This window comes from Streptomyces uncialis, assembly GCF_036250755.1.
GTDB classification, from domain to species: Bacteria; Actinomycetota; Actinomycetes; order Streptomycetales; family Streptomycetaceae; genus Streptomyces; species Streptomyces uncialis.
The window spans coordinates 2,070,106-2,125,054 of record NZ_CP109583.1; the positions used below are offsets into that span (position 1 = coordinate 2,070,106).

At 72.1% G+C, this 54,949-nt stretch carries 57 protein-coding genes and 4 pseudogenes (2 of these 61 running past the window's edge); 17 read left to right on the forward strand and 44 right to left on the reverse strand.

Going from position 1 to position 54,949, the window contains the following annotated elements; genetic code table 11:
* From OG711_RS08315 to allB, 3 genes are all read right to left on the reverse strand, one after another.
* Positions 1–117: the 5' end (the start) of a dihydrofolate reductase family protein gene (locus OG711_RS08315; RefSeq protein ID WP_329558928.1), read on the reverse strand. 495 nt of this gene lie to the left of the window's left edge; 117 of the gene's 612 nt are visible here — the first part of the coding sequence; it begins with the start codon at positions 115–117; its stop codon lies off the left edge, out of view.
* Positions 118–238: 121 nt separating this feature from the next.
* Entirely contained in the window at positions 239–1,414 is a 1,176-nt protein-coding gene (alc, locus tag OG711_RS08320) for an allantoicase (RefSeq protein WP_329558929.1), read from the reverse strand.
* A gap of 296 nt (positions 1,415–1,710) precedes the next feature.
* Positions 1,711–3,075, reverse strand: coding sequence for an allantoinase AllB (gene allB, locus OG711_RS08325; RefSeq protein WP_329558930.1), 1,365 nt, complete (start codon positions 3,073–3,075; stop codon positions 1,711–1,713).
* Between the two features lie 341 nt (positions 3,076–3,416).
* On the opposite strand from allB, the gene OG711_RS08330 reads away from it, so the two are divergent.
* Positions 3,417–4,208, forward strand: a complete 792-nt coding sequence (locus OG711_RS08330; protein ID WP_073790111.1) for an IclR family transcriptional regulator — start codon at positions 3,417–3,419, stop codon at positions 4,206–4,208.
* Between the two features lie 351 nt (positions 4,209–4,559).
* Here OG711_RS08330 and OG711_RS08335 read toward each other — a convergent pair whose 3' ends face one another.
* Complete coding sequence (locus tag OG711_RS08335; RefSeq protein WP_073790108.1) at positions 4,560–4,775, reverse strand: DUF6243 family protein; 216 nt, start codon at positions 4,773–4,775, stop codon at positions 4,560–4,562.
* 478 nt (positions 4,776–5,253) lie between these two features.
* Positions 5,254–5,565, reverse strand: a complete 312-nt coding sequence (locus OG711_RS08340; RefSeq protein ID WP_073790524.1) for a DUF5955 family protein — start codon at positions 5,563–5,565, stop codon at positions 5,254–5,256.
* Positions 5,566–5,839: 274 nt separating this feature from the next.
* Here OG711_RS08340 and OG711_RS08345 point away from each other — a divergent pair, with 274 nt between their 5' ends.
* Positions 5,840–6,448 (forward strand): nucleotidyltransferase family protein, encoded by a 609-nt coding sequence (locus tag OG711_RS08345; RefSeq protein WP_329558931.1) that lies wholly within the window; start codon positions 5,840–5,842, stop codon positions 6,446–6,448.
* 123 nt (positions 6,449–6,571) lie between these two features.
* Entirely contained in the window at positions 6,572–8,194 is a 1,623-nt protein-coding gene (gene aceB, locus OG711_RS08350; protein WP_329558932.1) for a malate synthase A, read from the forward strand.
* 60 nt (positions 8,195–8,254) lie between these two features.
* Here aceB and OG711_RS08355 read toward each other — a convergent pair whose 3' ends face one another.
* The 3 genes from OG711_RS08355 to OG711_RS08365 all read right to left on the reverse strand — a co-directional run bounded on the left by OG711_RS08355 (position 8,255) and on the right by OG711_RS08365 (position 10,598).
* A complete protein-coding gene (locus OG711_RS08355) occupies positions 8,255–8,548 on the reverse strand; it encodes a SelT/SelW/SelH family protein (RefSeq protein ID WP_073790102.1) in 294 nt (97 codons plus the stop codon).
* Between the two features lie 3 nt (positions 8,549–8,551).
* Positions 8,552–9,499 (reverse strand): HipA family kinase, encoded by a 948-nt coding sequence (locus OG711_RS08360; RefSeq protein WP_329558933.1) that lies wholly within the window; start codon positions 9,497–9,499, stop codon positions 8,552–8,554.
* A 118-nt stretch (positions 9,500–9,617) separates the two neighbouring features.
* Positions 9,618–10,598 (reverse strand): tyrosine-type recombinase/integrase, encoded by a 981-nt coding sequence (locus OG711_RS08365; RefSeq protein ID WP_329558934.1) that lies wholly within the window; start codon positions 10,596–10,598, stop codon positions 9,618–9,620.
* Between the two features lie 366 nt (positions 10,599–10,964).
* On the opposite strand from OG711_RS08365, the pseudogene OG711_RS39085 reads away from it, so the two are divergent.
* Positions 10,965–11,416, forward strand: a pseudogene (locus tag OG711_RS39085) (hypothetical protein); the annotation flags it as partial.
* Here the strand turns inward: OG711_RS39085 and OG711_RS08375 are convergent.
* From OG711_RS08375 to OG711_RS08390, 4 genes are read right to left on the reverse strand one after another with little or no spacing between them, the layout of a single operon-like run.
* Positions 11,405–12,508, reverse strand: coding sequence for a site-specific integrase (locus tag OG711_RS08375; RefSeq protein ID WP_329558936.1), 1,104 nt, complete (start codon positions 12,506–12,508; stop codon positions 11,405–11,407). The pseudogene OG711_RS39085 and the gene OG711_RS08375 overlap by 12 nt on opposite strands.
* Positions 12,505–12,840, reverse strand: a complete 336-nt coding sequence (locus tag OG711_RS08380; protein WP_329558937.1) for a hypothetical protein — start codon at positions 12,838–12,840, stop codon at positions 12,505–12,507. Before OG711_RS08380 ends, OG711_RS08375 begins: the two co-directional genes overlap by 4 nt.
* Entirely contained in the window at positions 12,837–13,451 is a 615-nt protein-coding gene (locus OG711_RS08385) for a hypothetical protein (RefSeq protein WP_329558938.1), read from the reverse strand. Before OG711_RS08385 ends, OG711_RS08380 begins: the two co-directional genes overlap by 4 nt.
* On the reverse strand, positions 13,448–14,134 hold the full coding sequence (locus OG711_RS08390) for a hypothetical protein (RefSeq protein ID WP_329558939.1): 687 nt from the start codon (positions 14,132–14,134) through the stop codon (positions 13,448–13,450). Before OG711_RS08390 ends, OG711_RS08385 begins: the two co-directional genes overlap by 4 nt.
* Before the next feature lie 303 nt (positions 14,135–14,437).
* Between OG711_RS08390 and OG711_RS08395 the strand changes: the two genes are divergently transcribed.
* Positions 14,438–14,878 carry a hypothetical protein gene (locus OG711_RS08395; RefSeq protein WP_329558940.1) on the forward strand — a complete coding sequence of 147 codons (441 nt, stop codon included), beginning with the start codon at positions 14,438–14,440 and terminating at the stop codon, positions 14,876–14,878.
* Positions 14,879–15,103: 225 nt separating this feature from the next.
* Here the strand turns inward: OG711_RS08395 and OG711_RS08400 are convergent, their stop codons facing one another.
* Positions 15,104–15,526: a hypothetical protein gene (locus OG711_RS08400; protein WP_329558941.1), complete on the reverse strand. Its 423-nt coding sequence runs from the start codon at positions 15,524–15,526 to the stop codon at positions 15,104–15,106.
* 405 nt (positions 15,527–15,931) lie between these two features.
* On the opposite strand from OG711_RS08400, the gene OG711_RS08405 reads away from it, so the two are divergent.
* Entirely contained in the window at positions 15,932–16,456 is a 525-nt protein-coding gene (locus OG711_RS08405; RefSeq protein WP_073790062.1) for a hypothetical protein, read from the forward strand.
* A 1,239-nt stretch (positions 16,457–17,695) separates the two neighbouring features.
* Here OG711_RS08405 and OG711_RS08410 read toward each other — a convergent pair.
* The gene (locus tag OG711_RS08410; RefSeq protein WP_073790054.1) at positions 17,696–18,067 is read right to left on the reverse strand and encodes a MerR family transcriptional regulator; all 372 of its coding nucleotides are present in this window, start codon (positions 18,065–18,067) and stop codon (positions 17,696–17,698) included.
* A gap of 78 nt (positions 18,068–18,145) precedes the next feature.
* Between OG711_RS08410 and OG711_RS08415 the strand changes: the two genes are divergently transcribed.
* Both OG711_RS08415 and OG711_RS08420 read left to right on the forward strand, forming a co-directional pair.
* Positions 18,146–19,372 carry an MFS transporter gene (locus OG711_RS08415; RefSeq protein ID WP_329558942.1) on the forward strand — a complete coding sequence of 409 codons (1,227 nt, stop codon included), beginning with the start codon at positions 18,146–18,148 and terminating at the stop codon, positions 19,370–19,372.
* A gap of 407 nt (positions 19,373–19,779) precedes the next feature.
* Complete coding sequence (locus OG711_RS08420; RefSeq protein ID WP_329558943.1) at positions 19,780–20,037, forward strand: DUF5133 domain-containing protein; 258 nt, start codon at positions 19,780–19,782, stop codon at positions 20,035–20,037.
* A 785-nt stretch (positions 20,038–20,822) separates the two neighbouring features.
* Here the strand turns inward: OG711_RS08420 and OG711_RS08425 are convergent.
* The 15 genes and pseudogenes from OG711_RS08425 to gvpO form a co-directional block, all read right to left on the reverse strand.
* Positions 20,823–21,185: a DUF6281 family protein gene (locus OG711_RS08425; protein WP_329558944.1), complete on the reverse strand. Its 363-nt coding sequence runs from the start codon at positions 21,183–21,185 to the stop codon at positions 20,823–20,825.
* A gap of 32 nt (positions 21,186–21,217) precedes the next feature.
* Positions 21,218–22,285 carry a matrixin family metalloprotease gene (locus tag OG711_RS08430; protein WP_329558945.1) on the reverse strand — a complete coding sequence of 356 codons (1,068 nt, stop codon included), beginning with the start codon at positions 22,283–22,285 and terminating at the stop codon, positions 21,218–21,220.
* A gap of 477 nt (positions 22,286–22,762) precedes the next feature.
* Positions 22,763–23,128: a hypothetical protein gene (locus OG711_RS08435; RefSeq protein WP_266506989.1), complete on the reverse strand. Its 366-nt coding sequence runs from the start codon at positions 23,126–23,128 to the stop codon at positions 22,763–22,765.
* Between the two features lie 249 nt (positions 23,129–23,377).
* Complete coding sequence (locus OG711_RS08440) at positions 23,378–24,016, reverse strand: zinc-binding dehydrogenase (protein WP_329558946.1); 639 nt, start codon at positions 24,014–24,016, stop codon at positions 23,378–23,380.
* A 34-nt stretch (positions 24,017–24,050) separates the two neighbouring features.
* Positions 24,051–24,191: pseudogene (locus OG711_RS08445) on the reverse strand (IS5/IS1182 family transposase); the annotation flags it as partial.
* 267 nt (positions 24,192–24,458) lie between these two features.
* Positions 24,459–24,763 (reverse strand): annotated as a pseudogene (locus OG711_RS08450) (transposase); the annotation flags it as partial.
* A gap of 639 nt (positions 24,764–25,402) precedes the next feature.
* On the reverse strand, positions 25,403–25,750 hold the full coding sequence (locus OG711_RS08455; protein ID WP_073790039.1) for a hypothetical protein: 348 nt from the start codon (positions 25,748–25,750) through the stop codon (positions 25,403–25,405).
* Positions 25,751–25,788: 38 nt separating this feature from the next.
* Positions 25,789–26,058, reverse strand: a complete 270-nt coding sequence (locus OG711_RS08460; protein ID WP_073790037.1) for a gas vesicle protein K — start codon at positions 26,056–26,058, stop codon at positions 25,789–25,791.
* The gene (locus OG711_RS08465; RefSeq protein WP_073790035.1) at positions 26,055–26,240 is read right to left on the reverse strand and encodes a gas vesicle protein; all 186 of its coding nucleotides are present in this window, start codon (positions 26,238–26,240) and stop codon (positions 26,055–26,057) included. The genes OG711_RS08460 and OG711_RS08465 overlap by 4 nt, the downstream gene beginning before the upstream one ends.
* Complete coding sequence (locus OG711_RS08470) at positions 26,237–27,130, reverse strand: GvpL/GvpF family gas vesicle protein (RefSeq protein ID WP_329558947.1); 894 nt, start codon at positions 27,128–27,130, stop codon at positions 26,237–26,239. The genes OG711_RS08465 and OG711_RS08470 overlap by 4 nt, the downstream gene beginning before the upstream one ends.
* Complete coding sequence (locus OG711_RS08475) at positions 27,127–27,441, reverse strand: gas vesicle protein (protein ID WP_073790030.1); 315 nt, start codon at positions 27,439–27,441, stop codon at positions 27,127–27,129. Before OG711_RS08475 ends, OG711_RS08470 begins: the two co-directional genes overlap by 4 nt.
* 142 nt (positions 27,442–27,583) lie before the next feature.
* Positions 27,584–27,817, reverse strand: coding sequence for a gas vesicle protein GvpG (locus OG711_RS08480; protein WP_073790028.1), 234 nt, complete (start codon positions 27,815–27,817; stop codon positions 27,584–27,586).
* A gap of 4 nt (positions 27,818–27,821) precedes the next feature.
* Positions 27,822–28,541: a GvpL/GvpF family gas vesicle protein gene (locus OG711_RS08485; RefSeq protein ID WP_329558948.1), complete on the reverse strand. Its 720-nt coding sequence runs from the start codon at positions 28,539–28,541 to the stop codon at positions 27,822–27,824.
* The gene (locus OG711_RS08490; protein WP_329558949.1) at positions 28,538–28,969 is read right to left on the reverse strand and encodes a gas vesicle structural protein GvpA; all 432 of its coding nucleotides are present in this window, start codon (positions 28,967–28,969) and stop codon (positions 28,538–28,540) included. The genes OG711_RS08485 and OG711_RS08490 overlap by 4 nt, the downstream gene beginning before the upstream one ends.
* A 49-nt stretch (positions 28,970–29,018) precedes the next feature.
* A complete protein-coding gene (gene gvpO, locus OG711_RS08495) occupies positions 29,019–29,327 on the reverse strand; it encodes a gas vesicle protein GvpO (RefSeq protein WP_079184769.1) in 309 nt (102 codons plus the stop codon).
* A gap of 330 nt (positions 29,328–29,657) precedes the next feature.
* On the opposite strand from gvpO, the gene OG711_RS08500 reads away from it, so the two are divergent.
* Complete coding sequence (locus OG711_RS08500) at positions 29,658–29,900, forward strand: hypothetical protein (RefSeq protein ID WP_329558950.1); 243 nt, start codon at positions 29,658–29,660, stop codon at positions 29,898–29,900.
* 200 nt (positions 29,901–30,100) lie between these two features.
* Here the strand turns inward: OG711_RS08500 and OG711_RS08505 are convergent, their stop codons facing one another.
* The 3 genes from OG711_RS08505 to OG711_RS08515 all read right to left on the reverse strand — a co-directional run bounded on the left by OG711_RS08505 (position 30,101) and on the right by OG711_RS08515 (position 32,710).
* Positions 30,101–30,487, reverse strand: a complete 387-nt coding sequence (locus tag OG711_RS08505) for a hypothetical protein (RefSeq protein WP_143201257.1) — start codon at positions 30,485–30,487, stop codon at positions 30,101–30,103.
* Positions 30,488–30,595: 108 nt separating this feature from the next.
* Positions 30,596–31,786 (reverse strand): alpha/beta hydrolase family protein, encoded by a 1,191-nt coding sequence (locus OG711_RS08510; RefSeq protein ID WP_266507002.1) that lies wholly within the window; start codon positions 31,784–31,786, stop codon positions 30,596–30,598.
* Between the two features lie 246 nt (positions 31,787–32,032).
* On the reverse strand, positions 32,033–32,710 hold the full coding sequence (locus tag OG711_RS08515; RefSeq protein WP_073790011.1) for a winged helix-turn-helix transcriptional regulator: 678 nt from the start codon (positions 32,708–32,710) through the stop codon (positions 32,033–32,035).
* A 129-nt stretch (positions 32,711–32,839) separates the two neighbouring features.
* On the opposite strand from OG711_RS08515, the gene OG711_RS08520 reads away from it, so the two are divergent.
* The 4 genes from OG711_RS08520 to OG711_RS08535 all read left to right on the forward strand — a co-directional run bounded on the left by OG711_RS08520 (position 32,840) and on the right by OG711_RS08535 (position 38,065).
* Positions 32,840–34,048, forward strand: coding sequence for a pyridoxal phosphate-dependent aminotransferase (locus tag OG711_RS08520; RefSeq protein ID WP_073790009.1), 1,209 nt, complete (start codon positions 32,840–32,842; stop codon positions 34,046–34,048).
* A 90-nt stretch (positions 34,049–34,138) separates the two neighbouring features.
* The gene (locus OG711_RS08525; protein WP_073790006.1) at positions 34,139–34,738 is read left to right on the forward strand and encodes a histidine phosphatase family protein; all 600 of its coding nucleotides are present in this window, start codon (positions 34,139–34,141) and stop codon (positions 34,736–34,738) included.
* A gap of 126 nt (positions 34,739–34,864) precedes the next feature.
* Positions 34,865–35,515: a hypothetical protein gene (locus tag OG711_RS08530; protein WP_266507007.1), complete on the forward strand. Its 651-nt coding sequence runs from the start codon at positions 34,865–34,867 to the stop codon at positions 35,513–35,515.
* A 336-nt stretch (positions 35,516–35,851) separates the two neighbouring features.
* Positions 35,852–38,065, forward strand: a complete 2,214-nt coding sequence (locus OG711_RS08535; protein ID WP_329558951.1) for an alpha-N-acetylglucosaminidase — start codon at positions 35,852–35,854, stop codon at positions 38,063–38,065.
* Positions 38,066–38,094: 29 nt separating this feature from the next.
* Here the strand turns inward: OG711_RS08535 and OG711_RS08540 are convergent, their stop codons facing one another.
* The 6 genes and pseudogenes from OG711_RS08540 to OG711_RS08565 form a co-directional block, all read right to left on the reverse strand.
* The gene (locus OG711_RS08540) at positions 38,095–39,483 is read right to left on the reverse strand and encodes an 8-oxoguanine deaminase (protein ID WP_329558952.1); all 1,389 of its coding nucleotides are present in this window, start codon (positions 39,481–39,483) and stop codon (positions 38,095–38,097) included.
* A 47-nt stretch (positions 39,484–39,530) separates the two neighbouring features.
* Positions 39,531–40,490, reverse strand: coding sequence for a factor-independent urate hydroxylase (gene pucL, locus OG711_RS08545; protein ID WP_329558953.1), 960 nt, complete (start codon positions 40,488–40,490; stop codon positions 39,531–39,533).
* 6 nt (positions 40,491–40,496) lie between these two features.
* Entirely contained in the window at positions 40,497–40,868 is a 372-nt protein-coding gene (gene uraH, locus OG711_RS08550; RefSeq protein WP_073789994.1) for a hydroxyisourate hydrolase, read from the reverse strand.
* Entirely contained in the window at positions 40,865–41,371 is a 507-nt protein-coding gene (gene uraD / locus OG711_RS08555) for a 2-oxo-4-hydroxy-4-carboxy-5-ureidoimidazoline decarboxylase (protein WP_329558954.1), read from the reverse strand. Before uraD ends, uraH begins: the two co-directional genes overlap by 4 nt.
* Positions 41,372–41,648: 277 nt before the next feature.
* Positions 41,649–41,948: pseudogene (locus tag OG711_RS08560) on the reverse strand (helix-turn-helix domain-containing protein); the annotation flags it as partial.
* A 53-nt stretch (positions 41,949–42,001) separates the two neighbouring features.
* Positions 42,002–42,286: a hypothetical protein gene (locus OG711_RS08565; protein ID WP_073789989.1), complete on the reverse strand. Its 285-nt coding sequence runs from the start codon at positions 42,284–42,286 to the stop codon at positions 42,002–42,004.
* Positions 42,287–42,646: 360 nt separating this feature from the next.
* Between OG711_RS08565 and OG711_RS08570 the strand changes: the two genes are divergently transcribed.
* Entirely contained in the window at positions 42,647–43,528 is an 882-nt protein-coding gene (locus tag OG711_RS08570) for a TIM barrel protein (protein WP_405673003.1), read from the forward strand.
* Between the two features lie 179 nt (positions 43,529–43,707).
* The gene (locus OG711_RS08575) at positions 43,708–44,601 is read left to right on the forward strand and encodes a 2-hydroxy-3-oxopropionate reductase (RefSeq protein ID WP_266507017.1); all 894 of its coding nucleotides are present in this window, start codon (positions 43,708–43,710) and stop codon (positions 44,599–44,601) included.
* Between the two features lie 349 nt (positions 44,602–44,950).
* Here the strand turns inward: OG711_RS08575 and OG711_RS08580 are convergent, their stop codons facing one another.
* Together OG711_RS08580 and gcl are read right to left on the reverse strand one after the other, a co-directional pair.
* Positions 44,951–45,508: a DNA-binding protein gene (locus OG711_RS08580; RefSeq protein ID WP_329558955.1), complete on the reverse strand. Its 558-nt coding sequence runs from the start codon at positions 45,506–45,508 to the stop codon at positions 44,951–44,953.
* Positions 45,509–45,763: 255 nt separating this feature from the next.
* A complete protein-coding gene (gene gcl, locus OG711_RS08585; protein ID WP_329558956.1) occupies positions 45,764–47,551 on the reverse strand; it encodes a glyoxylate carboligase in 1,788 nt (595 codons plus the stop codon).
* A gap of 398 nt (positions 47,552–47,949) precedes the next feature.
* Between gcl and OG711_RS08590 the strand changes: the two genes are divergently transcribed.
* Positions 47,950–48,669, forward strand: coding sequence for a hypothetical protein (locus tag OG711_RS08590; protein WP_329558957.1), 720 nt, complete (start codon positions 47,950–47,952; stop codon positions 48,667–48,669).
* 81 nt (positions 48,670–48,750) lie between these two features.
* On the opposite strand, the gene OG711_RS08595 is transcribed toward OG711_RS08590, so the two are convergent.
* Together OG711_RS08595 and OG711_RS08600 are read right to left on the reverse strand one after the other, a co-directional pair.
* The gene (locus OG711_RS08595) at positions 48,751–50,388 is read right to left on the reverse strand and encodes an AMP-binding protein (protein ID WP_329558958.1); all 1,638 of its coding nucleotides are present in this window, start codon (positions 50,386–50,388) and stop codon (positions 48,751–48,753) included.
* Entirely contained in the window at positions 50,385–52,061 is a 1,677-nt protein-coding gene (locus tag OG711_RS08600; protein ID WP_329558959.1) for an AMP-binding protein, read from the reverse strand. The genes OG711_RS08595 and OG711_RS08600 overlap by 4 nt, the downstream gene beginning before the upstream one ends.
* Before the next feature lie 117 nt (positions 52,062–52,178).
* On the opposite strand from OG711_RS08600, the gene OG711_RS08605 reads away from it, so the two are divergent.
* Positions 52,179–53,066 carry a LuxR C-terminal-related transcriptional regulator gene (locus OG711_RS08605; protein ID WP_329558960.1) on the forward strand — a complete coding sequence of 296 codons (888 nt, stop codon included), beginning with the start codon at positions 52,179–52,181 and terminating at the stop codon, positions 53,064–53,066.
* Positions 53,067–53,215: 149 nt separating this feature from the next.
* Here OG711_RS08605 and OG711_RS08610 read toward each other — a convergent pair whose 3' ends face one another.
* A complete protein-coding gene (locus OG711_RS08610; protein WP_329558961.1) occupies positions 53,216–54,529 on the reverse strand; it encodes a winged helix DNA-binding domain-containing protein in 1,314 nt (437 codons plus the stop codon).
* Between the two features lie 168 nt (positions 54,530–54,697).
* Positions 54,698–54,949: the end of a hypothetical protein gene (locus OG711_RS08615; RefSeq protein ID WP_329558962.1), read on the reverse strand. 825 nt of this gene lie beyond the right edge of the window; the window shows 252 of its 1,077 coding nt (coding positions 826–1,077); its start codon lies beyond the right edge, outside the window; its stop codon occupies positions 54,698–54,700.

A 54,949-nucleotide genomic window follows, 5' to 3' on the forward strand; every position in this document is an offset into this window, starting at 1 on the left:
GTACGGGACGGACCAGCCGCCGTGGTCGAAGCCGTCGCTGGTGTCCTCCTCCGGCCCTCCCGGTGCCTGCATGACACCGTCGAGGGTGACGAATGTGGTGATCGAGAGTTCAGCCATGGCCGGTGCCTGCTTCCAGGAGTGCGATTTCCTCTTCCACCAGCTATGACCGCACTCCGGCGCGGAACTCATCGCCCACCCGGGTGGAGATCCGGGTGGGCCTCCCGTGGGCGAGGTCCGCTCAGCCCGCCGGGGGCCGGTGGCGGGCCCGCAGCCGTGCCGCGCCGTCGTCGGTCAGCGAGCCGTGCAGCCGCAGCCGGGAGATCCCGCCGTCCGGGAGGATGTCCACGCGCGCGTGGGTGCCGACGGCGGGCACGTCCAGGACGAAGCGGTGGTCGGTGTCCGGCTGGAGCGGGGTACGGGGCAGGATCTCGGTCCAGGGCCCGTCCCCGTCCCGCAGTGACACCGACGCCCAGCCCGCCGCGTTGCCCTTGAGACAGGCGGTGTCCAGTTGGACGGCACGCACCCGCGACCGTTCGGCCAGCCGGTAGGTGATCCAGTCGTGGCCGTGGTCGCGGCGGCGGCGGGTCTCCCAGCCTTCGTCCATCCGCCGGGAGCGGCCGGGGTGGATGGTGTGGACGGGCGGCGAGTAGAACCGGTCGGAGGCGTCCAGGACCTGGCCTCCGTACTCCAGGGCTACCACGTCGAAGGTGCCGAGCGCGGTGAGCCAGCCGGGGTCCGGGACGGGTTCGCCGTGTGCGCGCAGCCGCGCGACGCCGCCGTCGGGGTACTGGCGCAGCCGCAGATGCGTGAAGCTCCCGGCCGCGTCCACGGTGAAGCCGTTGGCCGCGTGTCCGCCGACGACCGTGCGAGGGACCAGGACGGTCCAGCCGAGCCCGGGGGCGAGGAGGTCCCCGGGCGCGGGAGAACCGGGGACATGGACGGCTTCGACGGACACCGCGTGCGGGTGGTTGCCGCGGAAGTGCGCGGTGTCGACCACGATCCCGTGGAGCACACCGGGGACCCCGAGCCTGATGAGCGCCCAGTCGTGGTCGTCCTCGGCGGGCCAGGGGAATCCAGCGGAGACACCGCGGCGGCGCCGGGTCTCCCAGCCGTCCATGATCTTCCCCTTGTGCCCGAAGGACACCGGGTCGAACTCGGCGCGGCCGGGCAGCAGCAGGTTCTCCCTCGGTGCGAAGAACTCGTCCCCGGCCGCGACGACCCCCGCGCCGAGCCGCCGGTCCGCGAGGTCGGCGTGCCGGGTGAACGCATGCTCGGCGGAGCGGTGGTCGGCGTACGGGTCGCCGCCGCGATAGGGCGCGGCGGCGCCGGTGAAGTCGGCCTCGGGAAGCCCCGGCGGCGGCGCGGCAGGCCGGGGGGACGCATGGGGTTCGGGGTGCTGGGGGTGTGCCGTCACGGTGACCGGTGCTTCCTCTCGTCCGGGGTGCGGGGTGCGGGGGCGTGGGGTGAGGTGTGCGGCGGCGTGGGGTCCGCGTGTGGTGGCAGGGGGTGCGGTGGCTGTCGATGGGGCCGTATGCGGTGGTGGCTGCGGCGGGTGGGTGCGGTGGCTCCTCGTGTCGGGCCCGCCACGGGCCGCTACGGGCCCCTGGGGGCGCTGGGGGTGCGGCCCGGCCGCCCGGGGCCCCTGCCGCACCGGGAGGCCGTCAGTCGCGCCCCGGTGGCCGCGGCCTGTCCGGTGGGGACCCGCCGGGGCTAGGAGCGGGACAGCAGTCGGCCGCGTGGCTCGGTGAACTCTCCGTCGGCGTATATCCGTTGCCCGCGCAGCCAGGTGGAGCGGACGACGCCGTGGAGGGTGCGACCGGCGTAGGCGGTGACGGGGTGGCGGTGCTGGAGGGCCGACGCGTCGACGGTGAGGGTCGCGTCGGGGTCGAGCACCGCGAAGTCCGCGTCCCGGCCGGCCGCGATGACGCCCTTGCGGCCGAGTCCGGCGAGCCGGGCGGGCGCCCCGGCCATCCAGCGGGCGAGGTCGTCCAGGGTGTGCCCGCGGGCGCGGGCGGCCGTCCAGATCGCGGGCAGGCCGAGCTGGAGCGAGGAGATACCGCCCCACGCGGTCGCGAAGTCGGCGGTCTTGAGTTCGGCCGGGGACGGCGAGTGGTCGGAGACGACGCAGTCGACGGTCCCGTCGGCGAGCGCGCGCCACAGGGCGTCCTGGTTCGCTGCCTCGCGTATGGGCGGGCAGCACTTGAACTCCGTCGCACCGTCCGGGACCTCCTCGGCGGTGAGCGTCAGGTAGTGCGGACAGGTCTCCGCGGTGATCCGCACCCCCGCCCGGCGGGCGGCGGCGAGCGGGCCGAGCGCGTCCGACGACGACAGATGCAGCACATGCACGCGCGCGTGCAGACGCCGCGCCTCGGCGATCAGCAGGGCGACGGCGCCGTTCTCCGCGGCGCGGGGCCGTGAGGCGAGGAAGTCGGCGTACGCGGCGCCGCCCCGCGCGGGGGCGTCCGCCAGCTCCCGGGGGTCCTCCGCGTGCACGATCAGCAGTCCGCCGAAACCCGCGACCACGGCGAGCGAACGGGCGAGCTGCTCCTCGTCGAGGGCGGGGAACTCGTCGACGCCCGAGGGCGACAGGAAGCACTTGAAGCCGAACACCCCGGCGTCGTGCAGGGCCCGCAGTTCGTCGCGGTTGCCTGGCAGGGCGCCGCCCCAGAAGCCGACGTCCACATGGATTCTCGTCCGGGCCGCCTCCCGCTTGACCCGCAGGGCCGCCGTACCGGTCGTCGGCGGCAGGGAGTTCAGCGGCATGTCGACCAGCGCGGTGACGCCTCCGGCCGCCGCCGCGCGGGTGGCGGTCCAGAAGCCTTCCCAGTGCGCCCGCCCCGGATCGTTGATGTGCACGTGGGTGTCGACCAGTCCGGGCAGCAGCACGTCGTCGCCGAGGTCCTCGCACCTGACACCGGCGGGGACGGGGGCGTCGTACGGGAGCACCCGCGCGATCCGTCCGTCCCGGACGGCGACGGACGCGGGGCGGGTGCGCTCGGGGGTGACGACCCGGGTGGAGCGCAGCAGCAGGTCGGCGGGGCGGGCGGTGGACCTGGGCGGCGCTCGGTCGGTCACCTGGCCCCCTCCCCCGGTCACGACGACATGCCTCGGGCCTTCAACGTTCTGTTGAACGAGTGTTCAGGGCCGTCACCGAGCGGTCAAGACCCCCGCCATCACCCCGGACACCCCCTTGGCTAATTCCGCGAAGTGGAATTACTCTTTCGTCCAGCAGTTCACGTATCAGAACGCCACTCCGTCCCGCCGGGCGCCGGAACACCCTCCGGCGCACCCCGTCCGCGCCGGCCGAGCACCCCTGACCGGCGGGGACGCGGAGCCCGGCACGGAACAGCACCGGAGAACGGCTGCCGCCCCGGGTAGGCTGCACCCTTGCCCACCCGTCCCGAAAGGAACGCGCCGTGCCGACGTCCAGCGCCAGCTCCACCGACGCCGTCAAGTCCACCTCCCCGAGCGGCGGCGTGCAGTCCCTGGAGCGGGCCTTCGACCTGCTGGAGCGGATGGCGGACGCGGGGGGCGAGGTCGGGCTGAGCGAGCTGTCCACGAGCAGCGGGCTGCCCCTGCCCACGATCCACCGCCTGATGCGCACGCTCGTCGCCTGCGGCTACGTCCGTCAGCAGCCCAACCGGCGGTACGCCCTCGGGCCCCGGCTGATCCGGCTGGGCGAGTCGGCGTCCCGGCTGCTCGGGACATGGGCCCGGCCGCATCTCGCGCGGCTGGTGGAGGAGACCGGCGAGACCGCGAACATGGCCCTGCTGGACGGGGACGAGATCGTCTACGTCGCCCAGGTGCCGTCCAAGCACTCCATGCGGATGTTCACGGAGGTGGGGCGGCGGGTGCTGCCGCACTCCACGGGGGTCGGCAAGGCGCTGCTGGCGTACACGCCCGCCGACGAGGTACGGGCGCTGCTGGCGCGGACCGGGATGCCCGCGGCGACGGACAAGACCATCACCACGCCGGACGGGTTCCTCGCGGCGCTGGAGGAGGTACGGCGGGCGGGGTACGCCGTCGACGACAACGAGCAGGAGATCGGGGTGCGGTGCCTCGCGGTGCCGATCCCCGAGTCGCCCACGGCCGCGGCGATCTCGATCTCCGGACCGGCCGGGCGGGTCACCGACGCGGCGACCGAACGGATCGTGCCGGTGCTTCAGCAGATCGCGGCGGAGCTTTCGGTGACGCTCAGCACCAGCTGACCGCCTTCGCTTGCGCCTCTGGGTCTGTCCGGCTGGACGAACTTCGTTCCTGTGCCGTCGCTCGTGGGGTGCGCAGTTCCCCGCGCCCCTGGGTTTCCTGTGCTGGGCGTGCTTGTTCCTGTGCCGTCGCTCGGTGGTTTCGCGCAGTTCCCCGCGCCCCTTTGGGGCGCGTCCGGCCGGTTCTTCGGGTCGGGGCCGGTCGGGATTCTCCGTCCTCGCTCCAACGCGCTCGGTCGGACGTTCAGTGGTCCTGCTGAAGAGCATCGGAGTCTGCGGGCAGAGATTCCCGCCCACCCCCTCCCGCAGCAGCGCGACTGCGCGAGGAAGGGGGTGCGTGAGAGGGGCGGTGCGTCAGCTCTGTGCGGTGTCGTCGTCCGCCTGCGCGGTGCCCTCGGCCGCGCCTGCCTTCTCGCGCATCTTGCGCACCAGCTCCGCCTTCCGGTCGGCCGCGTCCTGGCGGTCGAGGTTGCGGTGCGGACCGTTGTTCTGCCGTTCGGCGCGGGACAGCTTCTTGCGCTGGCCGCCGCCCATGCCCACGGGGTTGTTGATGTTCTTGCTCACGGTCACGGGTTCTCCGGGTAATGATTTGACGTGCTCTACGGATTAATCGGTGGGGGACAAAGACGTTACCCGGTCCCGCCACCCCCGCACACCACCCCCGCACCCGAACGGCGACCGCAAGGCCGCGCCCCACAGACCCCACGAGCGACCCGCACGGAAACAAGCACGCCCAGGTGTGGAACCCCAGGGGCGCGGGGAACCGCGCAACCACCGAGCGACCCCACAGGAACAAGCACGCCCAGCACCGAGTACCCAGGGGCGCGGGGAACCGCGCACCCCACGAACGACGGCACAGGAACGAAGTACGCCCAGCACCGAGCACCCAGGGGCGCGAGGAACCGCGCACCCACCGAACGACCCCACAGGAACAAGCACGCCCAGGTATGGAACCCCAGGGGCGCGAGGAACCGCGCACCCCACGAACGACGGCACAGGAACGAAGTACGTCCAGCCGGACTGACCTGAGAAGCGCAAGCGAAGGCGACTAGTGGGGAGGCTCGCCAAAGAGGTCGACCGCGTTGCGGACCCTCGCGAGGCCCACCGCGAGCGCGCTCACCGATCCGATGCTCCCCGCGACGAGAAGGAGGGACCGGCGCAGCCGGGGAGTCTCCGGCGCACCCCCCGCCACCATCGCGTCCAGCGCCGCCAGCTCGTCCTCCGCGATCACCCGGTCGGCGAAGTCCGCCGGATGCGTCGCGAGGTCCCTGCGGAGCCTGGAGACCGCGGCACGCAGCTCCACGACCCGGGGGTCCTCGTCGCAGCCGGTAACAACCCTTTGCCCCACGCTCCGCAACACAGCTCTCCCCCCGCGCACGCGCATCGTGCGCTTTCCGTACCGGGCTCGCCGCCCCCGTGGGACCGGTCGGTTCCCTGGGGTTCGCGGCCAGTTAACGCCACTCGCGGGCCCCGCCGCCACTCCATGGACGGAAATTCAACTCCCCTTTGCCCAGCGTAGATCGGGAGGGCGAATCCGACGGCGCCCTGATGCGCGGGGCGGCGCGCGACCCCGTCCCGCACTCCGGGGAAACCGCTTGCCGCGCGGCCGGGCGGTGCTGGGGTATCCAGAGGGCATGACGAACGACGACATCGCGGGACTGCTGCTCGCCGCCGGCGGCGGGCGCCGTCTGGGCGGACGGCCCAAGGCCCTGCTGACGCACCGGGGCCGCCCCTTGGTGGAGCACGCGGTACGGGCGCTGCGCGAAGGCGGCTGCGGGACGGTGCACGTGGTCCTCGGCGCGGGCCGGGACGGTGTGCGTGCCACGGCGGATCTGCGCGGCTGCGCGGTCGTCGGGAACCCTGACTGGGAGACGGGGATGGGGTCGTCGCTGCGGGCGGGCCTCGCGTCGCTCGCGGGTTCGGGCGCCCGCGCCGCCCTGGTGACGCTGGTGGACCAACCGGGCGTCGGGGCCGCAGCGGTGGCACGGGTGCTCGGCGTCGCCGGGTGCGACCCGGACGGCATGACGTCCGCGCTGGCCGCGGCGGCCTACGGCGGCCGGCGGGGCCACCCCGTACTGCTCGGCGCCGACCGCTGGACGGACGTGGCCGGGCTGGCCGTCGGGGACCGGGGCGCGCGGGCGTATCTCGCCGCGCACGACGCGGAGCTGACCCTGGTGGAGTGCGGGGACGTGGCGCGGGCGTACGACATCGACACCCCGGCGGATCTGCGGCGACTGGACTGAGCGGGGGCGGGGACGGCCGGGGGCACCCGACAACCTTGAAGTTCCACCATGAGGAAACTAGTATCCATTTTCCAGCGCATTCGATCGCCGCGCCCTCCCCCTTGCCGAAGGAAGTGACCGCTCATGTCCGCAGCAGCGCCGTCCTCGCCGACCCTCGTCGGCACGGAGTCCCTGCCCCGGCAGGACGAGGTCCTGACCGGCGCGGCGCTCGCCTTCGTGGCGGAGCTGCACCGGCGGTTCACGCCCACGAGGGACGAACTCCTCGCGCTGCGGGCCGGGCGCCGCGCCGAGATCGCCCGTACCTCCACGCTGGACTTCCTCCCCGGGACGGCGGACGTGCGCGCGGACGACTCCTGGCGGGTGGCCCCCGCGCCGCCCGCGCTGAACGACCGCCGGGTCGAGATCACCGGCCCCACCGACCGCCGGATGACCGTGAACGCGCTGAACTCGGGGGCGCGGGTCTGGCTCGCGGACTTCGAGGACGCTTCCTCCCCCACCTGGGAGAACGTGGTCCTGGGCCAGCTCAACATGCGTGACGCCTTCACCCGGCGGATCGACTTCACCGACGAGCGCACCGGGAAGTCGTACGCCCTCAAGGACGACTCCGAGCTGGCGACGGTGGTGATGCGCCCGCGCGGCTGGCATCTGGACGAGCGGCATCTCCAGGTCGACGGCCGGCCCGTGCCGGGCGCGCTGGTCGACTTCGGGCTGTACTTCTTCCACAACGCGCGGCGCCTCACCGACCAGGCACGGGGTCCGTACTTCTATCTGCCGAAGATCGAGTCGCACCGTGAGGCCCGCCTCTGGAACGACGTGTTCGTGTTCGCGCAGGAGAAGCTGGGCATCCCCCAGGGCACGGTCCGCGCGACGGTCCTCATCGAGACGATCACCGCCGCGTACGAGATGGAGGAGATCCTGTACGAGCTGCGGGACCACGCCTCCGGGCTGAACGCGGGGCGCTGGGACTATCTCTTCTCGATCATCAAGAACTTCCGGGACGGCGGCGCGAAGTTCGTGCTGCCCGACCGCAACGCCGTCACCATGACGGCGCCGTTCATGCGTGCCTACACCGAACTCCTGGTCCGCACCTGTCACAAGCGGGGCGCGCACGCGATCGGGGGGATGGCCGCGTTCATCCCCTCCCGGCGGGACCCGGAGGCGAACTCGGCCGCGCTGGAGAAGGTCAGGAACGACAAGGACCGGGAGGCGCGGGACGGGTTCGACGGTTCCTGGGTCGCCCACCCGGATCTGGTGCCCGTGGCGATGGCCTCGTTCGACGCCGTGCTCGGGGACGCGCCGCACCAGAAGGACCGGCTGCGCGAGGACGTGACGGTCGCCGCGGGTGACCTCATCGCGCTCGACACCCTCGACGCGCGGCCGACGTACGCGGGGCTGGTGAACGCGGTCCAGGTCGGTATCCGGTACATCGAGGCGTGGTTGCGCGGTACCGGCGCGGTGGCGATCTTCGGGCTGATGGAGGACGCGGCGACCGCCGAGATCTCCCGTTCGCAGATCTGGCAGTGGGTCGACGCGGGGGTCGTGTTCGAGGACGGCAGGACCGCCACCGCGGAGCTGGTGCGGGAGATCGCCGCCGCGGAACTCACCGCCGTCCGCGAGGAGACCGGTGCGGACGCCTTCGCCGGGGGCGACTGGCAGCGCGCCCACGATCTGCTGCTGAAGGTGTCCCTGGACGCGGACTACGCCGACTTCCTGACGCTGCCCGCCTACGAGCGGCTGCGCGGCTGAGTACGCCCGGCGGCGGTCCCCGGTCCGGCATCCGCCGGGCCGGGGGCCTCGGCTTTCCGGTCAGGGACGGTCGGAGTGCCCGAGGGCGCGGCCCGGTGCCACCCGGTCGCGGACCAGTCGCTTGACGGCGGTCGGCTCGGGGAAGCCCTGCTGCTTGCGGTCCCAGACCACGTCGCCGTCGACCCGGACCACGAACACGCCGCCCGTGCCGGGGGCGAGGGACAGTTCCGTCAGCTCCGTCTCGAAGGTCGTGAGCAGTTCCTGGGCGAGCCACGCGGCGCGCGGCAGCCAGCGGCACTGCGTGCAGTACTCGATCTGGACGCGGTGCCCGGACGGGGCGTCGGACGTACTCAAGGGTCAGCCTTTCGGTTTCCGGTCCAGATGGACGGACCAGTCCTGTTCCGCCGGGGGCCTCCCGTGCAGATCGGGCACGCGCTTGAGCCAGGCCGGGCGGCCCGCCTCGGTGGCCGCCGCGCGGTGCGCGTCCTCGGCCGCGAGCTGTTCCCGGGCCGGGAAGTCGGTGGGCAGCCAGTGCCGGGAGGCCCGCGCGCGGGCGACGAGATGGCCGGCGTATGCGTCGCGTACCGCGTCGGGTCCGGTGAAGCCGGGTTCGTCCGCGAGCCACTCGTCGGGGACCAGGGCGGTGATGTCGCGCAGCAGGTCCCGGGTCACCCTGGGCGCCAGTTCGGCGCCGGCGGCGACCGTGTCGGGGCCGTAGCCGCCGAGGGCGTGGCGGCGGAAGTCGTAGCGCTTGGTGACGGCGTCGGTGGCGCTCTCCCAGCGGTGGTGGAAGACCAGCGCGGCCCCGTGGTCGATGAGCCACAGCAGAGGTGCGTTGACCTTCGGGACGCCGAAGGTGGGCCACACCATCAGGTTCGAGCTGTGCAGGGTGCGGTCGACGTTGGCGGTCAGCGCGTCCAGCCAGACGATCCGGCCGGCCTCCAGCGGGCCGACGCGCAGCGCGCGCGGCGCGGTGTCCGGGGCGAAGTCGGCGGCGCCGGGCAGATAGTCCATGCCGAGGTTGAGGCCCGCGCTGGCCGCCAGCAGGTCGCGCACCTCCTGGTGCGGCTCGTGCGCGGCGACCGCCGGGTCGAAGTGGGCGCGCACCAGCTCGGGCACCCGCAGCCCGAGGGCGCGGGCCAGTTCCCCGACGATCACTTCGGCGACCAGCGCCTTCGGTCCCTGGGCGGAGCCGGTGAACTTGACGACGTACATACCGAGGTCGTCGGCCTCGACGACACCGGGCAGCGACCCGCCCTCGCTCAGGGGCGTGACATAGCGCGTCGCCGTGACCTCTCTCAGCATTTCCCCAGGCTATACGGCGTCCCTCCCTGTGAATCAGCAGGCCGAGTCGGAGCGGGCGACCAGGCGCGTCCCACCCCCACCAGCCCCGGGGAGAATCTGGGGAGTTTCCACGGGCACGTCACTCTCTCCCGCTCCCCAGGACTCCGTCGATGACGGTGCGCCCCCTGGCTCCCGCTTCCGGCATGAAGTGAGCGCAGTAGCTCAGCGTGACGGTCGGCGAGGAATGCCCGAGCCATCGCGCCAGGGTCACCACGGACTCCCCCGCCTCCAGCATGACCGAGGCACAGGTGTGCCGCAGTACATGGAAGCCATCCCTTGGCGCCGCCTCCCACTGCCACGCCTTCGCCCCTTCATGACGCGGCTCGATGACACCCGCCTTGGCCAGCGCCGACTTCCACGTACAGGTGTTCCACGTATTCACGGCGATGGCATTGCCGAACCGCGTGGTGAGCAGGGGCGCGAACTTCCGGCGCGGCCTGTCGGCTCCGGGGCTTCCCCACGGCAGCTCCACTTCCACAGGCGGAAACGTCCCGATGTGCCGCTTCACCTCCTCCGCCACTGAGGGCGGCATGTCGACGGTGCGCGTCTTCGCGCCCTTGGGAAGGGCGAAATACAGCTTCCCGTTGAGCGACTGCACTTGGCGGCGGACGTGCAGCACGCCCTTCTCGTAGTCGATGTCCGCGTGGCTGAGCCCGAAGACCTCACCCTGCCGAAGCCCGCACCCCAGCCCCAGCACGACGGCGATCCGGTTCCGAGGACTGATGACGTCGGGCGCTTCGGGCCATCGCACAGAACTGGCATGCATGGGGTTCGGGGCGAGCCGTTTGTCGTCGACAGCCGCTTCAAGAATGCTGGACAACTCGGACTGGATTCCGCGCTGATAGTCGACCGAAGAGACAGTCGCCTCCAGCGTCACCGTGTACGCGCGCAACACCGCCGACGTGATGTTCTTGAGCGGCTGGCCCCCCAGATGCGGAATGATATGGAGCCTGGCCCGGCGCTCCTGATTCTCCTGGGTCTTCGGCGCCCCACCTCGACCCGGCGCCCAGTGCATCCGGATGTAGTCGGCCAGAGTGATGGACCCGTCACGCGGGTCCACGAACTCTCCGCGCTCCTCGTCGGTGGCGGACCGGCGAAGCCATGCCTTCGCGTCTTCCAGCGTGTCGAAGGACCGATCCCGGACCCCTGTGACACCAGCGACTCTGTATCGCTTGCCGGTTCCCGTAGAGCGTGGTCTTCTCACGCCTACCCGTTGCAGGATCCTTCTTCTTCTTGATCCAGCGGTCCTCTGTGCAGCCGGGCAAATATCTCCTTCGAAAGGAAACGGGGGACGACGACCGGTCAGGCGACCGCTGTGCCGCCGGATCGGTACTGACGGGGGCCTGCAAGGGACTCAATGCCGTGGTGGAGCGCGAGTCGGCCTGTTCCTGTTCACGGACCCAGGCGTCCAGGGATTCCCGCCGAGACCGCCGAGCGGGTCGACACCTCCACCGGGGAGATCACCGCACCGAGGGTGGGGACGCTGGCGGCTATGTGGGAGGCGATCGAGGCGGCGGTGGCCGCGATGGTCGAGCTTGCGCCGCCGCTGGACTCCGACGCCGACGAGGCGTGGCGTGGCGTCGGATGCTGGTGTCCCGGTTCTCCACGGTGCTGCCGTTCCTGAAGCTGCTGCTGGACGTCGTCGACTTCGGCGCGACCGCCGAGGGCGAGCCGGTGCTGCGGGCGCTGAAGTCGCTGCTGGGCCTGCTGGGCCTGCTGGGCCTGCTGGGCCTGCTGGGCCTGCTGGGCCTGCTGGGCCTGCTGGGCCGCAAGAACGTCGGCGAGGCGGAGATCGACACCGCTCTGCTGGCCGGGTCGTGGAAGCGCCTGGTGCTGGTCGCGCCGCATCTGGAGCCGGGTGAGTGTTCAGGCGAGGCCGGCGGAGGCGTTGTCGTCCCAGCCGTCGTCGCGCTGCATGTAGCCGAGCATCGAGCGGGAGTGGCGGGCCCAGCCGCCCTGGTCGGCGATGGCGATGGCGTCGCGGCCCTTGCGGCGGGCGACGGAGGCCAGGCCGATGCGCAGGGAGTGCCCGGTCCAGGCGATCGGCACCCCGGCCCGCTTCGAGATCCGCTTGATGGCGCGGGTGACGGAGTCGGGCACCATGCCGCCGGTGACGTGGCCCCACCGGTCGATGCCGACGAACGCGGGCGTCGACGGGTCGGCCCACCGCGGGCCGTGCTCGTCGGCCAGCCGGGTGCGGTAGGCGGTCCAGGCCCTCACCGGGCAGATCGCCGGGTCGTCGGCGTAGCGGATCTTGGCGTTGCGCACCGAGCGCTTGGTCCTGCCGGTGAGCACGGCGACGACCAGGCCGCGCGGGTGCAGGGTGACGTCGCCGGTCAGCAGTCCGGCTGGGTCCTGGCTGCGGCTGGCGTAGTGGAAGCCGGTGAGGGTGAGCGCCTTGTCCCGGTCGCCGGTGAGGGTGTCGGGGCAGGCGCGGGCGACGGCGCGCAGTCCGTCGATGTCGGCACCGGACGCCTGCCCGCGGCCGCGCCGCTCCCCGGCCTGCGGGAGCTTGACCGCCAGTCCTTGCAGCGCGGCGCGGGCGGCGGCCTGGTCGTCGCCGGACACCGTCATACCGCGCTCGCGCAGCCCGACGACGGCGGCCGCGAGATGGGTGGACGCCGAACTGGGTGCGTAGCCCTTGCCGTTCTGCTGGCCCTCGCGCAGCATCCACGTCACGAACGCCACCAGGGAGCCCCGGGTGGCCTCCGGTCCGGGCAGACGGGCGGCGGCGCAGAACCGTTCCCACACCCGCCAGCTCTTGTTGTAGGTGTCGACGGTGTTGTCCGGGGTGATCGCCTTCTCGACGGCGTCGGCCAGGTCCTCGGCGTCGGCCAGGCGCCGGGCGGCGTCGACGCCGTGGCGTTCGGCCCACCGCTCGATGAGCGCCTGGCGCTCGGCGGCCGGCGAGTCCGGCACCTCCGGCGCGGCGACGTCGCCGGAGGCCGCCGTCTCGGCCGTGACCGTCACTTCGTCACTCCCTCCGTCTGGTGGCCGTGGGCGGCCAGCCACCGGCCGACCACCTCCATCCGCTGCTTGGCCTGCTCCCACGCCTCCCGGGGGCCGCGCCCGAACATCGCGTCCTGCCCGGCCTTGATGGCGTCCTGCTGGGCCGAGCCGTAGACGAACTGCGGGGTGTTGCCCTCCAGCCGTCCGTGCTCCTCCCGCGCGGTGTGCTCGGCGGCCGCCGCCTCGACCAGGGCGGGGTGCCCGTCCTCGGCGGCGTTCGCGGCGACGCCGTGCAGGTGGTGGGCGATGGACGCCCGGGCGGTCGCGTCGTCGCCGTCGTCCACCCCCGTCACCGGCCCTCCTCCGGGACACGGACGACGGCGAACTTGAGCGGCTGGCCCCCGGTGGGATCCTGCTCGGCGGCGAGCAGCGCCGTGGCCATGTCGTACTCGCTGATGGTCGGCCTGCCGGTGTGCGCGCGATCCCGGGTGCCGGCCGCGAGCAGCTGCTGGATGAGCGGCTCGTCGTCGGGCGCGCTCGCCCGCTCCGGGTACGCGGTCCCCCGGCACAGTTCCTCGACGTGGCGCAGCAGGGCGTAGTACTCGTGTGTGTGCGTCGGGCCCTGGACGCCCGGGCGGGGCATCCCCACACCCAGCGACCGGCGGTGGGCCGCGCCTTCGGCGATCGCGGGGCCCAGGGTGCCCTCCCGGCAGGAGGCGATGGCCCGCGCGGCCCAGGCCCGTTGCGAGGTCGAACGGTGGCAGTCGATCTTGCGGTTGCGCATGTCGACGTAGCGGTACCCGGCGAGGGCGGTGTCGAGGTGGGCGCGCATCTCTTCCTGCCGGGGGCCGTCCGCCCACATCGCGATCCACCGGGCGCCGGTGTCGTGGTGCAGCCCCACCTCGGCGCCGGTGACCTCGGACAGGTGCCGGGCCAGGAGCGCGGCCTGCCTGCTGCGGCTCATCGGGGTGAGTCCTTCTCCAGCGACTCCTCGGCCGCGCCGGAGTCGGCGTGCTGGTGCGCCGCGGCCAGGGCAGTCGCCCGGCTGTACAGGTAGGGACTGGTTCCGGTGAAGCGGGCGTGCTGCCAGGAGCTGCCGTCCCGGTGACGGGCCTGCGCGGTTGCCTCGAAGTCGGCCCAGCGGTCAGCGTTTCCGGGGTCGCGGGCGACGACGTACTCGCCGATGGGCTGCCCGCTCTGCCGCGGCCCGGGGATGCGGTACTCGAAGACGAAGTCCGTCGCCTGGGAGGTCGACGCCTTCCCCTTCTCTTCCCACCGGCGGAAGCCTTCTTCGTCGTCAGCGTCGTCGAAGCGGACCGTGTGCCAGCGTTCCGTGGCGAATCCGTCGACGTCCTTCCACCGGGAGGCGACTTCGGCAAGCCGGTTCCAAGCGCTGCGGATGTCCTGGATACGGTCCAGTTGCTTGTGTGCGTCCTGTTGCGCCGTGGCCACGACCTCGTCGCGGAACTGGTAGGTGAGGGCGCCGGTGAAGCCGGGCACCAGGGTGCGCAGGGCGGCGTCGGTCCGGTACTCCTCGGTGCCGGGTTGCAGGGGCGGACCGTTGAGCACGCCCATGAGGAAGTCGGTGAGCGCGTCCACGTCCTCCTGGGTGACGTCAACGGCGTAGCGCAGGGGCTCGGTGGCCATGCGGTGGGTTCCCTCCCTGGTTCCGCCGCGCCGGGCGATCGGTCGTCATGTCCCGTTCTGTCGAGTCGGATAAAAAAAGATTATCCGACTCGACCAGTCCGGATGGAGAGTTCCGGGATACGGGCAGCGGCTGTCCGCGCTCCCGGCGAGGACGCTCCCGGCGAGGATGGCCCCGGACCGGCCTCGGACGAGGAACCGGCGGAGCAGAGGCAACGCACGAGCGGCGAGCACCTGATCACGGACGAGGAGACGGAGTATCGCGGAGGGTTTCCTCTCGGAGGCCCCCTGGCTGGGGGACGTGCGGTGGGGGACGTGCGGTGGCGGCGCACCGTGATCGGCGCGGAGGCGGCCCATCTCCAAGACTTCGACGGGGTCATCCCCGAGGACTCCATCCTGGCTCCGGGCCAGAGGTGGTCGTGGACGGTCTCCTTCTCGGATCCCGCCGGGGCCGAGAAGGCCCTCACCCACGAGCAGGTGCTCGACGGGCTCGCCCGCGTCGTCCACGGCGAGCACGAGGGCCCCGAGGGCCCCGAGGGCTGGTTCTTGCTGGGCGTGAGGAACTGGTTCACGCAGCCGTCCGACACCCGCCGAACCCAATCGCTCACCGCCTCCCAGCGCTCGCGGGTCTGCCAGTTCGCCCGCTACGGCCGGACCGACTTCCCGGCGGAGGAGGAGAAGTCCCTGTTCGGCCGGGAGCAGGACGCCGACGGCACTCCGGCGGACGCTGACGCTCCTGCGGAGTGACACCGCCGGGTGGCTCGGCAGCTTTTGACGCGCCCGCCACCCGTCGCCCCGGGCCTCGCCCGGTCTCCGCGTGCCGCCGGCGCTCTGCCCGCTCGTCCACCAGCGGGAGGAGGACCCCATGGAGGACCTGGCGGAGGAAGAGGCGCGGGGCAGCGGGCCGGTTGCCCCCGTTGGGTCCAACGGGGGCAACCGGCGCTGATCAGCTCAGCATCCTGACCGGGTCAGTCATCGGCGGGTACCTGCTGGGCCGTTCCGGGCAGGCCGTGGGGCCGCGCGCATGTGCGGGCACAGGAGCGGCTTGCGGCCGTCCCCGAACTGCACGCCGGTGTTCCGGCTCGTCCTCCGGAAGAACACCTCGCCCATGGCCTTCTGGACCGTTGTGGTCCACGCGTAGTCCTCACGGCCGCGCAGGGCGTAGCGCAGCATCCGTCCCGCGTAGCCGCGGCCCTGGTACTCGTCGGTGACGCGGACCGCGATGACGAAGTCGGTGCGGCACGCCTCGCAGACCTGCCGGTCGAGCCAGGCGAAGTCGTACCCGTCGACGCGGGTCACTCGCATCTGTTCGCGGCCGGCGGGCTGCGCGGGCGGGAGGTAGTGCCAGTCCTCGCCGGGCACTTCTCGCCCCGGCCACCGCCGCAGCCACCTCATCCCGGCTGTCCGGCACGGGGGAGGGCGTCCTGCGCGGCGTGCCACGGGTAGGCGTCCCAAGGTTCTCCTCGCCACAGATAACAGTGCTCGTCAGGACGGGGAACGGGCGCGCTCTCCCTGGTCGGTATTCACCTTGTTGCAGATAGCAGGGCAGTTATCTGGGGGAAGACATCGGACAGGTCCGGCCGCCGACGCTCCGTCAGCCGCCGACCAGCGGCGATCGAGGCTCAGCGCCAGTTTTCGTCCGATGTTCCTCCCCTCCCCCCCCGAATCGCAGACCGGAGCCGTGCTGGTGGCGGGGAGCCAGCCCTCGCCACCTCCTTCGGGGAGCGAAAGTCATTTGCGGGGCCGCCGCCCGGCCGGACAGGGTGGACGCAAATATGTAAGGCATACTCAAGGGGAACCATGCGCAAGACCATGCTCACCGCCGCCCTTGCAGCGGCCACGCTGATGGTGCCGGCGCTCGCGGGCACGGCCCAGGCCGCCCCGGCGTCCGGCTGGCACTGCAAGACATCGAGCAAGACCGTTGACCATCCTGGATCGACCGCCGTGTGGGACGACTTCGACTTCAAGGTCAAGACCTGCGCGAAGCGTTCCGGCGGCACCATCTACGCCAAGGCGACCGTGGACATCGACGGCCCGCCCGGTTTCTACGGCTACAGCGTGGTCAATTCGGCTCGCGCGCTGGTGCAGGTCAAGCGCAGCGTCAGCGGTCCCGACCCTGTGTCGAAGCACAAGTACGGGCCCGGCCTGGGCAGCAAGATGAACAACCTCAACACCAGTGGGAATGCCTTGTATACGAGCCCCACGGTCTCCCACAAGGCCGGCGCCGGCTCCAGCTACTACGGTGACTCAGTGCTCCAGATCGACTGGAAGGACGACGGCAAGGGGCTGAGGAGCTACGCCTTCTCAGCCTCCCCGCGGGTCTGACGCACGAGTGGTGGCGCCACCACTCCGTTCCGAGTAACCCAAGGTCGCGCGCGCTCGGAGACGAGAGGCCCGGCAGTGTCACCTTTGCGGTGACACTGCCGGGCCTTCTTGCTTCGGGCGGCCGACGCCGTGTCCACGAACTTCAGATACCGCGACCCCTGAGGCGCGTCCGTGGGATTCGGCGGGCAGTGCCCACGGCACGCCGCGCAGCGGTGAGCTCCCGAGCGGCCGTAGGGCCTTGCTGCCGCCAAATCCCGGTCCGATCCTCCCCAAGGGCCGACTTGTTGAACGGAGCTCAGGACGGCTGAGCCGAGTCCGGCGTTCTCCTCGGTGGTGCCCGTGAGCGCGGCGACGGTCAGGGCGGGCAGACTCAGCTTGACGTCTGTCTGATGAGGTCTGTACGGGCTCGAACTCGCCAGACAGACGAAAAGCTGAAGCCGCGTCAGGCGCAGGGAATCGGGCCCCGTGATCGTCGACTGCGCATCTGGCGGACTTCGTCACGGGAGGGGAACGTCGGTCGCGCAGTGCGGTGACGTTCGCGCATCATCGGTCTGTGTTTCCGGTCGGGGGCGCCGTCAGCGGCGCAGATGGCTTTTCGTGGGCGCGGCGAGTGCCGTGCTGGTGCTGGTGCTGGTGCTGGTGCTGGTGCTGGTGCTGGTGCTGGTGCTGGTGCTGGCCAGCGTGGTCTACGCGGTCTGGCAGATCGCTTACGGAGGGCTGGCGGGTGGCGATGCAGCCGGCGTGCTCGGTGTTCCTACGGGAGCGGCCCGTCTGACCGTAGCGCTCATGGCGCTGCGAAGGCCGGTGGAGGGTGTCGACGCGGAGCTCGCGAGCAGCCGGGCCAAAACGCTGGAGCGGCAGGTCGCCGACGGCGAGGGCAGAGTACGTCGGGAGCTGCTGGGCGACGACTCCCAGCACATCGACCTGCGCTACGTCCTGCAGCCCGCTCCGGCTCGCGACGCGACGGCCCTGCCCGCCGGGCAGATCCATGCCGGGGAGCACCCGTCGCCGGGAGAGGGGTCGCTGCCGGACATGCTGGCCTGCTACCGCGCCACCCGCCCCGCCAGGCTCGTCCTCACCGGCCCGGCCGGAGCGGGCAAGGCAACTCGACTGCGAGCACCGCAAAGCACTCCAGTTCGCGTAACGGCAGATCAGGACCGATCCAGGCCGTCACTCCGCACCGTCCTGCTCCGACGCTGCCAGGCGCCGCCGGTCAGCAGACGTACCGGGGGCGCCTCATCAGGAAGCTCGGATTTCGTGGCTCACGGCGTGGAGATAGTCGTCGATGGCTCGGTGATTCTTCGTGAGGCATTCGATCTTCTCTGCCATCCGGTCGCGTTCGCGTTCGAGTGTCGCAATCATGTCCGGGGTGACGTACGGCAGGTGTATCGCCTGCGGACTGTCCAAGCAAGGAAGGATCTGCTTGATGATCCGCGTCGGCAGGCCGACATCGAGCAAGCCCCGGACCTGCCGCACCCGATCGACAACGTAGTCCTCGTAGTGCCGGTACCCGTTAGGGAGCCGTTCGGACTCGATCAACTCTTGTTCCTCGTAGTAACGGAGCATCCGCACCGGTGTGTCCGTGCGCTGAGAAAGCTCCCCGATCTGCATCCCCCCACCCCTCGCGTCTGGGCTGCGATGCAACCGCACTTGACCCTCACATCAATGTCACACATTGATGATGACGATATGACACGAACGGATACATCACCACGCCCTCCGGCCGCTGAGACGCGGTTCCCCATCGCGGGTCTGCTGGCGCTGGCTGCCACAGGGTTCATCACGCTCCTGACCGAGACGATGCCCGCCGGGATGCTGTCGCAGATGAGCCGCGACCTGGAAGTGAGTGAGGCGGCTGCGGGGCAGAGCGTCACGGTCTTCGCGATCGGGGCGATTCTCGCGGCGGTCCCTCTGACGAGAGCTACGATCGGCTGGCGACGCAAGCACCTGCTGCTGTTCGCGATCTCGGGGTTCGCGATCGCCAACACTGTCACCGCCTTCTCCGACAGTTTCGCGCTCACCCTGGCCGCGCGGTTCCTCGGCGGCATCGTCGGCGGCATGCTCTGGGCGCTCCTTGCCGGATACGCTCGGCGGATGGTTCCCGCGCACCAGCGCGGCAAGGCCATGGCCATCGCCATGGCGGGCGGGACCGTCGCACTGTCCGTCGGGGTCCCCGCAGCAGCGTTCCTCGCCAAGGCCGTCGAATGGCGATTCGCATTCGGGATCATCACGCTGGTGACTCTCGCACTGCTCGTATGGGTGATCGCCAGCGTTCCGAACTTCCCCGGCCAATCCAAGGGCGCACGACTGCCGCTGCTCCACACGTTCCGCCTGCCCGGGGTCGCCCCGATCCTCGTCGTGACGTTGACGTTCGTGTTCGCGCACAACATCCTCTTCACCTACATCGCCCCATTCCTGGCCCCGCTCGGCATGGCAGGTCAGGTCGATTCGGTGCTACTCACCTTCGGTCTGGTCTCACTCGTGAGCATCTGGCTCACCGGCGTACTCATCGACCGGCACCTGCGCACGCTCATGATTCTCGCCTGCACGCTCCTGGCAACAGCCGCTCTCATCCTGAGTGTTTTCTCCAGCACCTCCGCCCTCGTGTACGCCAGCGCAGCCCTGTGGGGACTCGCGTACGGCGGTGCCTCAACCCTGCTGCAAACCGCGATCGCTGACGCCGCGGGGGCGGCAGGCGACGTCGCACAAGCACTCCTCACCACATGCTGGAACATCGGGATCGCCGCAGGCGGGATCATCGGCGGTATCACCCTCAACGTGCTGGGACCTCCCTCCCTGGGCTGGATCACACTCGCGCTCCTGCTCCCCACACTCGCCATCGTCATCGGCACACGTCGACACGGATTCACCAGCCGCACATTCGAACACGAGACCACCTCCGCACCGGATGCGTGACCATCAGACACCCGAGAACGGCGCGCAGGCGTAATCAGTGGCGTCTCCTCTTGCATCCGTTGCCAGGGTCGACCCCGCTACGCGGGGATGATCCGCCCTGTTTCGTCATCTCCTACCCGGACCCGGTGTCGGCCCCGCTACGCGGGGATAGTCCCGTGATCCGGCCGGTGCGCTCGTACTGCGTGCAGTCGGCTCCGGGAGCACCACACCCGCCTCCAGCCGTCGGCCCCGCTGTGCGCAGCACTCCTGGCAGTCCCTGGCCGCTCGGCTCGGCGCCGCCGCTGGGTCTCCGCCGCCGGGCGGTGCGGCGGACACAGGCCTCGGCTCCCGCCCTTGCGCTTGGCCTGCGGGGGCGGTGCGGCGTGGCTGGAAGTGCTGTCGGGGGTGTCTGCGGCAGCATGGCCGGGATGCTGTCGTCGCGTACGGAGGAGGACGTCATGCTGATGGCTCACCGCGAGACGCTCACCGGACTGGTCCGCGAGTACGAGGAACTGTCCCGCACCGCCGCGGCATGCCGCACTCCGGACATGCTGCGGCGGCTGGACGACGTCGCCTACACCCTGTGCGTGTCCACCGGCACCCGCGATGCCGACGACGCACTCCTGGCCGCCCGTCACCAACTCCGCGACGCCCACCCCGGGGGCGGTTCCACGCGCGTCGGCTGAGGGGAAATTGCACAGGCCGGGACCGTCGAACCGGTCACGGCCCAGGTGGGCGCATGCGGCGACGGCGGGCCGGCGAGGGGGGCGGACGGTTCCGGCCGGTGTCGGTCGCCGCGGATCTGGAACGGGTCGCCGTTCAGGACGCGCCGGCTGCGGGAGAATTGCATGCTCAGGCCGCCCTCACCGTCACCGCGGTCCGGCTCGTTACCCCGCCCTGACCGCAGGCTCGCCGGGACATGGCCCAGGAGCGGTCCGGGGCTGGAGAAGGAAGCACTCCAGGTCGGCAGGAGTTCGAGGGCAGCGGTCCCGGAGTGCTCCGCCGACTGGCTCTGGCGCAAGCGGGCGTCTTTACACCGACCGTGCCGCAGTCCAGGGTGACGACGCCGCTGTGGTCCCCCGGCGCGTAGCCGGGCGATCTCCGTGTCGGTCTCCGCGACGGCGCCGGGCGCGGTCTCCAGCGGACCACGCCGGCCGCAACCTTCTCGGCGGTCAGCGCGAGGTCGAGCCGCTTGTCCATGTCGAGCCGATAAGTACTGGAGCTAGACTCCAGACCGGTCCCGGGGCCTATGTCCCGTCCGCCGCTCACCAGGGCCGACGGGGGCTTAGCACCAGTTTTCGTTCCGATGTATCAACCCCCAAACGCGATTACAGGAACCGCGTCAGCACCCTCCCCGGCGCTCCAGCCAGACCATGGTCGTTCTCACCGGCACCTTCTGTCCTGGTAGTGCGCATGCCCGGCACAGGTCGCGTCCACGCCGCTCGGGCAGCGGCGTGGACGCGCTGCCGCGTCAGGGCCCGTCGATCAGTTTCTGTATCTCCGGGGGGAGCTTGTCGCCTGAGTAGGCGGCCACGAGGGCGGCGTCGCCGGGGCTGTCACCGACGGCGACGGCCACGTCGGGAGAGATGCCGTCCACCGCGTAGGCGGTCGTCGTCTCCCCCGGTTCCTCGGCCTTGTCCCGGTCACCTGTGTCCTCACACACCGGGACGGTGGCGGAACCGAGCCTTCTTCCCGCCGTGAACTCCACGTTCGCGACGTCCCTGTAGGTGCGGTCCTGGTAGAGGACACGGTAGGCGCAGGATTCCGCCCGCCCGTCTCCGTCACCGCTGCTCTCCGATGTGCAGGCCGCAGCCAGCATCATCATCGCTGCCATGAGAGGCAGTGGCGTGGCTCGCCCCGACCGGCTCATTGTTCCTCCTCGTAGATGCTGCGGAGGGCCAGGACGTCTCCCTTGCCGAGGGTCCTGGCGATCGTCTTGCACGTGAACGAGTTCGTGTACATGGTGAGGTTCGAATGTCCCGAGCCCACGTGTCCCAGCCCGAAGACGTGCCCGGCCTCATGAGTACCGACGGAGCGGATGTCATATTTGTTCGAGCAGCTGCTGGTCGGCTTGTTCGTGAAGTCGTAGTCGTGGGTATTGAAACGGACGTCGGCCTCACGCAGATCATTCTTCACCCCGGGCATGGCCCAGGTGTATGAGCAGGTCGTCGCGACGACGCCGTTCTTGAGGTCGCCTGCGTCCCACACGCTCAGTTCGTCCTGGCCGGTGCACCGGCCGCTGTTGTTGATGCCCGCCTCACGGCTGGTATCGGCCAGGTAGTTCTGCTTGGCGCCTACCGTGTCGCTGTACCCGCAGTTGTTGTAGCTGTCGGTGATGTTGTTGATCGCGTCCATGAACGCCCATTTGGCGTTGTCACGGGACAGCCCGCCGGGCATTCCGCCGTCACCGACGTACCAGGTGTAGGTGCCGTACTCCTTGCGGTCAGCCGTCGAGTACGCGCCGTCGCTGCACGCCGAAGGTGCAGCGGCAGCGTCGACATCTGCCACTTCGGCGCCCTCCGCGGTGTCGGTGGGCTCGACGATGGTGTCCGGTTCTGCGGGCACTCCGGTCGCCGGGTCAGGGCTGGCGGAGCCGGGGCGGTCATTTCCGTCCGTCGAGGCGTCGATCACAGCGTCACCGAGGTCGTAGGAGACCGTGCCGCCGGTGCCGACCTCCACCGTGAACCCGTGCGACGCGCCGTCCGTGGTCAGCATGTCAATGGTGACGGCCATACCGGGTTCGGGCACCGTCACCCCCGTGCCGTCGTGAGTCACCACACGTCCGACCGCACCGCACAGGATCACGGACGAGCCGGCGGGCAGGTCGTAGATGGTGAGCTCGCCCTCGACGAGCTCGCAGACAGCCGGCCCCGGTACGGTCGCGTTCGCCGAGCTGCCCACCGCCGAAAGCGATGTCGCGAGAGCGAAGGCCATGATCGTCTTTCCTATGACTCCTGGGTTACGCCGAGCCACTTTCCACCCTCTGATTGCGTCCCGCATCGAGCGGGACATGATCAAAACGCGAAGGAAAGTAACAATCAGCTCATCGCAACCTCTCCTCATATCCAGCCAATGGAAGCCAGCGCCCGGATCCACCCACTCCGTGCGTTCAGGAACGGTTTCGGCTGTTCAAAGCAATGAGCTTGCGGCTTGGCGATGCGCCTTCCCTTGCACCCAGGACGGCGCACGCTTCGGACCCACTCAGCGGTGGCGGGTTCCGATTTTGCGGCACCATCGCTTCCAGCCCCCCGATATAGCTGGGAGCACCGAGGTTCCGGATCCGGGATAATTGAAGTATTTCAACAGGAGCAGTCGCGAATGGCCTGTTTTATCGTCAGCGACGGCAGCAACTGCGTTTTGACACGTTGAGGACCATTGCAGCACAGGCACAGCGCACGGCTTCGTCGCCGATCAGCCGGAAGAGGATGGGGCTGCACTCTTCAGTGCAGCCAACACCTCCAGTACACGCTCCAGTACACGCAGGTGTCCCGCACCGAGCCAGCAGCAAGCGCGGAAACCGGCTTCCCGGTGGGCAGGCCGTGCGGGCGCAACGCTCACGGCGGCGGGTACGCCGAGCCGCGGATCGAAGGCGGGGCGCCACTGGGTGGTCGGCAGCAGCCGGACTTCCTCCAGCCGTACCTCGACCTCGTCGATGCCGGTCCGTTCGCTGCCGGGCGCGTCGAGCACCGCGTCGGGGTTCTCCTCAAGCCACTCCAGCGCGCGGCGTGCGAGGCGGAGTGCGGCGAGCAGATCGCCCGGCCAGTAGGCCCTGGCCATGCGGAGGGTGTCCCTGCGGTGCTTCAGCCTGACCTCTGCCGGGCCTGTGAGTTTGTCCGGCTGTCCGGCCTGGCCGGCCTGTAGCTGCTGCTTGGCGCGTTCGGTGGGCGTGCAGGTGTGCCGGGACTCCTGGTGGAGCCGTTCCCCGACGGCGGCCAGGGCGGAGCGGTGGGCGGTGGCGAGGAGCCGGGACAGGGTCTGGTCCGGGTCCAGGAGGTCCGGTCTCGCTTCGCCAGGCCGGCGGGGTGCTCACAGGACGAGCATGAGCTTGCCGCCGGGTCGGCGGGACCGGCTGAGCTCGGCCGCTTCCTGGATCTGGTCGAGCGTGTAGGTACGTGCGACCGGTACGACCAGGATGCCTTCGCCGGCGAGCCGGGCGAACTCGTCCATCTGGTCGTAGCGGATCTCGGTGGTGGTCCGGACGCCCAGCTCGGCCGCGGCGGCGAAGTCCGAGACGGTGAGGACACGGTCGGGGTCCCCGGTCAGCTCGATCAGCGTCGGCAGTGAACCGCCGGCCGGGCTGGGCTGGTCGGCGCGGTCGATCCGGCCGCCGGTCGGCGCCGCGTCGAGGGCACGATCGATGCGGTCTCCGGACAGTGCTCTGACGCGTTCGGCCATGCCCTCGCCGTAGGCGGTCACCTGGGCGCCGATCTCTTCCAGAGCTGCTGCCCGGGTCTGCCCGGCGGTGGCTGTCACCCGGATACCCCGGTGCAGCGCGAAGCGCACCGCCGCCTCACCCACGGTGGTGCCCGCGCCGTGGACGAGCAGCAGCTCACCCGGCTGGACGCCGAGGTCTTCGAGCGCGCGCCACGCCGTCTCGGCCGCCATCGGCAGCGCGGCGGCCTGCTCGACGGTTACGCCGTCGGGGATACGTGCCCAGGCCGGCATCAGCGCGTTCTCGGCAGCACCGGCCGTCGGGCCGCGGCAGGCACCACGGCCTCCCGCCACCGCGCCCGTTCCCGCCCCGTTCACGGACAACTTTCAGCAGCCGGTCGAACTGCCGCATCCGCAGACCCGTGAACGTCTCCACCCACAACGGCTCAGCCCTCAGCACCCCACGCATACAGAAGAAAGGCCCGGAACAAAGGCTTCTGCAACACGCTCTATGACCAGGTGGATCGGTCGATGATGAAGAGCAGCCTTTCTCGGGCAGTTCGGGAGGCGTGGACGCCAAGCAGCAGGCGTGAACGTCGATGAGTTCGGACGGCACTCCGTGGCGCCGGCCGGAACGTCCGCCGTCGGCATCACGGCAGGTTAAGACAAAAACGCTGGCTACGCAGTTGGGTGGCACAGTGGTCCGGCTCCGCTGCCGACAGCAGGACCTCGGCTGGCGGGCGCGGTCGACGGGCGAGGGGCCGACGTGATCCCCCCTTTGAGGGCCCGGACGTGCGACCTGTCCACGGAGCAGTCGTCCAGGTCCAGCAGACCGGCACGGCGAAGCTCGGCCAGCAGGGCGGTATGCAGGCGCGGCCACACGCCGGCCTCGGTCCAGTCCCGCAGCCGGCGCCAGGCCGTCACCCCGGTGCAGCCCACGGTCTCGGCGGGGACGTCACGCCACGCGACACCCGTCCGCAGCACGTACATGATGCCGGCGAGTGCCGCTCGGTCAGGAACACGCAGCCGCCCAGGGTAGCGACGAACGCTCGCCAGCCTTCCTTCGTGGTCAGTGACATCCGCGGGTTGGCGATGTCTTCTGGCGGAGCCTCGCTCACAGGCGGCTCCCGTCGGTGAAGGCGTCGAATACGCCGAAAGGAATGACGTTCGACGTCTGCTCCGGGACGGTGGCCTCCTCCTCGGCGTCTTCCAAAGCTGGTGCCTGCGGCAGCGCAGGACGGACCGGGCGGGCTCCAGGGCGGCGCGGGTGCGCGCCGCGATACGGCGGCCCGGCCCGGTTTCCGCCCCCGTCGGCAACTGGTCGACTGCGGCGGCCACGGCGGCTTGGTTTGTGTCGTCCTGGCCCCGCATCGCGAGCAGGTCCCGGGCCCGGCGCCAGGTGAAGTCCGCGAACGGCGCGGAGACCAGGTGCCGGTGTGTCCACGGAACCGTGATCCACGCTCCGGCCCGCGACTGTCGAGCAGCCGCACTCGCGGCCGCCGGGAGCGTGCACCACGGGCGGCTCGATCCCGCGCAGCCGTGCGAACGGCACAGCCGGGGCGAGCGCGAAGGCGATCACCCCCACGAACAGGAGGGCGGATTCGGCACCCGAACGCCGGGCGGCGGCACTGTGTGTCCGCTGCCCGGCCCGGGGGATGCCGTCGGCAGGAGGAAGGCGGGTCAGAGCCGTCCGGCGATGAGGCGGGAGAGCGGGCCGAGGCGGCGGCGCTCCGACCGGCGGCCCAGGAGGTAGGCCCCGGTGAGCGCCGCGGCGGAGGCCACCGAGGCACCGCTGGTGACCGCCTTGCGGGCGCCGAGGACGGTCCACAGCCTGCCACCGGGGCCGACCGTGCCGCCCACGGCCCGGGTCGCGGCGTACGCCTTCTCCGCGATCGGGGCCGGCAGCGCCGTGAGGGCTCCGGTGGCCTTCTCCGTGGTGTCCGACGCGGCGCTCGCGGCACTCTTGGTGGCGGTACGCGTCGATCCGTTGCGGGTGTTGTTCTCGCTGGACTTCTGTGAAGCAGTCATGTCATTCGCCTGACCTCAAATCCGTCGGCCAAACCCGCTCACAGCAGCTTGCCCAGCGGTCCGAGGTCGATGTTGAGGTCCTCCGGCTCCAGTCCGAATCGGTCCCGGAGCACTCCCATCCGGTCCTCCAGGAGCATGAGGGTCGTCCCCAGCCGCTCCTCCTGCTCCTCCGTGAGATCACCGGACTCGACCCTGCGCAGCGCCTGGCGTTCCATCAGCTCGCGCAGCAGCTCGATGACGGTCAGGACCAGCCGCGCCAGGTCCCGTTCCACGGTGTCCGGTTCGAGTTCCACCCGGGTCCGGGTCATCGTGTCACCTGCTCCCACGGGGACGGCACGGTGTCGTCGATCGAGCTGATCAGCGCCTTGAGGTCGACGCGGACGAGGTCGATGTCGGCGATCCCCAGGGTGATGTCCCCGGCGAGGACGACCCCGCCCGCCAGCAGCCGGTCCAGCAGGTCGACCAGGGCCGTCTCCGGGCGCCCGTTCACCGGGACGCACCGGGGCCGGGGGCGACCTCGGGGTCGCCCTGGGTGACCTCGGGGCCGGTCCGGGTGGCCCCGGGGTCACCCTGGGCCGGTTCGGGGCCGCCCTGGGTGAACGAGTACGGCACCCAGGGCCCCGTCACCACCACGCGCAGCCCCTCGAAGGGCGTGTCGCGGTCCGGCACGGCGTCCAGGAACGTACGGCGCCGGCCGACGGGCACGAGGTAGGCGGCGTTGAGCACATTGCGGCCGGGGGCGTGCGAGAGCCGTGCCTGTTGGGGCGGGTGGAGCACCGCGCCGGTGGCGTGGGCGGACAGCAGGGTGTGCAGGCCGTCGGCGCTGCCGGAGGCCCGGACCGCGTCGCCCTCCCGGGCCTTGCGGCTCTCCAGTCTGCGGCGCAGGAAGTCACGTCCGGTGGAGGCGGTCCGGTCCGGTGCGGGCGGGGGCGAGGCGGACGGACCCGGTGCGGGCGGCGGCGACGCGGGGTCGGCGTACAGCTTGACGCCCCATTCCTCGTGTCCGGCGACCCGTTCGAGTGCTTCGTGGAGCCGATGGCGTCCGTTGTCCAGCAGTCGCCGTACCCCGGCCTCACCGCGGCAGACGGTGGCCAGCCGCAGCGGAACCGTCGTGGTGCGGTGTCCGACCGCCTCCACGACCGTGTGGTGCTCGCCCGCCACCGCGGCGACCCAGTCCAGGTCCTCCAGGTGTGCGCGCAGCGGCGCCTCGTCGAACTCACGGCTGTCGACCGGCCGGACGACAGCCGTGAGCCCCTGGTGCCCGACGAGCCGGAGCCCGTCCACGACCCCGTCGGTGAGCGGCGGGGAGCCCAGGGGCTCCAGGGCCGCGGCGTCCGACGGGACGACGGCGTACACGTACAGCAGGTTCTCGTGGCTCATGGCCGGGCCTCGGCTTCCAGTTCGGCCACGCGTCGGCGCAGGTCCTCGTTCTCGCGGTCCAGTTCGCCCTGCCGGGCGCGGGACGAGAGCGCGGGATCCTGCTCCCACCAGTCGATGCCCATCTCCTTGGCCCGTTCGACGGAGGCGACCACCAGGCGCAGCTTGATCGTGAGGAGTTCGATGTCGAGGAGGTTGATACGGATGTCCCCGGCGATGACGACGCCTTTGTCGAGGACGCGTTCGAGGATGTCCGCGAGGTTGGCACCCGAGTGGTCGTCGAAGGGGCGGGGCAGGTTCGAGGGCGTCGTCATGGCCGTGGGGTGTCTCCGTCCGGGTGCGGGGGACCGTCCTGGGCGGTGCCCAGGGCGGCCGGGGTGTCCGGCGCGCCCGGTCTGTCCGGCGTCCCCTGGCCGGTGCCGGTCCGGGGCGGGGGCGCGCCCTCCGGTCCGCCGGTCACGGTCCGCTCCCGGCGGCCAGCCGGTCCAGCAGCTCGTCCTCGCGCGCCTCGAACTCGTCCTCGGTCATCTCGCCCGCCTCGTACGCGGCGACGAGGTGCGCCAGTTCACGCTGGACCGTGGCCGGGTCGTAGTACTGCCGTTCCGCCTCCGTCACGACCTGCCGCAGCACCCACGCCGTGCCGCGGACCGGCGCGGCGGGCAGCAGAAGCACCTCGCTGAGCAGCCCCATCGGCTCATCCCTCCTCGGTGAAGCTGTACGCGGGCAGGGGTCCCGCCACCTGCACCAGCAGGTGCGCGTGCTCCTCGCTGAGGCGGTGCACCGCGGCCAGGAACTCCTCCCTGCGCTCCCGCTCCACCAGGAACGAGAGATTGGCGAGCCGGCCGCTGCCCGGCGGCCCCTGACGTGTTCCGGCGGCCCAGGGGGACAGTGTCTGTTCCACGAAGGCCGCGTCCTGACCCTCGCGCTGCGCGACCGCCCGCGCCACCAGTTCGCCGAAGGCCAGCTTCTCCGCCTGGTCGCCGCCTCCGGAGGCGCGGTTGGCGAGGTGCCGGGCCCGCAGCTCCGGGTCGCTTTCGAGGACCACGCGCAGGACGGTCTCCTCGTCATGGTCGACCTTGACGTTGAACTCGTCCTTGCCCTCCAGGAGTTCCAGACGGCGCAGATAGTGGGCCTGGTGCTCGTCGAGGACGGCGGCGACGGTGTCGTCGTCCGGGGACACCCCGCCGAACCGGAAGGGCAGCACCGGTCCGTCGGCCGCTGCTCCGGTGACCACCCGCTGATGGGCCAGCAGATCGCGCCGCCTGGGCTTCAGTTCCTGCGGCGCGTCGCTGACCAGGGCGCACAGCGCGCCACTGAGTACGGTCCTGACGGGCAGCGCGGGCTTGCCGATGCCCTCCAGTCCGGAGGGAAGGGGTTGCGCGGCGCGGGTGACGCCGTAGACATAGGTACTCATTCCTTCTCCTCGCTCCGGGAGGCGGTCCGCCTGCGCGGCTTGCTCTCGCTCTTCTCCTCGGAGCCGTCACCGCGGGCGTCGTGGAACGCGTCGGAGATCGACTGCGCGGCGCCGCTCAGGGCTCCTTTCGTCTTCTGCTTGGCACCTGACTCGGTCGCCTCGCCGACCAGTTCGGGCAGGCCGGGGTTCTTGCGCGGTCCGGCTTCCAGGTCGAGCCGGTTGCACGCCTCGGCGAACCTCAGATAGGTGTCCACACTGGCCACGACGACACGTATGTCGATCTTGAGGATCTCGATGCCGACCAGCGAGACCCGTACGAACGCGTCGATGACCAGACCTCGGTCCAGTACCAGTTCGAGGACGTCGTACAGGCCGCTGGAACCGCCGCCGGAGGCAGCGGGTGCGGTCTGGGCAGGAACTACAGTCATGAAGTCCGGTTCCCTCTCGTCTTGGGGACGGGTACGGGGAAGCCATGGATCAGCGGCGGTCCGCCCGGCCTCGCTCGTAGCGCCGGGTCCGCCGGTAGGCGATCAGATCCCCACGGCCGTCCAGCTCCACCTCGTACGAGGACAGCAGGCTCATCGTGTCGGGGATGCGCGGCAGTTCGAGGACCTCGACGGTCACCCGCCAGGTCCCTTCGGCGTCCCGCTCGCACGCGGTGACCGCCTCGGTGGGCTGCGCCAGCAGCTCCGCCAGTTGTTCCATCGCCGCGCGGATCACTCCGGCGGCCCTGATCGGCGGCCCTTCCCCGGCCGCGTCCTTGCTGTTCTCGGATTCCTTTGTCATGTCTTCCTCCCTGTAGCGCATGACCGGAGTGCTCGGCTTCAAACCAGGTACTCACAAGGCGAGTTGGGGCCGGGTCCGGGCCTCCCACGCTCACCGGCACCGGTCCGGCGCCCGCACCGGTCGACGTGTCCCGCGGTCCGTCCCTCGGTCCTCCCGTGGACGTCCCGCAGTCCTCCCCGCAGTCGTCCCGTGGTCATCCCGCGGCCATGGGAGGCCCCCTTCCGGGTACCCGAACGCTGACGCTCGGGCACCGGCACGCCCGATACCGGCACCCCGGACGCCGACGCACAGAACCCGACCCGCACCGCTCAGGTGAAGGAGTGATCGGATGTGATCGTCACCGTGGCAGTGGCACTGCTCCCGCTGCTGGGAGCACTGCTGGCGATGATGGCGTGGTGGGAGGACCGGCTCTTCCGGACCTCCGACACGACCGCTCGCTCCCCGGTCCACGGTCGTCCAGGGGTGGTCGGCGGCGGGGACGGGGTTCGACCGGGCCGATCTCGCCGGTCGCACCGGTCGCACACCCGCGCGCGGCGGCGTCACGCGGCGGGCAGGCGGATGACCTTCGTGTGAGCGGGGGTTGGCACCGAGCCGGATGCGGTGGTCGCGGCGGCGTGAGTGCGGGTGCGGGTGCGGTGCGGGATTCGGTGTCGTCGGCCGGGTCCGCGCGTCGTGATCGTTCACGTCGCGGTGCGCATCGGCCGGGCGGGCGGGAGCGGCTTCGTGAGCCTTGGTGCGGCCGGGCGGGAGCCGTCGCGGGGAGCGTGGCCGGATCAGACCCGTGCGCGGGCGCGTGCGCTGCGGGCGCGCCGGAAGTCGAGGTACGCCACCGTGATCACCACCGCGGGGACCACGGTGCACATCATCACCAACTGGGTACGCCCCTCGGTCAGCCCGAGCACAAGGCCGATGACCAAGGCGCCGCCGACGAACGCGAAGTACTGCCGGTAGGAGCGGAAGCCGCCGAAGGCCGTCGCGGTCGCGACGCCGCCCTCGTCGGGCTCCTCCTCGTCGAACGCGGCGCGCAGGGGGCTCGGGGCACCTTCGCGGCGTGCCTGGTTCCAGGCGAGGAACCAGCGGGCGACCACGTACAGGGCGAGGACGGCGAGGAGCGCCCACCACCCGTTGGCGTTGTCGGGCATCGTTCGGGCGAGTGTCATGGACCGCGTGTACCCCGCGCCGGACGGAGCACACGGTGGCGCGACGGAGCTCACGGTGGCGCGTTCGCGCCGGGCCCGGACGGCGTCCCGGGCCCGGCGCGCATCCGGTCAGCGCTGGTGGAAGACGACCTCGGGATTGCCCGGGGTGGGTCCGTCGAGCACCGGCCGTGCGATGCCCCGCAGATGCTGGTCGAAGAACGCCGTCACATACCCCCGGGTGATCTCGGCGGAACGCTTGCCCGAGAGCGCGGGGTTCTGCGGCGCGCCCGGTATTCCGTCGGCGAGCGCGGGTCCGTCGACAAAGCTCAGATGGTGGCTTCCGCCGACGGTGAGCCAGCGCTTCCAGCCGTCCAGCCGGGGCCAGTTGGAGTGCCAGCTCCAGAACTCGTCCTTGGCCTGGTCGTGCCCTTCACCGAGGAGCATGAAGGGGCGGTTCCCGATCCCCGTCGCCGGTACCTCCTGGATGAAGCTGCCGTCCATGTTCACCCCGGCCCGGACCCGCGGGTCGGTCGCCATGGTCTGCGCGGCGCTGTTCCCGCCGATGGAGTGCCCGGCCATGCCGATCCGCCGGTCGTCGATCATCCGGGCGTGCCGCCAGGGCGGCCGGTTGTCCGTCAGCCGGTCGAGCAGGAAGGACACGTCCTTCGCCCGCCCGACCGACACCGCGGCGTACGCCCGGATGTCGCCCGCCTGCTCCAGGGTGCGGCAGGACGTGCAGGGCAGGACGCCCTGGCCCGGATAGGCGGTGGCCTCGGACTCGTAGGGGTGGTCGACGGACGCCACCACGTAGCCCCGGCTGGCCAGTTCCTCGGCCAGCAGCGTCAGTGACGTCCTGGGCAGCGAGAACCCGGGGGACAGCACCACGAGCGGATGCTTCCCGCGCGCGGGGACGGCCCGGTCCCGTGCGTGGGTACGGGTGGCGGCGACCTTGTCCGCGTGCTCGGCGGGTATCAGCTGACCCATCCCCGTCCGGGTCAGCAGCAGCCGGGACTCCTCCGCGCTCATGTACGGCCTGGCGGCGGGCTTCCCGGTGCCCTCGCGCGCCGGATAGTGCATGGACACGAGCAGCTTGCGCGCCCCGGAGGACGGCACCCAGTGGTCGGTGCGGCTGCGGTCCTTCAACTGGAAGGTACTGGTCCCCACGGCATGCTTCCCGGTGGGCGCGGGCAGCTCCAGCGGGGGGACGGGGGCGGTGCGCGCGGCCCCGGCGGACGGGGCCGCGGTGGCGGGGCCCGCGAGAGTCAGCGGCAGGGCGAGCAGAAGCAGGGCGGCGACTGCGCCGCGGCGGATTCTTGTCATGTAACGACATTAGTACGGGCGTTGGAGCGGCCCATCGGCGGCGAGTAGGACATGCGGGTCCCGCGTTCGTCCTACTTGCTCATATGTGTCCGGCCGGGCCGCGCGTGTCTCCGGCCGGGGCGCCCGGCGGGGGACGCCCGGTCCGCTCGACCCGTTCCCCGGCTTGTCCGCATCCCCGGCTCGCTCGTCCGGCCCGCACGCCCGTACCGTGCTGAGCCACGACGGGGAGCGCCCCGCCCGGCCCCGTCAGTCGGCGCGCAGCAGCTTCGCGAGCCGTCCGTCGCCGCTCACGCGCGCGTGGCCCTCGCGTACCGCTTCCACCAGGGTCAGTTCGGCGCGGGCGACCGCCGCGCAGGTGGCCATGGAGAGGGACAGCAGGGCGTCCGGGTCACGGGGGGCCGGGCCCTCGGCGTAGGGCGCGGCGGGGTGGTCCCCGGCGGTGTCCCCGAGGTGGACGTGGAAGGCGGTGCCCTCGTCGAGGCGTACCTCCACCAGTCCCTCGGCGCCGAGTTCGGCGAGGCGGCGGCGCAGCGGGAGGGCGAACCAGTGGGCGCGTACGGCGTCGGTGGGGCCGGGGCCGGTGAGCGCGGCAGCGCCCCAGTCGGCGAGCGCGTCGAGGACCGGGAGCAGGGCGGCGCCGCGTCCGGTGAGTGTGTAGACGGTGGCGGAGGCGGGCGCGGGGAGTCTGCGGCGTTCGGCGAGGCCGTCGCGTTCCATGTCCCTGAGGCGGGTCGCCAGCATGTCGGTGCTGACGCCGGGCAGGTCGGCGTGCAGATCGGTGTAGCGGCGGGGTCCGGCGAGCAGTTCCCGGGCGATCAGCAGGGTCCAGCGGTCGCCCACGGCGTCCAGGGCGCGGGCGGCGGCGCAGTACTGGTCGTAGCTGCGGCGGGGACGGCCCGGCGCGGCATGCGGCTGACGTGGCATGTGGCGCAGTCTAGCCAAGTTGTTGGACTTTCCAAGCGGTCACTTGGTAAAACCAAGTAACACAGTACCGGGCACCGGTCCGCCGCACGGAACGGCGTCGAAGCCCCACAGGGTCTGGGAGGCCAGCGCATGGAGTTCCGGCAGTCGAGCAAGTTGAACGAGGTCTGTTACGAGATCCGCGGCCCGGTCATCGAACAGGCGAACGCGCTGGAGGAGGCGGGTCACACCGTCCTCCGGCTGAACACGGGCAACCCCGCGCTGTTCGGGTTCGAGGCGCCCGAGGAGATCGTCCAGGACATGATCCGGATGCTTCCGCAGGCCCATGGGTACACCGACTCACGCGGCATACTGTCCGCCCGGCGCGCGGTCGCGCAGCGGTACCAGACGCTCGGTCTGGACGTCGGCGTGGACGATGTGTTCCTCGGCAACGGCGTGTCCGAACTGGTCTCCATGGCCGTGCAGGCGCTCCTGGAGGACGGGGACGAGGTCCTCGTACCGGCGCCGGACTTCCCGCTGTGGACGGCCGTCACCACGCTCGCGGGCGGCAAGGCGGTGCACTATCTGTGCGACGAGCAGGCCGAGTGGTACCCGGACCTCGACGACATGGCGTCGAAGATCACCGACCGCACCCGGGCCGTCGTCATCATCAACCCGAACAACCCGACGGGCGCGGTCTACCCGAAGGAGATCGTCGAAGGCATCCTCGACCTGGCCCGCCGTCATCAGCTGATGGTCCTCGCGGACGAGATCTACGACCAGATCCTGTACGACGACGCCGTGCACCACTCGGCCGCGGCGCTCGCCCCCGACCTGGTCGTGCTCACCTTCTGCGGACTGTCGAAGACCCACCGGGTCGCGGGGTTCCGCTCCGGCTGGCTGGTCGTCACCGGCCCCCGGCAGCACGCCCGCAACTATCTGGAGGGGCTGACCATGCTGGCGTCCATGCGGCTGTGCGCCAACGCGCCCGCCCAGTACGCCATCCAGGCCGCCCTCGGCGGCCGGCAGACCATCCATGAGCTGACCGCCCCGGGCGGGCGGCTGTGCGAACAGCGCGACCGCGCGTGGGAGAAGCTCAACGAGATCCCCGGGGTGTCCTGCGTGAAGCCCAAGGGGGCCCTGTACGCGTTCCCGCGCATCGACCCGGCCGTGCACCCCATCCACGACGACGAGCGGTTCGTCCTGGACCTGCTGCTGCGGGAGAAGATCCAGGTCGTCCAGGGCACCGGCTTCAACTGGCCGCGCCCCGACCACTTCCGCATCCTCACCCTGCCGCACGTGGACGACCTGGACGCCGCGATCAGCCGGATCGGCCGGTTCCTCAGCGGGTACCGGCAGTGAGCGCGCCGCCGGGCGCCACTTCCGGTGGGCGCGCGTGATCGGCCACGCGCGCGTGGCCGACGACAGCGCCTCCGGTGGTATCAAGGACCCATGGGTGATCTTCTTCTCGTCCGGCACGGAGAGACCGAGTGGTCCCTCTCCGGACAGCACACGAGCTGGACGGACCTGCCGCTCACCGACAACGGCCGCGCGCAGGCCCGCTCGCTGGCCCCGCTGCTGACCTCGCACCACCTCGCGAGCGCGATCAGCAGCCCGATGAAGCGCGCCCGGGAGACCGCCGAGCTGGCCGGGCTGACCGGCGTCCGGATCGACCCGGACCTGCGGGAATGGGACTACGGCGGGTACGAGGGGATCACCACCGTCGAGATCCACCGCACCCGGCCCGGCTGGTTCCTGTTCGACGACGGGGTGGCCCCGGGGCCGCCCGAGCACCCCGGGGAGAGTCCCGAGGAGGTGGGGGCGCGGGCCGACCGGATGCTGGCCAAGGCGGACGCCGCACTCGCCAACCACGAGGGCAGTGTCGTCCTGATCGCCCACGGGCACTTCCTGCGGGTCCTGGCCGCCCGGCGGCTCGGGCTGCCGCCGTCCCACGGGGCGCTGTTCCAGCTGGCGACCGGGACCGTGTGCCGGCTGAGCACCGAGCACGGCCGGCCCGTCGTCGCGGGCTGGAATGTCAGACCCTCGTCGTAGGCTGCGGACAGCGGGGAGTTCACGGGGGATTCGCCGCGCCGGGGCCCGTCGCCGGGAGCGCCGTACCGCGCTCCCGGCGGCCGGGCGCCGGTTCCGAGGGAGTGTTGCCCGAGGGGAGCATCGGCCATGGCACGACCACCGAGCGCCGCCCAGCTGCGGATGATCGCCGCGGCCGAGTCCGTGACCGGGCGGCTGCGGGGCACACCGGCGCAGCTCGCCGCGCTGGGGCGGCTGCGGCTCGCGTTCCGCCATCCGCGCCCGCCGCACGACTGGTTCCTCACCCCGGCCGGGCACCGGCTGCGGGAGGCGCCGCGGGGCGCGGAGCCGCCGCCGGTCACCGCCCCGGCGGCGGACCCCGGAGCGCCGCCCCGGGACACCGGGGTGTTCGCGGCCCGGGTCGGCGGCGAGGCGCCCGGCCCCGGCGGTCCCGGCCGGGCCCGCGAGGTGCACAGCGCGTGGGCGGGGCTGCTGGAGATGCGGCGGATGACCCACACCGACGGGTCCACGGAACGGCCGTGCGGATGGGAGCGGACCCATCTCATACCGGCGGCGGCGCTCGCCCTGGAGGCGGCGGGCCGCGTGCCCCGGACCACGGAGTCCGACGGCTACGAGGTCGCGGGCTCCGCCCAGCCCGAGGCGGTCACCGTACGCGCGGGCGACAGCGACGGGCTGCGCGCCTGCGCGGACGCGCTCACGCGCGCGGGATGGCAGGTCTCGGAGCACCAAGAGCCCCGTACGGGACACCGCTACCTCCTCGCCTCCCCCCGCCGCGTCTGACCGGGCCGCGTCCGGCCGTGTTGTGTACGGCGTGACCGTGTACATCTCCGGCTTGCACGGCGTGACCGCGTCCGGCGTACCCGGGTCGCACGGCCGACAGCGACAGCGACAGCGACAGCGACAGCGACAGCGACAGCGACAGCGACAGCGACAGCGACAGCGACAGCGACACGGCAAAGCGTCCCGTCCCGTCCCGACACGGCCAGTCACACAAAATCCTGCTTTCCCCGCATTCCGGCCACACCGGATACACATGATCCCGACCTCGCGGACCGTCGAGGCCCGTGCGGCGCGGTGGCCACCGTGCCGCTCGGGCTCCCCACCCATGGAGGCCCCATGCCGCTCCCCCGCCGTGCCCTGCTGTCCGCCGCCGCCGGTTCGGCCGGGGCGGCCGTCGCGGCCTGCTCCGGCATGGGGGCGGGCGGGGGCTCCGCCCACGCGCTGGGCGCGGCGGGGGACGGCGGGCCCGCCGCGCGGGCCGCGCGGCGGCTGCTGCCACGCCACGCGGACCAGCTGGACTTCCGTGCGGTTCCCGGCGGCGGCCCGGACACCTTCCGGATCTCGGGGACCAAGGGCCGGATCACCCTCAGCGGCGGCACCCCGGCGGTCCAGCTCACGGCGCTGCGCTGGTACTTGAAGCACACCGCGCACGCCAACATCACCTGGGCGGGCGAGCAGCTCGACCTGCCCGCGGTGCTGCCCGCGCCCGCCCGGCCGACCACGCGCACCGCGCGCGTGCCCCACCGGTACGCGCTGAACGACACCAACGACGGCTACACGGGCGCCTACCGGGACTGGGCGTACTGGGAGCGGGAGCTGGACGTGCTCGCGCTGCACGGCTACAACGCGGTCTTCGTCCAGGCGGGCGCCGAGGCCGTGTACCACCGGGTCTTCCAGGAGTTCGGGTACGGCGAGGCGGAGCTGAGGAACTGGATTCCCGGCCCCGCCCATCAGCCGTGGTGGCTGCTCCAGAACCTCGCCGGGTTCCCCGACCCGCCGTCCCGGCAGCTCATCGACGCGCGCGTGGCGCTCGGCCGCCGGATCTGCGGGCGGCTCCGGGAGCTGGGTATGAGCCCGGTCCTGCCGGGCTGGTTCGGCACGGTGCCGCCGGACTTCGCGGCCCGCGTCCAGGACGCGCGTACGGTGCCCCAGGGCATCTGGTACGGCTTCCCCCGGCCGGACTGGCTGGACCCGCGGTCGGGGGCGTTCAGCCGGGTGGCGCGGGCGTACTACCGGGTCCAGGAGGAGCTGTTCGGCGCCACCGGGCTGTACAAGATGGATCTGCTGCACGAGGGCGGCAGCCCCGGCGACGTACCGGTCGCGGAGGCGGCGCGCGCGGTGGAGGGCGCGCTGCGGCGGGCGCATCCGGAGGCGGTGTGGGTGACCCTCGGCTGGCGCACCAACCCGCCGCGCGCGGTGGTGGACGCGGTGGACCCGGAGCGGACGCTGATCGTGGACGGCATCGCCGACCGCTTCCCGCGCACCACCGACCGCGAGACCGACTGGAACGGCGTCCCGTACGCGTACGGCTCGATCTGGAACTTCGGCGGCCACACCGTCCTCGGTGCCAACGCGGCCGAGTGGGCGCGGTCGTACCCGGCCGCGCTGGAGCGTCCCGGCAGCGCGCTGCGGGGCATCGCGCTGATGCCGGAGGCCGCCGACAACAACCCGGCCGCCTTCGAGCTGTTCTCCGAGCTCGCCTGGCTGGACGGCGGGCCGGACCTCAGGGCGTGGTTCGCCACCTGGGCGCGTGCCCGGTACGGCGGGCGGGACCCGCACGCGGCGGCGGCCTGGGACCGGCTGCGGCGAACCGTGTACGGGACGACGCGGGACGACTCATGGAGTGAGGGCGCCGACGGGCTGTTCGGGGCCCGTCCCGCGCTGAACGCGGTCCGGGCGGCCCGCTGGTCGCCGAAGGCGGTGCGTTACGACGCGGCCGAGTTCGCGCCCGCGCTGGACGAACTGCTGCGGGTGCGGGCCGGACTGCGGAAGTCGGCCGCGTACCGCAGGGACCTGCTGGACGTGGCGCGCCAGTCGCTGTCGAACCGCGGCCGGGAGCTGCTGCCCCGGGTGCGGGCCGCGTACGACGGCAAGGACGCCGTCCTGTTCGAGCGGCTGACCCGGCGGTGGCTGGAGCTCATGGACCTGATGGAACGTCTGCTGACGACCGATGGTGACCATCTGCTGGGCCGGTATCTCGCGGACGCCCGCGCGTGGGGCCCCGACCGGGCCGAGGGCGACCGGCTGGCGTACGACGCGCTGTCGCTGATCACGGTCTGGGGCCCCCGCGCCGCCGCGGACGCGGGGCTGCGCGACTACGGCAACCGTGAATGGGCGGGCCTGGTCGGCGGCTTGTACCGGCTGCGCTGGTCGATGTACTTCGACTCGCTGTCCGAGGCGCTGCGTACCGGCGGCAGGCCCCGGACCATCGACTGGTTCGCGGTGGACGACCGCTGGACGCGGGCCCCCGGCCGTCCGGTGACCCGTCCGTCGGGCAGCGTGTACGAGGTGGCGCGCGAGGTCCGCGACCGGCTCGCGGCGCAGGACTGACCGGCGGGCACCGGGCACCGGGCCCAGCTTCAATCCCCGGCGGCGATCCGGGTGAGCCGGCGGGCCTGTTCGCGGGTGGTGCGGGCGATGGCGTCCTCGTCGTCGTGCAGGAGCCGGCCGTCCTGGACCACGGGTCGGCCGCCGACCAGGGACAGGGTGACCGGGGCCGGAGCGCCGAGGACGAGCGCGGCCACCGGGTCCGCTATGGAGGCGTGGGCGAGGGTGTCGAGCTGCCACAGGACCAGGTCGGCGAGCTTGCCGGGCTCGATCGAGCCGATCTCGCCGGCCCGCCCGAGGACCTGGGCACCGCCGTACGTACCGAGCCGCAGTGCCTGCCGGACGCCGAGCGCCCGCTGCTGGTGCGGTCCGAGGCGGTTGACGAGCAGGGCGTTGCGCAGCTCCGTGTGCAGCTCGCCGGTCTCGTTGGACGCGGTTCCGTCGACGCCGAGGCCGACGGGCACCCCGGCGGCGAGCAGATCGGGGACCCGGGCGATCCCGGCACCGAGGCGGGCGTTGGACGACGGGCAGTGGGCGACCCCGGTGCGGGTACGGGCGAAGGCGTCGATGTCCGCGTCGCTCATCCATACGCAGTGGGCCATCCAGACGTCCTCGCCGAGCCAGCCGGTGGACGCGAGGTAGTCGGTGGGGCCCATGCCGAACCGCTCGCGGCAGAAGCTGTCCTCCTCCCTGGTCTCCGAGCCGTGGGTGTGCAGCCGTACTCCCTTGCTGCGGGCGAGTTCCGCTCCCCGGACGAGGAGTTCGGTGCTCACGGAGAAGGGCGAGCAGGGCGCGACGGCGATCTGGGTGAGCGCGCCGGGCGAGGGGTCGTGGTGGGCGTCGATGGTCGCCTCGGTGGCGGCCAGCGCGTCGTCGAGGCTCTCCACGGCGAAGTCCGGGGGCAGCCCGCCCGCGGACTCGCCCAGGTCCATGGAACCGCGGGCGAGGGTGAACCGCAGGCCCATGGCGGACGCCGCGCCGATGATGGTCCCGGACAGGTCGCCGGAGCCGCGCGGGAAGACGTAGTGGTGGTCCATGGCGGTGGTGACCCCGCCGCGCGCCATCATCGCGAGGGAGCCGCGCGCGGCGGCGTGGACCATGGGCTCGTCGATCCGGGCCCAGACCGGGTAGAGGGCCACCAGCCAGTCGAACAGATGGTGGTCGGTGGCGAGGCCCCGGGTGAGCCACTGGTAGAAGTGGTGATGGGTGTTGACCAGGCCCGGGGTGAGCAGATGGCCGGTGCCGTCGATCCGGCGCGTCCCGTCGGCGGGTCCGGCGGGCGCGGGGCCGGGGCCGACGGATTCGATACGGTCGCCGTGGACCACGACATGCCCGCGCCGGTACTCGGTGCCGTCGGCGTCGACGGTCGCGACGGCGCAGTTCTCGATGACGAGCCGCCGGGGGCCGTGGTGAGCCGGCATCCTGTGTCCTTCCTGGGCGGGTCAGGGGGCCGAGGTCCCAGAGCGGGTCAGGGGTGGCTGAGGTCCACGGGGATGCGGGGTTCGACGCCGTCGCGGACGACGGTGGCCTCGATCAGGCCGTACGGGCGGTCGGCCACGCGGTACACCTCGTTGTCGTTGTCGAGCCCGAACGGCTCCAGGTCGACGAGGAAGTGGTGCTTGTTCGGGAGGGACAGGCGGACCTCCGCGATCTCCGGGCGGTGCTCGATGATCCGGGCGCCCATGGCGTACAGGGTCTGCTGGAGGGAGAGGGAGTACGTCCCGGCGAACGCCTGGAGCGCGTGGTCCCTGGTCCGCGTCCAGGACGTGTCCCAGGCGGGCGCGGGTTCGGCGTCGTCGCTCCAGTGGAAGCGCCAGCGGGCGGACACCTCGGTGGCGAGTATCCGGTCGTACGCCTCCGGGAGGGTGGTGTACGGGTCCTTGGTGTAGCCCCAGAACTCCGAGTGCGTGGAGTTCAGCACGACCAGACCGGTCAGCCCGGAGACCACTTCCCACCGGGCCCCGTCGTAGGTGATCTGGGTGACCCGGGTCTCCTGGCCGCGGCGGACGAAGGAGTGCCTGGGCTCGGGGGTCCCGGCGGGGCGGGGAGCGGGTGCCTCTATGCGGTCCCACGCGTATTCCTCGATCCGGACCCGGGCCCGGTGGATCGGCTCCTGGGTGGTGACGAAGTGCCGGGCGAGGAGCAGGCCGAACCCCTCGGCCGACGCGATGCCGTGCTCCTTCGCGAAGGCGTACACGGTGTTCTTGACGGTGTCGGTCGGCAGGACGTTGGTGTTGCGGCCGTGGTGGTGGACCTCGGCCATCTCCCCGGACAGCGCGACGGAGACGTTCAGGTCCTTCAGATGGTGGGTGGCGCCGTCCCGGGTGATCCGCACGACCCGGGTCTCGGCCTTGCCGTACTGGTTCTGCGCGAGCACGGCCGGGGCGGGACCGGCGGGGCCGGTCGAGGCGCGGTGGTTGTCCGTCATGGTCCGTCAGCTCCCCCGGTACACGGAGTAGCCGAAGGGACTGAGCAGCAGCGGTACGTGGTAGTGCTCGCCCGCGACGACGGCGAAGGTGACCGCCACCTCCGGGAAGAACGCGGGTGCCGTCCCGTCCCGGGGCGGCCCGGTGTACGGTCCGACCTCGAAGTCGAGCCGGACATGCGCGGTGTCCGGCGGCGGGGCGGGGAGGTCCGCGCATCGCCCGTCGGCGTCGGTCCGCGCCCCGCCGAGGTCCCGCCAGGGGTCGCCCGGACCGGGACGGGCCGCGAGCCGTACGGCGACGCCCTCGGCGGGGCGGCCCCGGGCGGTGTCCAGGACATGGGTGGACACGGACGGTGGGCGAGGGACGGTGACGGCACTCATGTGTGCTCCCCTTCGAGCAGTCGGATCAGCCGGACGCGGTTGATCCTCCCCAGTTCGGTGCGGACGGTCTCCCGTTCCCGTTCGGGCGTGTTGCCGAGCCGTTCCCTGGCCGCGTCCCGCATCTGACCGGCCGTACGGCCGGTGGCGCAGATCAGGAAGACATGGCCGAACCGTTCCTGGTAGGCGAGGTTGAGGTCGAGCAGGTCGGCCCGGAGCTCCGCGGAGGCACCGGCCATGCCCCGCTGTTCCCGTGCGGAGGCGCCGGGTTCGGGACGCCCGATCGGCGGATGCGCGGCCAGTGCCTCGGCGAGGTCGGCGGGTTCCAGCCCCGCGGTGACGGTGTCGGCGGCGGCGAGCAGCTCACCGTCCGAGAGGTACGGGCGCCGGGCGAGCAGGGCGTCGATCCACGCGGCGGAGGCGCACACCGCACGGAGTTCGGCGGTCGCGGCGTCCCGCGACAGGGCGTTGAACCGGGCGCTGCCCGCACTCGCTGACGATGTCACGGACGGCCTCCGGGGGCTGGTGCCGGACGGGTGCGGACAGCTAACGCCAGCGACGCCGCCGCGTCAACACTTTGTTGAACAACGGCGTTCGGTGTCGTGCCCCGCCCCCGGGGCCCGCGGCCACCGGGGGTCAGCCGTCCTCGGCCGCGCTCTCCCGGCTCGGAGGGTTCGCCGCGCTCGGGCGGCTCTCCCCGTCCGGAAGGTTCGCCCCGTCCGGAAGGTTCGCCCGGTTCGGATGGGTCTCCCTGCCCGGATGGGTCTGACTGCTCGGAGGGGTCTCCCGGTTCAGGTAGTTGTAGACGGTGAAGCGGCTGACGCCGAGCGCTCCGGCGACGGTCTCCACCCCGTGCCGCACGGCGAAGGCGCCGCGGGCCTCCAGGCTCCGGACGACCCGCTGCTTGGCCTTGCGGTCGAGTTCCGCGAGGGGCCTGCCCCAGGTGCGCTCCAGTCCGGCGAGGATGCGGTCGAGGGATTCCGCGAGACGCGGCAGCCGGACGGCGACCACGTCCCGGCCCTCCCAGGCGAGGACGATGTCGTCGTCACCGGCCTGCTCCGGCGGGAGCAGTTCGCCGCCCATCGCGTCCACGAGCGGGGCGACGGCGGCGACGAAGGGGCCGGTCGGGGCGTCGTTCACCGGTCGCCCTCCCGGGCACCGGCGGCCGGGGCGGGGCCTTCGTCGGCGAGGACGTTCAGCTGGACGGAGATCCGGGTCGCCCCCGCGCCGAGGGTCCGGCGCAGCAGCTCGCCGACCGCGCCGAGCACCGCGTCCGCCCGGCCTTCGGCGGTGTTGCCGAACGGGCCGACGTCGACGGCGTCGAGACCCGCGTCCTCGATGACCTCACGGGCGACCAGGGCGTGCCCCGGCGTCTCGTCGAGATCGAAGGGCTCGGTCGTGAACTCCACCCTCAGCCGCACCGCGCCTCCTGGGTTTCCGGCTCCGGTCCGCGGGGCGGAGGCGTCCGCACGGCGGTCCCGGATGCTCGGGGACGACCCTAACGGACCCGCCCCCGGGTGTTCGGCGGAGTCCACCGGCCGGCAGCCCCGCGGCGAACAGCCCGTGCGCCACCATCCCCCCGCGGTCGTGGCCCACGACCGCCACCAGGGACAACGCGCGGCGGGCCGGGTGCCCGATCCGACGGCCGGGCGGCCCGGGCGGGTGAACCGCCGGGCGGGGCGATCCCCGGGCGACCCCTTGACAGCGCGCGACCCCCCGGGCAGCATTTCCGTACAGCAGAAACATATTTCCACCATACGGAATTCATAGAGGGTGATGGCATGACGGCAGAAGGGGCGCGGGCCATGACGGACTTCTCGACGGACCAGGCCGCCGGACGGCGCTACACGGTGAACCTGTCGATCCTCTTCACCGAACTGCCCCTGCTGGAGCGCCCGGCGGCAGCCGCCGCGGCCGGTTTCACCGCGGCCGAGCTGTGGTGGCCCTGGATCGACGCCCCCGAGCCGCCGTCCGCCGAACGGGACGCGCTCAAGGACGCGTTCGAGGACGCGGGCGTACGGCTCACCGGGCTCAACTTCTACGCGGGGCGGCTGCCGGGCCCCGACCGGGGCGCCCTCTCCCTGCCGGGCGAGGAGTCGGAGCGGTTCCGTGCGAACATCGCCGCCGCCGCGGACTTCGCCGGGTCACTGGGCTGCGGCGCGCTGAACGCCCTGTACGGCAACCGGGTCGACGGCACCGACCCGGCCGAGCAGGACGCGATCGCCCTCACCAACCTCCAGCTCGCCGCGCGCGCCGCCGACCGGATCGGGGCCGTTCTGCTGATCGAGGCCCTGAACCGCGCGGAGTCCCCGCGCTACCCGCTGGCGAGCGCGCCCGCCGCGATCGAGGTCGTGGACCGGGTGAACACCGAGACCGGTCTCGGCAACGCCCGCTTCCTGATGGACCTCTACCACCTGGCCATGAACGGCGAGGACCTGCCGACGGTCATCGACCGGTACACCCCCCGCACCGGGCATGTGCAGATCGCCGACAACCCGGGCCGCGGCGCCCCCGGTACGGGCTCCCTGCCGCTCGCGGACCTGCTCCGGCGGCTGGACAAGGCCGGGTACGGCGGCTGGATCGGGCTGGAGTACAAGCCGGGCGACGGACCCAGCGCGGCGGCCTTCGACTGGCTGCCCCCGGCCGACCGGGCGGCGCGCTGACCGCACGACGTCCACCCCGCGCCCGCCGGCGTCCACCGCACCCACCGCGTGCTTCACGGCCACCGCGCCCACCACGACCACGGCGGACCGCCGAGACCGCCCGGACCGAGGACGCACGGTCCCGGCGGGGCCGCGGCCGCCGCCCCTCACCACCCACCAGAGAGTCGAGAGAGGTCCCCATGACCACACCGCTTCCGCAGGTCGCCTGGATCGGCCTCGGCATCATGGGCTCCCCCATGTCCGAGAACCTGATCAAAGCCGGATACCGGGTCACCGGCCATACCCTCGAACAGGCCAAGCTGGACCGGCTGACCGCGGCCGGGGGCACCGCCGCCGCCTCGGTGGCACAGGCCGTGGCGCAGGCCGACATCATCGTCACGATGGTGCCCGCCTCCCCGCAGGTCGAGGCCATCGCCTACGGCCCGGAAGGCATCCTGGCGCACGCCCGGCCCGGCGCCCTGCTCATCGACATGTCCTCGATCACCCCGCGGACCTCCGTGGAGCTGGCCGCGGCCGGTGCGGAACGGGGGCTGCGGGTCCTCGACGCCCCGGTGTCGGGTGGTGAGGCGGGGGCCGTCGAGGCCACCCTGTCCATCATGGCGGGCGGCGAGGCGGCCGACTTCGAGGCCGCGAAGCCGCTGTTCGACGCGCTCGGCACCACGGTCGTCCACTGCGGGCCGCACGGCTCGGGCCAGACGGTGAAGGCGGCCAACCAGCTCATCGTCGCCGTCAACATCCAGGCGTGCGCGGAGGCCGTGGTCTTCCTGGAGAAGTCCGGCGTCGACCTGGGCGCCGCGCTGGACGTGCTGAACGGCGGGCTCGCCGGTTCGACCGTACTGACCCGCAAGCGCGACAACTTCCTCACCCGCGACTTCGCCCCGGGCTTCCGTATCGACCTGCACCACAAGGACCTGGGAATCGTCACCGACGCGGCCCGGACCGTCGGGGCGGCGCTGCCGCTCGGGGCGGTCGTGGCCCAACTCGTGGCGTCCCTGCGGGCGCAGGGCGACGGCGGACTCGATCACTCGGCGCTGCTGCGCTCGGTGGAACGGCTCTCCGGCACACAGGTCTGACGCCCCCGGGGGTCAGGACACCTCCGAGGGCCTGACACCTCCGGAGCTCCGACACCTTCGAGGGCCTGACGCCTCCGGAGGCGTCGGACACCTTCGGAGGTCCGGCCCGACGGCCCCGTGCGGGGCGCCCGGCACCCTCGTCCGCTCCCGGGTGTCCCGCACGGTCCCTCGTCCGGCGGGGGCTTCATCCTTCCGGGCCGTGGCGGCGCCGACATCTGTCCTGTCGCGCCCAGGTGCCGCCACGGCCCGGGACCTGAACGCGGTCCCCGCCGGACCGCACGGCAGCCCGTGCACCGGGACGACACCTCCCCCATGGTGTCGCCCCCCGGTGCACGGGCTGCCGCGTTCCCTACTCCGCTTCCCGGCCGCCCGCTTCGGCGGTGCGGCCGACGAGCCGTTCGTACCGCTGTCTGGCGGCCTGCGGGGTACCGAGGCCGAGGCCGAACGCGATCTCGGGCCAGGTCATCCCCCGCCCCCGCGCCATCTGGAGCAGCCCGGTCTCCAGTTCGTCCATCTCACCGCGCACCCGTGGCACCAGGCTCAGGGCGGCGGTGATGTCGGCCCGGTCCACCTCCGGCTCACCGTCGTCGAGCCGCGCGGCCCCGCTGAGCAGGAACGACACCAGCCGGACCGCTTCGTGCGGAGCGAGCACGGAGGGATGGATCTGCCGCAGCCGCTGCTCGTCGGTGGCCGCGTGCCGCTCCGCGATACGGAACAGCGAGGCATGGACGCGATGCGCCCGCGCCTGGTCCGGGTGCGGAGGGGTGAAGGGGTCGGCGGGCGGGTCGGAACCGGGCCGACCGGACGCCGCCGGGCCGGAGGCCGCCCGCTCGGAGGCCACGCGGCCGGGGCCGGTCTCTTCGGGGCCGGTCTCTTCGGAAGTGGTCTGTTCGGGTGTCGCTGCCATCCGGCCAGCATGGCCGACAGCACGACATGCAGTCAACTCTTCATTGTGAACACTTCGTTCATCACGAGAAGCGCACCCTGGAGCCCCGGAGCGTCGACCCCGCTCCGCGACCGCCGTACACCCAGCCGGACGCCCCGGCCGGGACATGACCGGCCGGGGCACCCGGGGATCGCGGGGCATCCGGGGACACTCAGGGGCACCCCGCGATCGCAGGGCACCCCGGGATCGCGGGGGCATCCCCCGCCCCTCACCCCGTCAGGGCTTCAGCGGGGTGAGGGAAGTCGGCGCGTGCCACGACTCCGTGGCGATGTCCTCGAACTCCGTGACATCGCTGATGTCGGCCGTCCGGCTCATGGCGATGTTCGTGATGCGCTCCAGGATCACCTCGACCACCACCGGCACCCGGAACTCCGCCGCCAGCTTGCGGGCCTGCGCGAACGCCGCGCCCAGCTCCGCCGGGTCCGTCACCCGCAGGGCCTTGCAGCCGAGGCCCTCCGCGACCTTCACATGGTCGACCCCGTACACGCCCAGCTCGGGCGAGTTGATGTTCTCGAACTCCAGGTTCACCTGGAAGTCGATGCCCAGCCCGAGCTGGGCCTGGCGGATCAGGCCGAGATACGCGTTGTTGACCAGGACATGGACGTACGGGATGCGGTGCTGGGCGCCGACGGCCAGTTCCTCGATCATGAACTGGAAGTCGTAGTCACCGGAGAGCGCGACGACCGGGTTGAGCGGGTCGGCGGTGGCGACCCCGAGTGCCGCGGGGATGGTCCAGCCCAGCGGGCCGGCCTGTCCGCAGTTGATCCAGTGCCGGGGGCGGAAGACATGGAGCATCTGCGCGCCCGCGATCTGCGAGAGGCCGATGGTGGTGACGTACCGGGTGTCCGGCCCGAACGCCTTGTTCATCTCCTCGTAGACCCGCTGGGGCTTGATGGGGATGTCGTCGAAGTGGGTGCGGCGCTGGAGGGTGGCCCTGCGCTCGCCCACGGAGGCGACCCAGTCGGCGCGGTCGGGCAGCTCGCCCGCGTCGCGCAGTTCACGCGCGGCGGCGACGAACAGCTCCAGGGCGGCCTTCGCGTCGGAGGCGATGCCGTAGTCCGGGGCGAAGATCCGCCCGATCTGGGTCGGCTCGATGTCGACGTGCACGAAGGTACGGCCCTCGGTGTAGACGTCCATCCGGTAGCCGGTGTGCCGGTTGGCCCAGCGGTTGCCGATACCGAGGACGAAGTCCGACGCCAGGAACGTCGCGTTGCCGTGGCGGTGCGAGGTCTGGAGGCCGACCATCCCGGCGTTCAGCTCATGGTCGTCGGCGATGGCCCCCCACCCCATCAGGGTCGGCACGACAGGAGTTCCCGTCAGCTCCGCGAACTCCACCAGCAGTTCGGCGGCGTCGGCGTTGATGACACCGCCGCCCGCGACGATCAGCGGGCGCTCGGACGCCAGCAGGTAGGAGAGGGCCTTGTCGATCTGGGCGCGGGTCGCGGCGGGCCGGTGGACGGGCAGCGGGGTGTAGGTCTCCGGGTCGAACTCGATCTCGGTGAGCTGCACATCGATCGGCAGATCGATCAGGACCGGCCCCGGGCGCCCGGACCGCATCAGATGGAACGCCTGCTGGAAGACGCCCGGGACCTGCGCCGCCTCCAGGACGGTCATCGCCATCTTGGTGACGGGACGGGCGATCGAGGCGATGTCCACCGCCTGGAAGTCCTCCTTGTGGAGCACCGCGGTGGGCGCCTGCCCGGTGATGCACAGGATCGGGATCGAGTCACCGGTGGCGGAGTACAGCCCGGTGATCATGTCGGTGCCGGCCGGGCCCGACGTACCGATGCACACGCCGATGTTGCCGGGGTGGGTGCGGGTGTAGCCCTCCGCCATGTGCGAGGCGCCCTCGACATGGCGGGCGAGGGTGTGCCCGATGCCGCCACCCTCCTTGAGCGCCTTGTAGAAGGGGTTGATGGCCGCTCCCGGCACACCGAACGCGTGGCTGACGCCCTCGCGCTTGAGGATCTCGACTGCCGCGCGGGCAGCGGTCATACGAGCCATGGGGTGCTCCTGCTGATCTCGACTGGTCTCGGCCGGGAGTCCGGCTCGCCGTCGCGCCCCGCGACGAGCGGCCTCCGTCCAACTCCGCGCGTGCGTACGCGCTCTCACCGCCGCGGTCCGCGCACCTGACGTGCACTTTCCGCATTACGGAAACTTTATTCTGCTATACGGAAGTAATGTAGGCAGGTGGGCCGGGCAGCGTCAAGGGCGGGGCGCACGGGACGTCCGGGGAGCGCGCCGGCGCGCGGGCATGCCCATAGGCCGGTGGCATACGCGGGGAACGGCTGCGCGGACGGGGAGTTGTGGAGCACGATGGATGTCCTGTCCGCGGGCCGCTCCGAGCGGCGGCCGGGGCGGGGTCCCGTCCACGGACCACCGAGCCGAGTCCTGGAGAGGTCATGGCCGAGAGCGTGCCGGTGCGATGCCCGGTCTGCCGCCGCGATCATCAGTTCACCGCGACCGCCTACCCCTGTCCGTGCGGGGAGCCCGTCGCTCCCCCGCTGGACCCGGGCGGCGCACCCGAGGAGGTGACCGACCGGGCGTGGTCGGCGGACTGGGTGACCGTCCCGTGCCGGGCGTGCGCCCGCGCGGACGACTGGCCCCGGCCCGAACTCGGCTGCCCCTGCGGGGCGGTGCTGCGGATACCGCTGCGCGGTACCGGGCAGGGCACGCCGCCTGTGGCCGCGCCTTCGGTCCGCCCGGCCCATATCCCGCTGCCCGCGACGGCGCCGACGCCCCGGCCCGCGTTCCGTCCGATGGCGATCCGTACCGCGCGGGACGCCGTGACGGCCACGGCGCTGTATCTGCGCTGGCTGGGGTTCCGGGACATCCGGCGGGCCGCCTGGCCGGTGCCGTCCGGGGTGGGGCTCGCGGCCGAAGGTCTGTTCGCGGTCGTCGAGCCGACGGTGCGGGTCACGTCGGTCCGGGACGTGGAGTGCTTATGGCTGACCGCGCTGAGCGAGTCCGTGACCTGCGTCTACGTCACCCTCGCGGGATACGGGGACGGCGCCCGGGAGCGGGCCGACTCGCTGGGCGTCCCGCTGTTCGTGGTGGACCTCGCGGGGGTGCCGCAGCCGGCGAACGGGGCGGGCGAGGAACTGGTGGTCGGCGGGGCGTAGCCCGCCGCGGGGGAACGCGTAGCCCGCCGTAGAGAAAGGAAGGGGTGTCCGGGCCCCGCGCCGACACGGGGCCCGGACGTCTCAGTCCGCGTATCTCTCGCGGAGTTCGATCTTGCGGACCTTGCCGCTGACCGTCATGGGGAAGGCGTCGAGGAGTCGCAGCCTGCTGGGGATCTTGTAGTGGGCGAGCCGGTCGTGGCAGTACGCCCGCAGCTCGTCCAGGGTGACGGGGTCGTCCGGGTCACGGGGGATGACACAGGCCAGGACCTCCTCCCCGTACCGTTCGTCGGGCACGCCGACGACCTGCACATCGGCGATCTTCGGATGGAGGTGGAGGAACTCCTCGATCTCCCGGGGGTAGATGTTCTCGCCACCGCGGATGATCATGTCCTTGATCCGGCCGACGATCTCCACATAGCCGTCCTCGCGCATCACCGCGAGGTCACCCGTGTGCATCCACCGTGCCGGGTCGACGGCCTCCGCGGTCCGTTCGGGCTCGTCCCAGTAGCCGAGCATCACGCCGTAGCCCCGGGTGCACAGCTCACCGGCGGTGCCGCGCGGCAGGGTCGTCCCGTCGACCGGGTCGACGACCTTCACCTCGGTGTGCGGCAGGACCCGGCCCACCGTGGCGGTGCGGCGTTCGAGGTCGTCGTCGCGGCGGGTCTGCGCGGAGACCGGGGAGGTCTCCGTCATGCCGTAGCAGATCGACACCTCGGCCATGTTCATCTCCGACATGACCCGCTTCATCACCTCGGCCGGACACGTCGAGCCCGCCATGATCCCGGTGCGCAGCGACGACAGGTCGTACATCGCGAAGTCACGGAGGTTCAGCTCGGCGATGAACATCGTCGGTACGCCGTACAGGGCGGTGCAGCGTTCCTGTTCGACGGCCTGGAGGGTGGCGACGGGGTCGAAGGACGGGGCCGGGATCACCACACAGGCGCCGTGCGTGGTGGCCGCGAGATTGCCGAGGACCATGCCGAAGCAGTGGTAGAAGGGCACCGGCAGACAGATGCGGTCCGCCTCGGTGTAGCCGACCGTACGGCCCACCCAGTAGCCGTTGTTGAGGATGTTGTGGTGGGAGAGGGTGGCGCCCTTGGGGAAACCGGTGGTGCCGGAGGTGTACTGGATGTTCACCGGGTCGTCGCAGCTCAGTTCGGCGGCGCGGGCCGTCAGCCGGTCCTGGAGGTGCGGTGCCCCGGCGGCGAGGAGGTCCGTCCAGGAGCTCTCCCCGAAGAACGCCGTCTCGCGCAGTTCGGGGCACTTCTCCCGGACCTGGCGGACCAGTACGCGGTAGTCGCTGCCGCGGTGGCCCGCCGAGGCGAGCAGGACGGACACCCCGGACTGGCGCAGCACGTACTCCAGCTCGTGCGCGCGGTAGGCCGGGTTGACGTTGACCATGATCGCGCCGAGCCGGGCGGTGGCGTACTGCACGAACATCCACTCGGGGCAGTTGACCGCCCAGATGCCGACCCGGTCCCCCTTGAGGACGCCCCTGGCGAGCAGCGCGCGGGCCACCCGGTCCACCTCGGCGCTGAAGGCCGCGTAGGTCCAGCGGCGGCCGGACACCACGTCGACCAGGGCCTCGCGGCCGGGGAAGGCGGCGACCGCGCGGTCGAGGTTCTCGCCGATGGTGTCGCCGAGCAGCGGCACGGTGCTGGTGCCGTGGTCGTAGGACGCGGTGGGGGCGGTGGCCGCGAGGGGGCCGGGGGCGGTCATCGGTGGTCCTCCTCGCGGTACTCGGCCGACGCGTCACGGGCGGTGCGTTCCCGCAGTTCGACCCGGCGGATCTTGCCGGAGACCGTCTTCGGCAGATCCGCGAACTCCAGCCGCCGGATGCGCTTGTAGGGCGCGAGGACCCGCCGCGAGTGCTCGAACAGCAGCTTCGCGGTGTCCGGGCCCGGTTCATGCCCGGCGGCCAGCACGATGTACGCCTTGGGGACGGCGAGCCGGACCGGGTCGGGCGCGGGGACGACAGCCGCCTCGGCCACCGCCTCGTGCTCCAGCAGGGCGCTCTCCAGCTCGAACGGGCTGATCTTGTAGTCGGAGGCCTTGAAAACATCGTCCCGGCGCCCGATAAAAGTGACATATCCGTCGGCGTCCACGGAGCCGACGTCGCCCGTGCGGTAGTAGCCGTCCGCCATCGCCTCGGCGGTGTGTCCGGGGTCGCCGTGGTAGCCGGTCATGACACCGACGGGGCGGTCCGCGAGGTCGACGGCGATCTCCCCCTCGGCGGCGCCGGGTTCCCCGGTCAGCGGGTCGAGGAGAACCACCCGGTAGCCAGGGCTCGGACGGCCCATGGAACCGGACTTCAGCGGCTGACCAGGGCTGTTGGAGACCTGGACGGCGGTCTCCGTCTGCCCGAACCCGTCCCGGACGGTCACCCCCCAGGCCTGCCGCACCCGCTCGATGACCTCCGGGTTCAGCGGCTCCCCCGCGGCGACCACCTCACGCGGCGGGGTGCGCAGCGCGCCGAGGTCGGCCTGGATGAGCATCCGCCACACCGTCGGCGGGGCGCAGAACGTGGTGACCCGCGCGCGGTCCATCGCGGCCATGAGCCGGGCCGCGTCGAAGCGGGTGTAGTTGTGGAGGAAGACGGTCGCCTCGGCGTTCCACGGGGCGAAGAGGTTCGACCAGGCGTGTTTGGCCCAGCCGGGTGACGAGATGTTCAGATGCACGTCCCCGGGCTGGATGCCGATCCAGTACATGGTGGCCAGATGGCCCACCGGGTACGACACATGGGTCTGTTCGACGAGTTTGGGCCGGGCCGTCGTCCCGGAGGTGAAGTACAGCATCAGCGGGTCGTCCGCGAGGGTCACCCCGTCGGGTACGAAGTCCTCGGGCGCGGCGGCGCTCTCCTCGTAGCGGAGCCAGCCCGCGACCGGGGCACCGACCGCGACCCGGGTGAAGCCGCCGGGCACGTCGTCGAACTTCGCGGTGTCCTCCGACCGGGCGATCACATGACGGACCGCGCCGCGCGTCACCCGGTCGCGCAGATCGGCGGGTCCCAGCAGCGGGGTGGCGGGGATGACGACGGCCCGCAGCTTCATCGCGGCGAGCGCGGTCTCCCACAGTTCCGTCTGGTTGCCGAGCATCACCAGCACCCGGTCCCCGGCGCCGACGCCCCGCGCCCGCAGCCAGTTGGCGACCTGTGCGGACCGGCGGGACATCGCGGCGAACCCCGTCCTGCGCTCGCTGCCGTCCTCCTCGACGATGTGCAGGGCGGTCCGGTCGTTGCCCTCGGCGATCACGTCGAACCAGTCGAGCGCCCAGTTGAAGCGCTCGGGGCGCGGCCAGCGGAAACCCTCGTACGCGGTGTCACGGTCGGTGCGGTGCCGCAGCAGGAAGTCCCGCGCGGCACGGAACTCGTCGGTGGCGCTGGTCGCGTTCATGCGTCCTCCTCGTCACGGCTCCACCCGGACCCTTGCCTACCATCGTGCGATCCGTGATACAGGTCTCACTACCCCCGAACGGGGGTGCTGAGCGGCGGACGGGCGGAAGGCGGGCCGGTGGCGGCGGAAACGGTCGGGACGGCCGAGATCAGGACGGCGCTGCTGCGGCTGCGCCGTACGACCGGTCTGCCGGTGGCCTTCGGCGGGCTGATCGAGAGCGGCGGGCGGCAGGTCCGCATCCAGGAGCTCTCCGGGACCTCGACGACCGCGCTGCGCGCCCTCACGGTCTCCTCGGGCAACGGCCTCGGCGGCAAGGCCCTGGCGCGGTCCCGCCCCTGCGCGGTCACCGACTACAGCTCTTCCCGGCACATCAGCCATGAGTACGACGCGCCCGTCCAGGCGGAGGGACTGCGCTCGGTGCTGGCCGTACCGATCGTGGTCCGCCGCCGGGTCCGGGGCGTGCTGTACGGGGCGCTGCGGGACGCCCAGCCGCTCGGTGACCGGACGCTGGGGGCGGCGGTCGCGGTGGCCCGCGACGTGGAACAGGCCCTGGTGGTCCGGGACGAGGCCCGTGCGCTGCTCGCCGCCGCGGAGCCCCGGCCGCGGGACGGCGCGGGGATGGGCGCGGGAGCGGGCGTGGCGGTGGGCACGGCGGCGTGGGAGCAGGTCAGGGAGGCGCACGGAGTGCTGCGCACGCTGGTGCCGCGCATCGGTGATCCCGCGCTCCGGGCCGAACTGCTGGCCGCGTGCGGTCTGCTGGCGACGGCTCCCCTGCCGGACCCGCCCGGCCGAACCGTCCGGACGGCCCCGGTGGAGCTGGCACCGCGTGAGGTGGATGTGCTCGCGTGCGTCGCGGCGGGCGCGACGAACGCGGTGGCCGGGGAGCGGCTGGGACTGCGGCCGGAGACGGTGAAGGCGTATCTGAGGTCGGCGATGCGCAGGCTGGGCGCGGGCACCCGGCTGGAGGCGGTGGTGGCCGCCCGGCGGGCAGGACTGCTGCCGTGACGGGGACGGGGACGGTTACGGTTACGGGTACGGGGGTGTGGGCCGGGGCCGGGTGTGACGGGGCGGGGACGGGGTCGGGGTGTGATCGGCTCGGGGCCGCGGCAGTGTCCGGGCCTGGCCTACCCATGCGGCCCAGGCCAGGCCGGGGGCTACGTCCGCCGGACGGCGCCGAAGCGGACCTCGTGGGTGACCGACGGTTCGGCGAGCAGGCGCAGCACGCGTTCGCCCTCGGCGAGGGTGGCCTCCCGCCGGCCGCGGCCGAGCGGGGCGAAGGGCTCGATCGTCAGGACGGCCGAGTCCGCGTTCTCCTCCAGCTTCCACACCCCGGCGACCAGTCCGTCGGTCATCAGTACGCGGTACGCGTAGTTGCCCTGCCAGGTGAGGCCCTTGTACTCGGCCGGCACCACCCGTGACCGGTCGGCGTGCGACAGCAGGAGGTTGTCGTACTCGGGCAGCAGCCGGGGCGGGGCCTCGGTGTCCGCGTCGGGGCGGGGCGCGTCCGGCAGGTCGAAGAGTTCGGTGCCCCGCTCGTCGCGGAAGGTCAGCAGCTCGGGTCGGAGCCGTTCGAAGACCTCCTTCAGCCGGGTGAGCCGGGCCCAGGTCTGCATGTCCTTGACGGAGGCGGGCCCGAACGCGGCCAGATAGCGGCGTACCGCGTCCTCGGCGGACGGCTCGGGATCGAGCGGGCGGCCCAGCCAGCGGTCGACGGTCGTGAGGGCGACCTGGCCGCTGCGGCGCCACAGCCCGCGCGGGGTGACCTGGACCAGCGGGAGGCGGCAGCGCGCGACGAGCGACAACGCCAGCGGGTCGGCGTCCGGCCACTCCTTCAGCAGCACCTCGCGCAGCTGCGCCATGGTCCGGGGCTCCGACTCGACCAGGTCCCGGCTCAGCGCGACGAGCCGGTCCTGGTCGACCCCGACGAGACCGGCCCGGAAGCCGTGCAGTTCCCGTTCGAGGGCGGGCTGGACGAGGGAGCGCAGGGTCAGGGCGTCGGCGGCGGTGTGGGTGTGGATGGTGGACCGCATGGTGACGATCCGCACGGCGGCGCGGTTCTCCATCGACGCCGACAGCTCACGCGGGTCGAAGTCCTCGATCCGGGCGGCGAGTCCGTAGTAGGGAGGCTTCACGTTCTGGGCCTGGAGACCGACGAGGCGGGTGAGCGCTTCTGCCACGGTGAGGGTGCCCGGGGCGGCGGGCGCGAGCAGGTACTGACGGGCGAGGGTGGCGCGGCCGAGGGCACGGTCGCTGAGCACGGGGGCGGAGGCGGAGGCGGTGCGTCGGCCGGGGGAAGACGCGGAGGGGGTCCGGGTCCCCCGCCGGGTGGTGGCGGAACGCCCTGCCGCACCGCCCGAGGTCGCCGCCACACCTGCCGCTCCCGTACCGGCCGTGATGTCGGGGGCCGGGTCCGGGTCCGAGTCCGGTCCCGTCAGGCGTCGCGCGCCGCTGTTCCTCGTCGTCGTCATATCCGCACGCTAACGCGGCTTTAGGACAGTTCCTGTCCTCGATCGCCGGCTCCGGGACACCTCGCACCCGGAATCGCGAACAGCCTCACCGGGGCGGGCTCCTCCTGCGCCCGGCGTCGAGGGCCGCCCTCCCGGACGGCCCTCGGACGAGGCAGAAGCCGTCGGAGGTCAGGCCTGCTTGAGGGCCGCGGCCATGCCCTGCCACTCCTCCAGCACCGTGAAGCTCCGGAACAGTGTCCGCAACGCCGTGCCGATCCGCCGGGCGGGCCCGCGCAGATTCCGGCTGGAGGCACCGAACATGTCGATCAGCGTGATCACCTCCTGGAAGCCGACCGCATCGCTCCGCAGCTCGAAGGATGTCCCGGTGAGCTGGTCCAGGAGCCCGGGCATGCTGTCCGGCCATTCGTCGCGGGGTGTGTT

Bases quoted from the DNA above. Each gene is read 5' to 3' on its own strand.
- OG711_RS08345 (WP_329558931.1), top strand. From the start codon at position 5,840: ATGACGAACGACGACATCGCGGGACTGCTGCTCGCCGCCGGCGGCGGG.
- aceB (WP_329558932.1), top strand. From the start codon at position 6,572: ATGTCCGCAGCAGCGCCGTCCTCGCCGACCCTCGTCGGCACGGAGTCC.
- OG711_RS08360 (WP_329558933.1), bottom strand. From the start codon at position 9,499: ATGCTGAGAGAGGTCACGGCGACGCGCTATGTCACGCCCCTGAGCGAG.
- OG711_RS08385 (WP_329558938.1), bottom strand. From the start codon at position 13,451: ATGAGCCGCAGCAGGCAGGCCGCGCTCCTGGCCCGGCACCTGTCCGAG.
- OG711_RS08390 (WP_329558939.1), bottom strand. From the start codon at position 14,134: ATGGCCACCGAGCCCCTGCGCTACGCCGTTGACGTCACCCAGGAGGAC.
- OG711_RS08400 (WP_329558941.1), bottom strand. From the start codon at position 15,526: ATGAGGTGGCTGCGGCGGTGGCCGGGGCGAGAAGTGCCCGGCGAGGAC.
- OG711_RS08405 (WP_073790062.1), top strand. From the start codon at position 15,932: ATGCGCAAGACCATGCTCACCGCCGCCCTTGCAGCGGCCACGCTGATG.
- OG711_RS08410 (WP_073790054.1), bottom strand. From the start codon at position 18,067: ATGCAGATCGGGGAGCTTTCTCAGCGCACGGACACACCGGTGCGGATG.
- OG711_RS08415 (WP_329558942.1), top strand. From the start codon at position 18,146: ATGACACGAACGGATACATCACCACGCCCTCCGGCCGCTGAGACGCGG.
- OG711_RS08420 (WP_329558943.1), top strand. From the start codon at position 19,780: ATGCTGTCGTCGCGTACGGAGGAGGACGTCATGCTGATGGCTCACCGC.
- OG711_RS08425 (WP_329558944.1), bottom strand. From the start codon at position 21,185: ATGGCAGCGATGATGATGCTGGCTGCGGCCTGCACATCGGAGAGCAGC.
- OG711_RS08430 (WP_329558945.1), bottom strand. From the start codon at position 22,285: ATGGCCTTCGCTCTCGCGACATCGCTTTCGGCGGTGGGCAGCTCGGCG.
- OG711_RS08435 (WP_266506989.1), bottom strand. From the start codon at position 23,128: ATGGCCAGGGCCTACTGGCCGGGCGATCTGCTCGCCGCACTCCGCCTC.
- OG711_RS08440 (WP_329558946.1), bottom strand. From the start codon at position 24,016: ATGCCGGCCTGGGCACGTATCCCCGACGGCGTAACCGTCGAGCAGGCC.
- OG711_RS08455 (WP_073790039.1), bottom strand. From the start codon at position 25,750: ATGACTGCTTCACAGAAGTCCAGCGAGAACAACACCCGCAACGGATCG.
- OG711_RS08460 (WP_073790037.1), bottom strand. From the start codon at position 26,058: ATGACCCGGACCCGGGTGGAACTCGAACCGGACACCGTGGAACGGGAC.
- OG711_RS08470 (WP_329558947.1), bottom strand. From the start codon at position 27,130: ATGAGCCACGAGAACCTGCTGTACGTGTACGCCGTCGTCCCGTCGGAC.
- OG711_RS08475 (WP_073790030.1), bottom strand. From the start codon at position 27,441: ATGACGACGCCCTCGAACCTGCCCCGCCCCTTCGACGACCACTCGGGT.
- OG711_RS08480 (WP_073790028.1), bottom strand. From the start codon at position 27,817: ATGGGGCTGCTCAGCGAGGTGCTTCTGCTGCCCGCCGCGCCGGTCCGC.
- OG711_RS08485 (WP_329558948.1), bottom strand. From the start codon at position 28,541: ATGAGTACCTATGTCTACGGCGTCACCCGCGCCGCGCAACCCCTTCCC.
- OG711_RS08490 (WP_329558949.1), bottom strand. From the start codon at position 28,969: ATGACTGTAGTTCCTGCCCAGACCGCACCCGCTGCCTCCGGCGGCGGT.
- gvpO (WP_079184769.1), bottom strand. From the start codon at position 29,327: ATGACAAAGGAATCCGAGAACAGCAAGGACGCGGCCGGGGAAGGGCCG.
- OG711_RS08505 (WP_143201257.1), bottom strand. From the start codon at position 30,487: ATGACACTCGCCCGAACGATGCCCGACAACGCCAACGGGTGGTGGGCG.
- OG711_RS08510 (WP_266507002.1), bottom strand. From the start codon at position 31,786: ATGACAAGAATCCGCCGCGGCGCAGTCGCCGCCCTGCTTCTGCTCGCC.
- OG711_RS08515 (WP_073790011.1), bottom strand. From the start codon at position 32,710: ATGCCACGTCAGCCGCATGCCGCGCCGGGCCGTCCCCGCCGCAGCTAC.
- OG711_RS08520 (WP_073790009.1), top strand. From the start codon at position 32,840: ATGGAGTTCCGGCAGTCGAGCAAGTTGAACGAGGTCTGTTACGAGATC.
- OG711_RS08525 (WP_073790006.1), top strand. From the start codon at position 34,139: ATGGGTGATCTTCTTCTCGTCCGGCACGGAGAGACCGAGTGGTCCCTC.
- OG711_RS08530 (WP_266507007.1), top strand. From the start codon at position 34,865: ATGGCACGACCACCGAGCGCCGCCCAGCTGCGGATGATCGCCGCGGCC.
- OG711_RS08535 (WP_329558951.1), top strand. From the start codon at position 35,852: ATGCCGCTCCCCCGCCGTGCCCTGCTGTCCGCCGCCGCCGGTTCGGCC.
- OG711_RS08540 (WP_329558952.1), bottom strand. From the start codon at position 39,483: ATGCCGGCTCACCACGGCCCCCGGCGGCTCGTCATCGAGAACTGCGCC.
- pucL (WP_329558953.1), bottom strand. From the start codon at position 40,490: ATGACGGACAACCACCGCGCCTCGACCGGCCCCGCCGGTCCCGCCCCG.
- uraH (WP_073789994.1), bottom strand. From the start codon at position 40,868: ATGAGTGCCGTCACCGTCCCTCGCCCACCGTCCGTGTCCACCCATGTC.
- OG711_RS08570 (WP_405673003.1), top strand. From the start codon at position 42,647: ATGACGGCAGAAGGGGCGCGGGCCATGACGGACTTCTCGACGGACCAG.
- OG711_RS08575 (WP_266507017.1), top strand. From the start codon at position 43,708: ATGACCACACCGCTTCCGCAGGTCGCCTGGATCGGCCTCGGCATCATG.
- OG711_RS08580 (WP_329558955.1), bottom strand. From the start codon at position 45,508: ATGGCAGCGACACCCGAACAGACCACTTCCGAAGAGACCGGCCCCGAA.
- gcl (WP_329558956.1), bottom strand. From the start codon at position 47,551: ATGGCTCGTATGACCGCTGCCCGCGCGGCAGTCGAGATCCTCAAGCGC.
- OG711_RS08590 (WP_329558957.1), top strand. From the start codon at position 47,950: ATGGCCGAGAGCGTGCCGGTGCGATGCCCGGTCTGCCGCCGCGATCAT.
- OG711_RS08595 (WP_329558958.1), bottom strand. From the start codon at position 50,388: ATGACCGCCCCCGGCCCCCTCGCGGCCACCGCCCCCACCGCGTCCTAC.
- OG711_RS08600 (WP_329558959.1), bottom strand. From the start codon at position 52,061: ATGAACGCGACCAGCGCCACCGACGAGTTCCGTGCCGCGCGGGACTTC.
- OG711_RS08610 (WP_329558961.1), bottom strand. From the start codon at position 54,529: ATGACGACGACGAGGAACAGCGGCGCGCGACGCCTGACGGGACCGGAC.